Annotated in this window: 63 protein-coding genes, 2 tRNA genes and 1 riboswitch (1 of these 66 running past the window's edge); of the genes, 5 read left to right on the forward strand and 60 right to left on the reverse strand. The window is 36.0% G+C overall.

Translation table 11 applies throughout. From position 1 onward, the window contains the following. Nucleotides 1-111: 111 nt before the first annotated feature. The 18 genes from CD118_RS10205 to CD118_RS10290 form a co-directional block, all read right to left on the reverse strand. A tRNA-Gly gene (locus CD118_RS10205) sits at nt 112-185 on the reverse strand. Between the two features lie 21 nt (nt 186-206). Beyond that, nucleotides 207-289: transfer RNA gene (locus tag CD118_RS10210), tRNA-Leu, on the reverse strand. 427 nt (nt 290-716) lie between these two features. Then, nucleotides 717-1,172: a SprT family protein gene (locus CD118_RS10215; RefSeq protein ID WP_050330438.1), complete on the reverse strand. Its 456-nt coding sequence runs from the start codon at nt 1,170-1,172 to the stop codon at nt 717-719. Then, nucleotides 1,165-3,315: a Tex family protein gene (locus CD118_RS10220; protein WP_103356661.1), complete on the reverse strand. Its 2,151-nt coding sequence runs from the start codon at nt 3,313-3,315 to the stop codon at nt 1,165-1,167. The genes CD118_RS10215 and CD118_RS10220 overlap by 8 nt, the downstream gene beginning before the upstream one ends. A gap of 535 nt (nt 3,316-3,850) precedes the next feature. Continuing rightward, entirely contained in the window at nt 3,851-4,621 is a 771-nt protein-coding gene (sigB, locus tag CD118_RS10225) for an RNA polymerase sigma factor SigB (RefSeq protein ID WP_016426492.1), read from the reverse strand. Beyond that, the gene (rsbW, locus tag CD118_RS10230) at nt 4,596-5,075 is read right to left on the reverse strand and encodes an anti-sigma B factor RsbW (RefSeq protein WP_016426491.1); all 480 of its coding nucleotides are present in this window, start codon (nt 5,073-5,075) and stop codon (nt 4,596-4,598) included. The genes sigB and rsbW overlap by 26 nt, the downstream gene beginning before the upstream one ends. A gap of 1 nt (nt 5,076) precedes the next feature. Then, complete coding sequence (locus tag CD118_RS10235) at nt 5,077-5,403, reverse strand: anti-sigma factor antagonist (protein WP_050330435.1); 327 nt, start codon at nt 5,401-5,403, stop codon at nt 5,077-5,079. A 78-nt stretch (nt 5,404-5,481) separates the two neighbouring features. Then, a complete protein-coding gene (locus tag CD118_RS10240) occupies nt 5,482-6,486 on the reverse strand; it encodes a SpoIIE family protein phosphatase (protein WP_060829609.1) in 1,005 nt (334 codons plus the stop codon). A 58-nt stretch (nt 6,487-6,544) separates the two neighbouring features. Then, nucleotides 6,545-6,898 carry a type II toxin-antitoxin system PemK/MazF family toxin gene (locus CD118_RS10245; protein ID WP_016426488.1) on the reverse strand — a complete coding sequence of 118 codons (354 nt, stop codon included), beginning with the start codon at nt 6,896-6,898 and terminating at the stop codon, nt 6,545-6,547. Further along, nucleotides 6,899-7,069, reverse strand: a complete 171-nt coding sequence (gene mazE, locus CD118_RS10250; protein WP_016426487.1) for a type II toxin-antitoxin system antitoxin MazE — start codon at nt 7,067-7,069, stop codon at nt 6,899-6,901. It lies immediately after the preceding gene. 85 nt (nt 7,070-7,154) lie between these two features. Next, the gene (gene alr / locus CD118_RS10255; RefSeq protein WP_103356663.1) at nt 7,155-8,303 is read right to left on the reverse strand and encodes an alanine racemase; all 1,149 of its coding nucleotides are present in this window, start codon (nt 8,301-8,303) and stop codon (nt 7,155-7,157) included. Nucleotides 8,304-8,347: 44 nt separating this feature from the next. Beyond that, nucleotides 8,348-8,704, reverse strand: a complete 357-nt coding sequence (gene acpS / locus CD118_RS10260) for a holo-ACP synthase (protein WP_050330431.1) — start codon at nt 8,702-8,704, stop codon at nt 8,348-8,350. Further along, complete coding sequence (locus tag CD118_RS10265; protein WP_060829607.1) at nt 8,701-9,222, reverse strand: PH domain-containing protein; 522 nt, start codon at nt 9,220-9,222, stop codon at nt 8,701-8,703. Before CD118_RS10265 ends, acpS begins: the two co-directional genes overlap by 4 nt. Next, the gene (locus tag CD118_RS10270) at nt 9,206-10,720 is read right to left on the reverse strand and encodes a PH domain-containing protein (RefSeq protein ID WP_103356664.1); all 1,515 of its coding nucleotides are present in this window, start codon (nt 10,718-10,720) and stop codon (nt 9,206-9,208) included. The genes CD118_RS10265 and CD118_RS10270 overlap by 17 nt, the downstream gene beginning before the upstream one ends. After that, a complete protein-coding gene (locus tag CD118_RS10275; protein ID WP_169925612.1) occupies nt 10,713-11,141 on the reverse strand; it encodes a PH domain-containing protein in 429 nt (142 codons plus the stop codon). The genes CD118_RS10270 and CD118_RS10275 overlap by 8 nt, the downstream gene beginning before the upstream one ends. 336 nt (nt 11,142-11,477) lie before the next feature. Further along, on the reverse strand, nt 11,478-12,965 hold the full coding sequence (cshA, locus tag CD118_RS10280; protein ID WP_016426481.1) for a degradosome RNA helicase CshA: 1,488 nt from the start codon (nt 12,963-12,965) through the stop codon (nt 11,478-11,480). A 196-nt stretch (nt 12,966-13,161) separates the two neighbouring features. After that, nucleotides 13,162-14,523 (reverse strand): UDP-N-acetylmuramoyl-tripeptide--D-alanyl-D-alanine ligase, encoded by a 1,362-nt coding sequence (locus CD118_RS10285; RefSeq protein ID WP_103356665.1) that lies wholly within the window; start codon nt 14,521-14,523, stop codon nt 13,162-13,164. A gap of 12 nt (nt 14,524-14,535) precedes the next feature. Next, nucleotides 14,536-15,606, reverse strand: coding sequence for a D-alanine--D-alanine ligase (locus CD118_RS10290; protein ID WP_103356666.1), 1,071 nt, complete (start codon nt 15,604-15,606; stop codon nt 14,536-14,538). Between the two features lie 154 nt (nt 15,607-15,760). Between CD118_RS10290 and CD118_RS10295 the strand changes: the two genes are divergently transcribed. Continuing rightward, the gene (locus tag CD118_RS10295; protein ID WP_050330421.1) at nt 15,761-16,978 is read left to right on the forward strand and encodes an FtsW/RodA/SpoVE family cell cycle protein; all 1,218 of its coding nucleotides are present in this window, start codon (nt 15,761-15,763) and stop codon (nt 16,976-16,978) included. 68 nt (nt 16,979-17,046) lie between these two features. Here the strand turns inward: CD118_RS10295 and CD118_RS12045 are convergent, their stop codons facing one another. The 5 genes from CD118_RS12045 to csoR form a co-directional block, all read right to left on the reverse strand. Then, nucleotides 17,047-17,196, reverse strand: a complete 150-nt coding sequence (locus CD118_RS12045) for an Lmo0850 family protein (RefSeq protein ID WP_164905407.1) — start codon at nt 17,194-17,196, stop codon at nt 17,047-17,049. An 88-nt stretch (nt 17,197-17,284) separates the two neighbouring features. Then, nucleotides 17,285-19,471, reverse strand: a complete 2,187-nt coding sequence (locus CD118_RS10300) for a heavy metal translocating P-type ATPase (RefSeq protein WP_103356667.1) — start codon at nt 19,469-19,471, stop codon at nt 17,285-17,287. 103 nt (nt 19,472-19,574) lie between these two features. Continuing rightward, nucleotides 19,575-19,781: a cation transporter gene (locus CD118_RS10305; RefSeq protein WP_050345363.1), complete on the reverse strand. Its 207-nt coding sequence runs from the start codon at nt 19,779-19,781 to the stop codon at nt 19,575-19,577. After that, nucleotides 19,774-20,007, reverse strand: coding sequence for a putative copper chaperone CsoZ (csoZ, locus tag CD118_RS10310; RefSeq protein ID WP_050345362.1), 234 nt, complete (start codon nt 20,005-20,007; stop codon nt 19,774-19,776). Before csoZ ends, CD118_RS10305 begins: the two co-directional genes overlap by 8 nt. 21 nt (nt 20,008-20,028) lie before the next feature. Then, nucleotides 20,029-20,316: a copper-sensing transcriptional repressor CsoR gene (gene csoR / locus CD118_RS10315; protein ID WP_050330414.1), complete on the reverse strand. Its 288-nt coding sequence runs from the start codon at nt 20,314-20,316 to the stop codon at nt 20,029-20,031. A 139-nt stretch (nt 20,317-20,455) separates the two neighbouring features. Here csoR and cls point away from each other — a divergent pair, with 139 nt between their 5' ends. Together cls and CD118_RS10325 are read left to right on the forward strand one after the other, a co-directional pair. Then, the gene (cls, locus tag CD118_RS10320) at nt 20,456-21,946 is read left to right on the forward strand and encodes a cardiolipin synthase (RefSeq protein ID WP_103356668.1); all 1,491 of its coding nucleotides are present in this window, start codon (nt 20,456-20,458) and stop codon (nt 21,944-21,946) included. 13 nt (nt 21,947-21,959) lie between these two features. Further along, nucleotides 21,960-22,616, forward strand: a complete 657-nt coding sequence (locus CD118_RS10325) for an HD domain-containing protein (RefSeq protein WP_240621933.1) — start codon at nt 21,960-21,962, stop codon at nt 22,614-22,616. Nucleotides 22,617-22,866: 250 nt separating this feature from the next. On the opposite strand, the gene CD118_RS10330 is transcribed toward CD118_RS10325, so the two are convergent. The 8 genes from CD118_RS10330 to CD118_RS10365 all read right to left on the reverse strand — a co-directional run bounded on the left by CD118_RS10330 (nt 22,867) and on the right by CD118_RS10365 (nt 31,064). After that, entirely contained in the window at nt 22,867-23,514 is a 648-nt protein-coding gene (locus tag CD118_RS10330) for a CPBP family intramembrane glutamic endopeptidase (RefSeq protein ID WP_103356670.1), read from the reverse strand. A gap of 150 nt (nt 23,515-23,664) precedes the next feature. Continuing rightward, complete coding sequence (locus tag CD118_RS10335; protein WP_103356671.1) at nt 23,665-26,022, reverse strand: cell envelope integrity TolA family protein; 2,358 nt, start codon at nt 26,020-26,022, stop codon at nt 23,665-23,667. A gap of 234 nt (nt 26,023-26,256) precedes the next feature. Further along, on the reverse strand, nt 26,257-27,114 hold the full coding sequence (gene yidC / locus CD118_RS10340; protein ID WP_050330407.1) for a membrane protein insertase YidC: 858 nt from the start codon (nt 27,112-27,114) through the stop codon (nt 26,257-26,259). An 88-nt stretch (nt 27,115-27,202) separates the two neighbouring features. Continuing rightward, nucleotides 27,203-27,841, reverse strand: coding sequence for a thiamine phosphate synthase (gene thiE / locus CD118_RS10345; protein ID WP_103356672.1), 639 nt, complete (start codon nt 27,839-27,841; stop codon nt 27,203-27,205). 1 nt (nt 27,842) lies between these two features. After that, the gene (thiM, locus tag CD118_RS10350) at nt 27,843-28,634 is read right to left on the reverse strand and encodes a hydroxyethylthiazole kinase (RefSeq protein WP_103356673.1); all 792 of its coding nucleotides are present in this window, start codon (nt 28,632-28,634) and stop codon (nt 27,843-27,845) included. 1 nt (nt 28,635) lies between these two features. Then, nucleotides 28,636-29,442: a bifunctional hydroxymethylpyrimidine kinase/phosphomethylpyrimidine kinase gene (gene thiD, locus CD118_RS10355; protein WP_060829596.1), complete on the reverse strand. Its 807-nt coding sequence runs from the start codon at nt 29,440-29,442 to the stop codon at nt 28,636-28,638. Nucleotides 29,443-29,445: 3 nt separating this feature from the next. Beyond that, nucleotides 29,446-30,123 carry a thiaminase II gene (gene tenA / locus CD118_RS10360; protein WP_103356674.1) on the reverse strand — a complete coding sequence of 226 codons (678 nt, stop codon included), beginning with the start codon at nt 30,121-30,123 and terminating at the stop codon, nt 29,446-29,448. Between the two features lie 69 nt (nt 30,124-30,192). Beyond that, a riboswitch (TPP riboswitch) is annotated at nt 30,193-30,293 on the reverse strand. A 405-nt stretch (nt 30,294-30,698) separates the two neighbouring features. Continuing rightward, nucleotides 30,699-31,064 carry a single-stranded DNA-binding protein gene (locus CD118_RS10365; protein ID WP_060829594.1) on the reverse strand — a complete coding sequence of 122 codons (366 nt, stop codon included), beginning with the start codon at nt 31,062-31,064 and terminating at the stop codon, nt 30,699-30,701. Nucleotides 31,065-31,244: 180 nt separating this feature from the next. Here CD118_RS10365 and CD118_RS10370 point away from each other — a divergent pair, with 180 nt between their 5' ends. After that, on the forward strand, nt 31,245-31,679 hold the full coding sequence (locus CD118_RS10370; RefSeq protein WP_050330398.1) for a YwpF-like family protein: 435 nt from the start codon (nt 31,245-31,247) through the stop codon (nt 31,677-31,679). A 221-nt stretch (nt 31,680-31,900) separates the two neighbouring features. On the opposite strand, the gene fabZ is transcribed toward CD118_RS10370, so the two are convergent. From fabZ to fdaB, 28 genes are all read right to left on the reverse strand, one after another. Continuing rightward, a complete protein-coding gene (gene fabZ, locus CD118_RS10375; protein ID WP_016426460.1) occupies nt 31,901-32,344 on the reverse strand; it encodes a 3-hydroxyacyl-ACP dehydratase FabZ in 444 nt (147 codons plus the stop codon). Continuing rightward, entirely contained in the window at nt 32,344-32,553 is a 210-nt protein-coding gene (locus CD118_RS10380) for a hypothetical protein (RefSeq protein ID WP_016426459.1), read from the reverse strand. Before CD118_RS10380 ends, fabZ begins: the two co-directional genes overlap by 1 nt. After that, a complete protein-coding gene (gene murA / locus CD118_RS10385) occupies nt 32,534-33,799 on the reverse strand; it encodes a UDP-N-acetylglucosamine 1-carboxyvinyltransferase (RefSeq protein WP_060829593.1) in 1,266 nt (421 codons plus the stop codon). The genes CD118_RS10380 and murA overlap by 20 nt, the downstream gene beginning before the upstream one ends. A gap of 126 nt (nt 33,800-33,925) precedes the next feature. After that, nucleotides 33,926-34,156 carry a DUF1146 family protein gene (locus CD118_RS10390; RefSeq protein ID WP_060829592.1) on the reverse strand — a complete coding sequence of 77 codons (231 nt, stop codon included), beginning with the start codon at nt 34,154-34,156 and terminating at the stop codon, nt 33,926-33,928. A 246-nt stretch (nt 34,157-34,402) separates the two neighbouring features. Beyond that, entirely contained in the window at nt 34,403-34,807 is a 405-nt protein-coding gene (locus CD118_RS10395; RefSeq protein WP_016426456.1) for a F0F1 ATP synthase subunit epsilon, read from the reverse strand. A 22-nt stretch (nt 34,808-34,829) separates the two neighbouring features. Then, the gene (gene atpD, locus CD118_RS10400; RefSeq protein WP_050330393.1) at nt 34,830-36,242 is read right to left on the reverse strand and encodes a F0F1 ATP synthase subunit beta; all 1,413 of its coding nucleotides are present in this window, start codon (nt 36,240-36,242) and stop codon (nt 34,830-34,832) included. A gap of 23 nt (nt 36,243-36,265) precedes the next feature. Further along, complete coding sequence (gene atpG, locus CD118_RS10405; RefSeq protein WP_050330391.1) at nt 36,266-37,132, reverse strand: ATP synthase F1 subunit gamma; 867 nt, start codon at nt 37,130-37,132, stop codon at nt 36,266-36,268. Nucleotides 37,133-37,164: 32 nt separating this feature from the next. After that, nucleotides 37,165-38,676 (reverse strand): F0F1 ATP synthase subunit alpha, encoded by a 1,512-nt coding sequence (gene atpA / locus CD118_RS10410; RefSeq protein WP_016426453.1) that lies wholly within the window; start codon nt 38,674-38,676, stop codon nt 37,165-37,167. Between the two features lie 26 nt (nt 38,677-38,702). Then, a complete protein-coding gene (locus CD118_RS10415) occupies nt 38,703-39,242 on the reverse strand; it encodes a F0F1 ATP synthase subunit delta (protein ID WP_050330390.1) in 540 nt (179 codons plus the stop codon). Beyond that, nucleotides 39,242-39,763, reverse strand: coding sequence for a F0F1 ATP synthase subunit B (locus CD118_RS10420; protein ID WP_103356679.1), 522 nt, complete (start codon nt 39,761-39,763; stop codon nt 39,242-39,244). Before CD118_RS10420 ends, CD118_RS10415 begins: the two co-directional genes overlap by 1 nt. A gap of 153 nt (nt 39,764-39,916) precedes the next feature. Then, on the reverse strand, nt 39,917-40,129 hold the full coding sequence (atpE, locus tag CD118_RS10425) for a F0F1 ATP synthase subunit C (RefSeq protein WP_014613343.1): 213 nt from the start codon (nt 40,127-40,129) through the stop codon (nt 39,917-39,919). 53 nt (nt 40,130-40,182) lie between these two features. Continuing rightward, a complete protein-coding gene (gene atpB, locus CD118_RS10430) occupies nt 40,183-40,905 on the reverse strand; it encodes a F0F1 ATP synthase subunit A (protein WP_016426450.1) in 723 nt (240 codons plus the stop codon). 23 nt (nt 40,906-40,928) lie between these two features. Then, the gene (locus tag CD118_RS10435) at nt 40,929-41,294 is read right to left on the reverse strand and encodes an ATP synthase subunit I (RefSeq protein ID WP_060829590.1); all 366 of its coding nucleotides are present in this window, start codon (nt 41,292-41,294) and stop codon (nt 40,929-40,931) included. A 163-nt stretch (nt 41,295-41,457) separates the two neighbouring features. Further along, complete coding sequence (wecB, locus tag CD118_RS10440; protein WP_060829589.1) at nt 41,458-42,594, reverse strand: non-hydrolyzing UDP-N-acetylglucosamine 2-epimerase; 1,137 nt, start codon at nt 42,592-42,594, stop codon at nt 41,458-41,460. A gap of 22 nt (nt 42,595-42,616) precedes the next feature. Beyond that, on the reverse strand, nt 42,617-43,246 hold the full coding sequence (upp, locus tag CD118_RS10445) for a uracil phosphoribosyltransferase (protein ID WP_016426447.1): 630 nt from the start codon (nt 43,244-43,246) through the stop codon (nt 42,617-42,619). A 33-nt stretch (nt 43,247-43,279) separates the two neighbouring features. After that, nucleotides 43,280-44,518, reverse strand: coding sequence for a serine hydroxymethyltransferase (locus CD118_RS10450; RefSeq protein WP_060829588.1), 1,239 nt, complete (start codon nt 44,516-44,518; stop codon nt 43,280-43,282). Between the two features lie 20 nt (nt 44,519-44,538). Continuing rightward, on the reverse strand, nt 44,539-45,066 hold the full coding sequence (locus CD118_RS10455) for a TIGR01440 family protein (RefSeq protein ID WP_103356675.1): 528 nt from the start codon (nt 45,064-45,066) through the stop codon (nt 44,539-44,541). Between the two features lie 119 nt (nt 45,067-45,185). Next, nucleotides 45,186-45,611, reverse strand: coding sequence for a low molecular weight protein arginine phosphatase (locus tag CD118_RS10460; RefSeq protein WP_060829587.1), 426 nt, complete (start codon nt 45,609-45,611; stop codon nt 45,186-45,188). Further along, complete coding sequence (locus CD118_RS10465; RefSeq protein ID WP_050330378.1) at nt 45,608-46,657, reverse strand: L-threonylcarbamoyladenylate synthase; 1,050 nt, start codon at nt 46,655-46,657, stop codon at nt 45,608-45,610. The genes CD118_RS10460 and CD118_RS10465 overlap by 4 nt, the downstream gene beginning before the upstream one ends. A gap of 125 nt (nt 46,658-46,782) precedes the next feature. After that, complete coding sequence (gene prmC / locus CD118_RS10470; protein ID WP_050345352.1) at nt 46,783-47,625, reverse strand: peptide chain release factor N(5)-glutamine methyltransferase; 843 nt, start codon at nt 47,623-47,625, stop codon at nt 46,783-46,785. Continuing rightward, a complete protein-coding gene (prfA, locus tag CD118_RS10475) occupies nt 47,615-48,691 on the reverse strand; it encodes a peptide chain release factor 1 (RefSeq protein WP_050330376.1) in 1,077 nt (358 codons plus the stop codon). Before prfA ends, prmC begins: the two co-directional genes overlap by 11 nt. Beyond that, a complete protein-coding gene (locus CD118_RS10480; protein ID WP_050345350.1) occupies nt 48,691-49,293 on the reverse strand; it encodes a thymidine kinase in 603 nt (200 codons plus the stop codon). The genes prfA and CD118_RS10480 overlap by 1 nt, the downstream gene beginning before the upstream one ends. Nucleotides 49,294-49,621: 328 nt before the next feature. Continuing rightward, nucleotides 49,622-49,876, reverse strand: coding sequence for a type B 50S ribosomal protein L31 (locus CD118_RS10485; protein WP_016426439.1), 255 nt, complete (start codon nt 49,874-49,876; stop codon nt 49,622-49,624). Between the two features lie 121 nt (nt 49,877-49,997). Continuing rightward, the gene (gene rho / locus CD118_RS10490; protein ID WP_103356676.1) at nt 49,998-51,311 is read right to left on the reverse strand and encodes a transcription termination factor Rho; all 1,314 of its coding nucleotides are present in this window, start codon (nt 51,309-51,311) and stop codon (nt 49,998-50,000) included. A gap of 223 nt (nt 51,312-51,534) precedes the next feature. Beyond that, the gene (locus tag CD118_RS10495) at nt 51,535-52,968 is read right to left on the reverse strand and encodes an aldehyde dehydrogenase family protein (protein ID WP_060829584.1); all 1,434 of its coding nucleotides are present in this window, start codon (nt 52,966-52,968) and stop codon (nt 51,535-51,537) included. 141 nt (nt 52,969-53,109) lie between these two features. Then, nucleotides 53,110-53,439 carry a winged helix-turn-helix transcriptional regulator gene (locus CD118_RS10500; RefSeq protein ID WP_050330370.1) on the reverse strand — a complete coding sequence of 110 codons (330 nt, stop codon included), beginning with the start codon at nt 53,437-53,439 and terminating at the stop codon, nt 53,110-53,112. 47 nt (nt 53,440-53,486) lie between these two features. Beyond that, the gene (locus tag CD118_RS10505) at nt 53,487-54,752 is read right to left on the reverse strand and encodes a UDP-N-acetylglucosamine 1-carboxyvinyltransferase (protein ID WP_050330368.1); all 1,266 of its coding nucleotides are present in this window, start codon (nt 54,750-54,752) and stop codon (nt 53,487-53,489) included. Nucleotides 54,753-55,086: 334 nt separating this feature from the next. Then, nucleotides 55,087-55,959 carry a class IIb fructose-bisphosphate aldolase FdaB gene (fdaB, locus tag CD118_RS10510; protein ID WP_050330366.1) on the reverse strand — a complete coding sequence of 291 codons (873 nt, stop codon included), beginning with the start codon at nt 55,957-55,959 and terminating at the stop codon, nt 55,087-55,089. A 359-nt stretch (nt 55,960-56,318) separates the two neighbouring features. On the opposite strand from fdaB, the gene CD118_RS10515 reads away from it, so the two are divergent. Continuing rightward, nucleotides 56,319-56,843, forward strand: a complete 525-nt coding sequence (locus CD118_RS10515; protein ID WP_050330365.1) for a DUF2529 family protein — start codon at nt 56,319-56,321, stop codon at nt 56,841-56,843. Nucleotides 56,844-56,930: 87 nt separating this feature from the next. Here the strand turns inward: CD118_RS10515 and glpT are convergent, their stop codons facing one another. Continuing rightward, a protein-coding gene (gene glpT, locus CD118_RS10520; RefSeq protein ID WP_060829583.1) for a glycerol-3-phosphate transporter crosses the window boundary here: on the reverse strand, nt 56,931-57,671 show its 3' portion. The gene runs 618 nt beyond the window's last position; 741 of the gene's 1,359 nt are visible here — the last part of the coding sequence; its start codon lies beyond the right edge, outside the window; its stop codon occupies nt 56,931-56,933.

Consider the following 57,671-nt stretch of genomic DNA (forward strand, 5'->3'; position numbering starts at 1 on the left):
TGATTGTTTAAGTCAATCACTCTTCAAAGTACGTTAAAGTACTCAAATTATCGGAATTAACGTTGACATATTGTCATTCAGTTTTCAATGTTCATTTCATTATTGATTAAATGGAGCGGGTGATGGGAATCGAACCCACAACATCAGCTTGGAAGGCTGAGGTTTTGCCATTAAACTACACCCGCTTATTAAATTAAATTGGTTGATGCGGCCGAGAGGACTTGAACCTCCACGGGATTTCTCCCACTAGGCCCTCAACCTAGCGCGTCTGCCATTCCGCCACGACCGCTTGGAATCAAACGATAGGTTTTTTTCAGAACGTTATTCATTATATAATACGCTTTTAGAAGTGTCAATACTTTTTTAACATTAATTTAATGTTTGTCATCTTGTTTTAACACATTAAATTTGCGACGTATTTTAGAATACTACACAACTCGTTCTATGTCAAATAATTTTTCTTTTAATAAATTTAAAGAACTTCTTGTTTTGACGACTTTTATAATTATAATAAGGGGGTCCATTTTTGTCAATAAAATTTTTATAAAAAACAAAATTAGCATTCAATCATTGTGATTATCAACGTAAGTACTGTTAATAAAAAGTTTGAAATGATTGAATGCGTGTGCAATTTAAATCTCAAATCTCAAATCTCATAAATCTTAATCCTATGACAATACAGAGTACATAAATTGCCTTTACTCTCTATTTATATATTATCTGAGTTGACGTAATAATTTTAAACGACCCCCACATTTTCCACATCGCATTTTTTCGATATTTACACTTCTTATTCGTTGAAATGTGGTCTGACATGAAAGACACTGATATTCATACTTAACTCTAGATTGATAACTTTTTATTGGTTGACAAAAACGGGGTGCCTTTACCTTTTCAGCCAATAATTTAAAATCTTGATCTTTGTGTTGATAGCCTTTTCCTTCAATGTGCAAAAAATAATGACATAATTCATGTTTGATAATATCTATTAATGCTTGCTTACCATATGTTTCATATTGCTTCGGATTAATTTCAATATGATGCGACTCTAACATATATCTGCCACCAGTTGTTCTTAATCGATTATTAAAGAACGCTTGATGTTGAAATGGCTGATTAAATTCATTAATCGCAATACTTTCTGTTAATTTTTGTAGCTCTTGATTATTCATTAGGATTAATCATAGTCAATGCAACTTTTCCTTTTTGTCGATCAATTTGTTCTATCCAAACTTCAACAATATCTCCTACACTAACGATGTCCATTGGGTGTTTTACAAACTTTTTGGCTAGTTTCGAAATATGGACTAGCCCATCTTGTTTCACACCAATATCTACAAAAGCGCCAAAATCGACAACATTTCGGACTGTCCCATTCAGTTTCATGCCTTTGGATAAGTCTTCAATAGATAAAACGTCCGATTTGAGTTCTGGTGTCTCAAAATCATCCCTTGGATCACGATGTGGCGCAATTAATGATTTAATAATATCTTCTAAGGTTGGAACACCAATATTTAAAGCATTCGCTTGCGTCGCAATGTCAAGATGCTTTAATTGTTCTAGCGCTTTGCCACTGCCAATTTCTGATATTTCTAAACCTACCGTTTCTAACAACTGGTAGGTTGCAGGATAACTTTCAGGATGAATTGCTGTATTATCAAGCGGTTCTTTGCCTTCGACAATTCTCAAAAAGCCGATACTTTGTTCAAATGTTTTGGTGCCTAAACGTTTTACTTTATTCAATTGTTTATGATGTGTTATTGCACCGTTCTCTTCTCTATATGCAACAATATTCTCAGCAATTTGTCGAGACAAACCGGACACGTGCTGTAGCAACGTACTTGAGGCTGTATTAACATCAACACCGACTTGGTTTACGGCGGTTTCAACAACAAAATCTAAAGCGCCACCTAATGCTTTTTGATTTACATCATGCTGATATTGTCCAACGCCAATGGATTTTGGATCAATTTTTACAAGCTCACTTAAAGGATCTTGAACACGTCTCGCGATCGACACAGCACTTCTTTCTTCTACTTGAAAGTCCGGAAATTCCGCTCTTGCAATGTCTGATGCAGAATAAACAGAAGCCCCCGCTTCATTGACGATAATATACTTCAAGTCAAGTTGATTTTCTTGAATCATGTTCGCAACAAATTGTTCTGTTTCTCTGCTTGCCGTACCATTACCTATTGCCACCAAGTCAATATTGAATGCTTTCACTATTTCTAAGAATGTGCGTTCTGCTTCTTTGATTTTCGAAACTGGAGGATGCGGATATATCACCGATTTTTCTATGAAAGTGCCATAAGGATTTACTACCGCTAATTTACAACCCGTTCTGAAAGCTGGGTCTACCCCTAAAATTTGTTTATTTTTTAATGGCGGTTGTAATAACAGACTTTTTAGATTTTCACTAAATAAGTGAATCGCTTGTGTTTCGGCACGCTCAGTTAAATCGCCTCGAATTTCTCTTTCAATTGAAGGGAATATTAAACGCTTCATTGCGTCATCAATTGCGCTTTCAACGTAAGTCGTTAAATCATTTTGCGCTTTAAGTTCTAACTTTTTAATATTTTGCGTGAGCTCTATTAGGTTAGCTTCAATTTTAATTTGTAAAACTTTTTCGGATTCACCACGATTCATTGCTAATATACGATGATTTGCAACTTTGCGAAGTGGCTCTTGATAATCGTAATACATTTCAAATGTTGCTTTTTCATCTTCCGCATTTTTCTTTTTCTGCGAAGTAATATTCGCTGTTTTTAACGTTTGACTTAAAATTTGTTTCCGATATTGCGGATGATCTGCTATTTTCTCGGCGATAATATCTTTTGCCCCTTGCAATGCATGTTCAACTGAAGGTACTTCTTCATTGATAAATTCAGATGCTTTTTCCTCGATATTTGCATTTTGTTGTTGTAGATATAGCCACTCTGCTAAAGGTTCTAGCCCTTTTCTTTTAGCTTCTGTAGCACGTGTCTTTTTCTTTTGTTTAAAAGGACGATATAAATCTTCGACACGCTGTAATTTAGTTTGCTTTTGAATTTCATTTTTTAGCTCAACTGTTAATAAGCCCTGTTGCTCTATATTATGGATGACTTCATCTTTTCTTTTTTGAAGATTTTCCATATATTGATATTCATCAGCTATTTGTTTGATTTCAACTTCATCCAATCCACCGGTTACTTCCTTTCGGTAACGTGCGATAAAAGGTACTGTATTTTTCTCCTCTAACAACTGCAATACAGCATTAATATGTTTGACTGGAAATTGATATTTATTATGTATTTCTTGAACAAAATGATTGGTCAAGTTAAATCCCCACTTTCTCGTTTCTCGTTCTTCATTATTGTAACATTCACATTTGAAAGTTAATAGTTTAATCCAATGCACTCAAAATAGGTGTTTTTTATAAGTACCAATTGCCATTTCTACTTTTTTATAAATGTAAAAAAACAGACTAGGACATTAACCCCAAAATAAATAGCGCTAAGTTGATTTTTAATAGAAATCGTCTTAGCGCTTCTTTTTTATGATAAAACTTCGTATAATGTGGTTTCGTTTATGCACGTCATCATTCACTATTAAAGTTAAAAATAAACCACTTCCGTATTTTTTAATTAATCATGACAAAAGCTAAATGAACGATATTTAATTGAAGCTACATTCACTTTGATCCACTTCTGTAGTTGCATAATCGCATAATAAGCGAAACTTCAACCTCCATAACTAAGCGAGTCGAGTTAATCAACGCTTTAAATAGTTTATGTTCTAAACTCTTTATAAATGAAATGCTTCAATTCCTATCGTTATTTTTATAGCCACTTCAATGTTAATCTATTGGATTTTATTTTTTTGCTGCTTCTTGCAACTTTTTTATAGCGGTTCTTTGTAAACGTGATACATGCATTTGGCTTAAACCGATACGCTCTCCAGTTTCTTTTTGGCTCAATCCATCTATAAAAGTACACTGGATAATTTCTCGCTCACGATCAGATAAAATAGGTAAAATCCGTTCAAGTATCATACGCTTTTCAGTTAAGTCGAAATTTTCATCTTGTTGTCCCATAATATCTAATAATGTAACCGTTGAACCATCTTTATCCGCTTCGATGGAATGATCCACACTCAGTGCATTATAGCTCTGACCCATTTCCATCGCTTCAAGAACGTCCTCTTCTGAAACTTCAAGTCTGTCAGCTATTTCACTGATTGAAGGTGATCGTTCTAATTCGTTCGTTAATTCATCGCTGACCTTTTTAATCCTCGGTCCTATTTCTTTAATTCTACGTGGGACATGAACACTCCATGTTTTATCACGTAAATATCGCTTAATTTCACCTATAACAGTCGGAACCAAGAAAGCTTCGAATTTTCTATCAAAAGATAAATCAAATCGATTAATCGCGCCTATAAGTCCAACCATACCAACTTGCACTAAATCTTCATGATGCGATTGGCCTTTTGAGTATTTATAGGCTAAGGATTCAATTAGCTTTTCGTAGTGTTTAACGAGCTTTTCTTGGGCCTCTTCGTCGTGATGCTCTTGATGTGCTTGAATCCATTGGTTGATTTGTTCAGGTGAAACAGCGTTAGCTGATTTCGACTCTTTCGCCATTATTTCGCACCTGCTCTTTTCTAATATACTTAATCATACTAATCGTAACACCAGTTTCTTTATCAACTGTGACTTCATCCATCAACGATTCGATTAAGAATAAACCTAAGCCACCTTCTCTTAAGAAGTCAATATTTTCATTTTCTTGGTAAGGGCCTAGATTTTGTTTAGTCTCTTGGTAATTAAAGCTATCACCTTGGTCAGAAACAATGATTTTAATACGATCTGGTTCAAGTTCAAAACCGACATTGATGTAGCCTTTTTCTTCTTTGCCTTTGTAAGCATGTTTCACTGCGTTCGTCACAGCTTCACTTACAGCAATCTTAGCGTCTTCAATATCATCATAAGTCGCACCTGCACGTGTAAAAACACCAGAAAGTGTTAAACGAATCAAACTCACATATTCAGCTGAAGCAGGAAGTCTCATTTCAATGAAGTCATTTGCATGTGTCATTTTATTCGACCTCCGTTCCTTCGTTGACATGCATTAAATCATCAAGACCTGTAATTTCAAATAATCGTTTAATTCTATCATTCACGCCTAAAATATATAATTCTTTTTCATGTTGGTTTAAAGCTTTTAAAGTCCCGACAAATAAACCTAGTCCAGTTGAATCCATATAGGTCAAATTCTCTAAATTTACGTAAATATCGTGTGTCCCTGCTTGTCGAATGGGTACCAACACTTTTTCTAACTCTGGTACAGTTGCAACGTCAAGTTCACCAGCTACTGAAATATCGTAATGTGTCTTGTGTTCTTGCGTTTCTATATTAAGGTTCATTATTGATTACACTCCTACGTTTATTCTCTACTTAACTTTCTTACCCATTTCTAATCATTTGTAATCTCACTATCTTATTTAATGTACACGCTTAATAATAAGTATTGTAAGATCATCACGTTTACCAGACTTTTGTACTCTTAAAAGCTCTTCGTATAAAAGTTGCACAATATCTTGTGGATGCAATGATTTATATTTAAGGATAAAATCAAGGATATTTTGTGTATTGATAAAATGTCCATCCTCTTTGCGTATTTCAGTCACACCGTCTGTGAAAATAATAATCATATCATCAATTTCAATCGCTATCTCTTGTTGTTGATAACGGACATGAGGACTCACGCCTAAAACGCGTCCTCGAACTGTAATTTCTTCAAATTCATTGGTTTTAGCTCTAAAAATATACCCTGGCTCGTGTCCAGCAGAGCTACAGTAAAGAACATGATTTAAATCTTCGTATAAACCATAAAACATTGTGACAAACATATTCTGATTAATATTTTTTTCAACTACACGATTTAGACGTTTTAAGCCATCATTAGGTAATTGAGAATGACCATAAGAATCCATGCCAAATTTAATCATACTCATTGCCAACGCTGCTGGGATACCTTTACCTATGACATCTGCAACAGCAAAACTCATCGTGCCGTCTTTATGATCAATTAAGTTAAAATAGTCGCCGCTCACATGCTGTGCTGCAACTGAAATGACACCAATTTGAATGCTATCAAATTGAGGGATATTTGTTTTTAACATCGTTTGCTGTAATCTTGAAGCAACATCCAACTCTTTGTCATGAACTTCAACTTTGTTAACTAAATTTTTATAATCTTGATAATCATAGCCGAAGCTTTCAACGACTGTCTTTAGAACGTCTAGGCTCTCAATCATCTCTGATTGATTCAATGAATTATTTTTAAAAAATTGCTTATGTATACACACAAAATCTTCAGGTAGTAATGCATCGTCTGATAAATCCTTCGAAAACGATTGCGCTTGCTTTAATATTTTTTCTCTATTATCATGCTTTAAAAATTGACGCACGAGCTCAAAATAGCGCAATTTGCTATCTTCCGACATTAGACGTCCCCCTTTACTTTATAACAACTAAAAGGCTTTAGGAGAGTTGTCCTAAAGCCTATTTATGATGATTCATGTTCAGTCCTAAACTAATACCAAGTGCGTAATTAACTTCTTTCATCTTTTCTTCAGATAAAAATGTTAATTTCTCTTTAAGTCTCTTCTTATCGACCGTTCGAATTTGTTCTAATAAGATGACAGAATCTTTGTCGAGCTTATATTTATTTTTTTCTATTTCTACATGCGTTGGTATTTTAGCTTTATTAATCCGACCAGTAATTGCTGCGACAATAACAGTTGGACTGTATTTATTTCCAGTGTCATTCTGAATAATAACTACGGGCCTTACTCCCCCCTGTTCAGAGCCCTGTACTGGTGATAAATCTGCTAAGTAAACGTCCCCGCGCTTCATTTAGTCATCCTTATAATCTGATAACAAGTGTGATTCATTACAATCACAGGCTTCACATTCAACTGAATATGCTTCAGTTGCTAGGGAGAGATTCAAATCTGCCATTTGAACATAGCCTTCTTTTAAAGATTGTTCTAAATTTTTAAATCTTGTTTGATTGAATGCTGACATAAATAGGACCTCCATATCAATACAACACATTAAAAAATTCTCTGATTACTGATTATAATATCAAAAATCAGTCGGAAGTACCATACTATTTTAACAATTCGTTCGAGATTTCGGACATTTCTTTTGTCACATATTGACGCGCGATACGTCTACCTAAATTACAAAGGACTTCATAATTAATCGTTTGCTGTTGGGCCGCTAAGGCTTCAACAGATTGTGATGTGTGCGCCTGGTTATCAATCAAAATCACTTCGTCACCGAGCTGCGTATGTCCCGGCACACGAATTGCTGTTTGGTCCATACTTACACGCCCAACCACTTCACATTGGAAAGCGCCTAAACGCACATGTGCATGTTGCATTGAACGTAAATAACCGTCTGCATACCCAATAGGAAGTAAAGCCACGTGCATATCTTCTAGGGCTTTGAATGTATGGCCATAGCCGATACCCTCACCTTTACGAACGTGTTTAACTTGCATCACTTGTGACACTAACTTAGCTGAAGGCTTTAACTTAGCTGTTGCCTTTTCTTCTATAAAAGTTGATGGATAATAACCGTACAACGCGATACCTGCTCTAAAGGCATTACATAATGCAGGATCAAAACGTAATGCGCCAGCAGAGTTTTGAATATGAATATACGGTGGATGGTCTGTGCTTTCAATCATTTCTTCAAAACGTGTATATTGTTCTTGCGCTGAATCATCATCCTCATCTGCTGAATGAAAATGTGAAAAAGCACCTTCAAACACCAATAAATCATGTGCTTCTATCATTGCTTTCACTTCATGATACATTTCTATATCTTTAATCCCTAATCGGTTCATTCCAGTATCCAATTTAATGTGCATCCATAAAGATTTATCTGTATCACTATCGATATGTGAAATTGCCGCTTCTAACCATGATTTTGAAGGAACGGCTACCGCAACACGATGTTGAATCGCTTTGTTAATTGCATCAGGTGGTATGCTTGATAAAATTAAAATCTTCTCTTTAATACCATGCATTCGTAGCTCTATTGCCTCGTCTAACGTTGCTACACAAAAGAACTCTGCCCCTAATTGACTAAGATGTTGAGCAATTTGTATACTCCCTAAACCATAAGCATTTGCTTTAACAACAGGCATCAATGTTTTATTCGGTTGCAATTTTGTTAATGCATAATAATTTTCTGTAATTGCATCTAAATCTATTTTCAATGTGGTGGTACGATAATACTTTTCTGACATTCAAGTCACCTTCCTCAATTATTAAAGCGCATTCCGCTATGTTCCTATTCATCTTTTTCTAAAATCACTTGACTCACGGCATACTGTTCTGTGTGCGTAATGGATACATGGACTTTAAACCCTTCATACTGTATCGTAGGTTTCCCCATTTCATCATTTTCACAATGAATATCCTGAAATGACACGCTTTCCCCTATACCTGTGCCTAATGCTTTGCTAAAAGCTTCTTTTACAGCAAAACGTCCAGCTAAAAACTCAAGTCGTCTTCTTTCCGATTGGATATTGTTGAAAGTTTCTCGCTCACCAGATGTTAAAACTCTCTCTGGAAAGCGACTTTGGCGACTTAGTATTTTACGCATTCGTGACATTTCAACTAAATCTATTCCTATTCCAAATATCATGAAATCTCTTCATCTCCATCATTCATCTGATTCGACGTCGCATTCTGAGGAAGTTCAAGGTCATTTTGACTTTCCCGTTTAATAAATTTCATTATTTTTAATGCAACTTGCTTATCAATATAAGATACTTGGTGATTTCCACCTGCAGTAGAAAGTGTTAATGTTGCGAGATGGTATTTCCTCATAATCCATCCTTCATTTAAATCCACATTTTGAATTCTAAAGAGAGGAATCGTATCTTGCCTGATAAATATAAACCCTTCTCTCACTGTAATTAGATCTTTTGTATAGTGATATCCAAATATTCGATATTGATAAATAGGGTTTATCCATGCATATATAATAAGGTACAACAGCCATATTACAGCAATCAAACCACTTAAAACAAGCATCCATTTATTCCACTCTAAATAAAAAGCTGCCACAAGACTCGCAATGAGTACTATCAAGATGATTGCTGCAACAATCACCGCTACAACTCGCATTGCTTTAGGACCCTGCTCACTCATTTTTTCCATGATACACTGTTGCACCTCCTAGATACCAATGATTATATGCCTTCGCTTTATTTTTATCTTCAAAATTTAATCCAACTTCTTTATTGATTGATCCACTTGCTAAAATAAATCGAAAATGTGTAAGGTTTGCTCGTCTCATAAAAGGATGCGCACTTTCTTGATAACCTAAAACCTTGTCTTTTTTAAAGTAAGTCGTTCTAAACCCGAATCCTGTTACTTTACATACTGCCGCCTCATCTTTACTGAAGTATGCGCCGGAATAAAGTGTCGTAACCCAGCTGTGTAATACGAGATAAGCAATGATGATGACAGTCGGGATCCAAATCCATGTCCATAAATAATCATTAAACGCCCATATAACACTTATGAGAATGAGTGAAAGTATCCAAAAACGTCTATGAAACCCACGCCACGGCACCCCTTTTTCGACTTGATGAAAAGCCATGTTCGGAACCAATGACGAAATTAACGTTTGTGCTTCTTTTTGTTTGATAAATGGTAACACCGTTATACAACCAGTGATTGTATCGTCTTCTGTGTCCAAATCCATATCACTTGTAATCATAAACGCATATTCAGTATAACCAAGCATGTGTCTAATAAATGACTTTTTCTCTTCAATCGCTTGTATCCTTGAAATTGGGAGGGTCATGGTTTTTACATTAAACAAACCATATTTAACTTTTAAGAAATCGCCATTACGTATAAGGGTGAATTGATAAAATCGAATCATATTCATCAGCACACCGGCAATATAGGCAATGAACAAAATCGCAAAAATGACGATAACCGAGGCAATAGTAATATGTGCTACAAAACCGTTGACTTGAGAAAAGATTTTGTCCCAAGGAATCACATCAGAGAGTGCTGATAGTATCGGTAATATCGTAAGTAATGTGACAAAAAGCGCCCCACTCGTCATACTCATGAGCAATAAGTTTTTCAATGACAATTGATAAACGTGTATATCTTCATGTTGTACACTATTAGAATTCGCATCTTCAAAGTGAGTATGTTCATCCACTTTTTCAACTGTTTCAGTTTCTTCAATTTGACGCTTCGTTTTTTCTATTTCTTGTTGAATCCAAACGCTTTGTTGCTTTGTGACCATGTCTAAGTTAATGCCATCGCTAGGTGTTTTAATTGTAAGTTTTACGCCACCTACAAGTTGATGAACAATATTTTGAGTGATATCAACAGATTGAATACGCTTAATATTTAATTCTTTACGTTCTAAATTAAAAAGACCACTTGTAAGTACAAAATATTCATTTTCTATCCAATAACGAGTACGAAAAATTTCAACAGAACGTCTTAAAAAACTCATTACAAACAAAATTATAAGAATTCCGGGCCACACATAGTTTTTAAGATCTGAAAAATCAAATGAATCTATTTGAAATATAAGAAAGATAATAATAAACATAAAATTATCTTTAATCGCTGTAATCAATGATAATATATATGAAATCGGATGCAATTTTTGTGGACTATACATCTGCATCACCACCTTTAAGTTGGTTCATACAATAGGCTTCAATACGTTTCGCATCTTCATCCAGAACAAGAGGAAGTTGGATACTATGACCCGCGGTAGTACAATGCAACTGTTGTAATTGATAATGCCTTTGCAACGGTCCATTTTCACGCGAAATACTTTGAATCCGCTCTATTTGAATGACTTCATATTTTCTAAACCACCATCGTTTTTGAATTTCAATATGATGCGCTGTTATGCGATATGTATAATAGCGATAATAAATAAAAGGCTTCGCTATAAAAAAGATGAGCGCCATGACTGCTATTATGGCAAAAACGTATATCATAATCATCCATAAGTCAAAATACAACCATAGCCAACTTGCAACGCCAATCAAGACGATCACGATGCTACATTGTATGACACATAATATTTTCATATATGTCAATGCCACCTTAGGGGGGTGAAGAAATTCAAATTCCATAATGATTTAACACTCCTCAATAAATTTAGCATCATTATATCATAAATCTTTATGTAGGCTGAATGCGTTTCAATGCCTTTTCAAGAGCATTTTGCTTTATTGAACATGATTAAAAGAGGCCAAACAATACCTGACAGATGCGTTATAGTCACTACTCATCAGTGTCTGTTTGAACGCTTCTGTATACTTGATTGTCTAACCTCTTTAAAATTGATGGTCATCATCACAACACAATGACATAAACACTTTAACTAATAGTCGTGTTGTACGTATTGTTTATAATAAAGTTACCTATTTTTGATGATCTGCAAAAGTGCGGCCCTTCTTCACTTTTGTTTCTCTTTTATGTTTGAAGTTACCTTTTTTGTTGTTATTGTTTTGTTTAAAATTGCGATTTGATTTAGAGTGACGCTTATTATTGCCTACTTTTCGATTTCCTTTTGGCGAACGATTTTTACGTGCTAAAGGTTTTTCAAATGTAAGTTGTACTTCAACCTCATCATTTGATTCAACAAGTTCTTGCAATAATGCTGTGACAAGTTCAGTTTGATCGTAAGTTTCTAATAACTGTTTCGCAATATTTTCTACACGTGGTTCTTTATCAGCTTCCATCCAATTTTGAACCTTACTTTTTATTTCATCTTCGCGTGCTTTTAAAACTTCTTTACGATGTGGCGGTCTTAATGCGCGCATTTGACGGCGATTCGTTTGCTCGATTTGACGGATATAATCCATTTCAATTGGGTTAACAAAAGTAACAGCGATACCATGTTTACCTGCACGTCCTGTACGGCCAATACGGTGTGTATAGCTTTCAGTATCTTGAGGGATATCAAAGTTATATACGTGGCTTACACCTGAAATATCAAGTCCTCTCGCTGCCACATCTGTAGCTACTAAAATATCAATTTGATCATTTTTAAATTTTTTCAAAACTTCAAGACGTTTCGCCTGAGTAATATCACCGTGTAAACCTTCTGCTTTATAACCTTTAGATAATAATGCACTTGTTAATTCATCTACACGACGTTTTGTACGTCCAAATACAATAGCCAATTCAGGTTGATGAACGTCTAAGAAGTTCGTAAACGTATCAAATTTCTCTAACTCTTTCACAATTGTATAATACTCGTCAATTTGTGGATCAGAAATTTCATTGTTCATCGTTTTAATAATTCTTGGTGATTTCATGAATTTTTGAACCAATTCTTGTATTGCCTTTGGCATTGTTGCTGAGAACAACATTGTTTGACGGTTTTCAGACGGTAATTTATCCATAATATAACGCATATCATCGATGAAACCCATATTCATCATTTCATCTGCTTCGTCCAAAATTAATGTTTCGATAGATTGCGTTTTTAAAGTACGACGATTAAGGTGATCAATCACACGCCCAGGTGTACCTACAACGATTTGTGGTCCGCGTTTTAAAGATTTGATTTGACGATCAATTGGCATACCGCCAAAAACAGTGACAACTTGAACTTTTTGCCCACGACTAAATTCTCTTAATTGTTCAGCCACTTGCATCGCTAATTCACGTGTAGGTGCTAAGATCAAAGCACGCACACCTTCTTTTCCAATTACTTTTTCAATAAGTGGAATACCAAACGCACCTGTTTTCCCTGTTCCAGTTTGCGCTTGTCCTAATATATCGATGTTTTCGAGTGCATATGGGATACTATCTTTTTGGATGGGTGTCGGCTCTGTAAAACCCATTGCCTCGAGGGTTTCAGCTGTACGTTCTGAAACACCTAAATTTGTAAAATTTTGCAAAGTAATTCTCCTTTTTTGAATCATAATTCTCATATATTTTTGTCAAATAAGTTTAATCTAACTTCTACATATTACCATCTTAGCCACAATACCGCAATAAACGAAAAATCAATATCATTTAAATTCTTATATATTTTCTAAGGATTTAAATGATATTGCTAACAACTAAAATGGGACTGATATCAAACTTTTTAGATTACGCCTTTACAAGCGCTTCTACCACTTCTTCTAAACGCATGCCTCTTGATGCTTTAACAAGAACAACGTCACCTTGATTTACAATAGAAGTCAAATAACGAATCATCTTGTCTTTTGTATCAAAATGAATCGCTTCGTCCACATGATGTTTTCCTTTTTCATGAATTTCCATTGCTGCCTCACCAAACGTATACAGACCATTAATCCCTTTACCCTCCAAATATTGGCCGACACTTGCGTGCATGATTTTAGATTGCGCCCCTAGCTCTAAAACATCACCTAAGATTAATATTTTATTACCTTCTAAAAGTGTCAATGTTTCAATTGCAGCTTTCATACTTGTAGGACTTGCGTTATACGCGTCATTGATTATCAGCGCACCATTTTTAGCTTTAAATTTTTGCATACGCATGTCAGTCAACTGCAATTGATTGAGTTGCTGTTGAATTTCATCATGTTGAATATTTAAAGCACGTGCAACCGTAATCGCAATCGCTGCATTTCGCATATTGTGCTCGCCTAACACTGGAATTGAGTATTGTTCATTACCATTTAATTTAAATACAATCCCTTCATCATGATGCGAAACAATTTCACATTGTACATCATTGGAAGCATTTCGGCCGATGCTGATGACTTTAGCTGATTCTAAAGTGTCAACATGAGGTTGCAATAAAGGCTCGTCCCCATCATATATGAAGTAACCTCCTGGTTTTAAACCTTTAACGATTTCAAACTTAGCTTTTGCAATACCTTCACGTGAACCCAAATCTTGCAAATGTGACTCACCAATGTTCGTTATAATCGCAAAATCCGGTTGTGCAATTGTAGATAATAATTCAATTTCGTGAAAACCAGACATTCCCATTTCTAAAATCGAAATTTCTGTATCTTTATTTAGATTTAAAATCGTTAATGGCATACCGATTTCATTATTGTAATTGCCCTGTGTCTTTTGTACACGGTAATGTCCGGCTAAGACATTTTCAATCATATCTTTCGTTGTCGTTTTACCGTTAGAACCTGTAACAGCAATAACAGTTGGAGATACGTATTGAAGATAAGCTTTTGCTAATTGTTGTAACGCCACTAGTGTATCTGAAACTACGATCACCGGACCCGCTTGTGGGAATTTAACTGAACTTTGTGCTTCAAAAAAAGTCGCGCCAGCCCCGTCGCGTAATGCTCGTTCAGCATATTGATGACCATCAACATTTTCACCTTTGAAAGGAATAAAGAGCTGACCTTTTTCAATTTTTCTAGAATCAATAGTGATGCCTTTAATTTCTACATCTAAATATTGTGAATCAATTTTACAATCTATCCATTCAGCAATTTGTTTTAACGTGATATTAATCATTGTTCAAAACTCCTAGTCAATGCGATGTTTATTTTTTTGTTTATCTGCATATCGTTCTTTTGCTAAATCTATCAACTTAGTAATTAATTCTGAATAAGAAACACCCATGTTTTCCCACAATTTTGGATACATACTATAAGCCGTAAAACCAGGCATCGCATTCGTTTCATTAATAAATATCTGATTATCTTCTGTAACAAAGAAATCAGCGCGTAACAATCCAGAACAATCAGTCGCTTTAAAAGCTTCCACCGCCATATTGCGTAAAGTCATTTGTACTTCTGGGTCTAACTCTGCAGGAATCGCTAACTTCACTTTTCCGTCTTTATATTTTGACTTGTAATCATAAAATGCAACATCTTTCACGACTTCCCCTGGCCATGTTGTCTCTGGATAGTCATTTCCGAGCACTGCCACTTCAATCTCACGCGCATTCACACCTTGTTCGATTACTAGTTTACGGTCAAATTGAAATGCTTCCTCTATCCCTTGAATTAAAGTTGCTTCATCTTCACATTTACTAATTCCGACACTTGAACCTAAATTTGCTGGTTTAACAAATACAGGGAACTCTAATTTATCATGGACTAACTTAAGAATATTTTTACGGTACTTTTCGTATTCACTACGTAAAAAACTTACATATGGGAGTTGTGGTAAACCGCGATGGGCAAATAATTGTTTCATAACAAGTTTATCCATTGAACTAGACGCAGCCAATACACCATTGCCTACATACGGAAGATCTAATACTTCAAATAACCCTTGAATAGTGCCATCTTCACCATTAGGCCCATGTAAGAGCGGAAATACAGCGTCATAACGGCCGCCTTGGCTACTTTCTGTTAACATCGTAGAAATATCACCTTCTACGTTATCTGTCATTTCTAATTCATTCGTACTTGTAATTTCTTCGGTAATGTTTTCTGTTTTCTTCCATTTACCTTCATTAGTAATATAAATAATATCAATGTGGTAACGTTCTTTATCTATCGCATTTAATACGTTTTGAGCTGTTAAAATAGACACATCATGTTCAGCACTTTTACCACCATAAATGATACATAAAGCTTCCTTTGACATAAACCCGCCTCCATATATTTCATCTAATCTACATCTTACCACGACAAACATTTGTATTGCATTTATTTTTCGGCATTATTAGCAATTTGATTACAACTTATGTAAAATCGGTATATAATGAAAATAAAAGAAATAATGTGTAAAGGAGATTGACATGGTATCTTCTCGACAACAAACGCAAAAGTCATTTTTGCGACGGTTAGACTGGCAGTTAATTACGCTTATTACTGTCCTTTTTGTAATTAGTATTATGACAATTCATTCGGCAATGGGAGGCGGCCAATATAGCTTAGATTTTGGTTTAAGGCAAATTTTTTATTACATACTTGGTGCAATCATTGCTTTTATAATTATGTTATTTTCACCTAAAAAAATACGCAAATATACTTATATCATTTACTTTATATTTATTATTCTGTTATTAGGGTTAATCATTATGCCTGAATCTGCAATAACACCTGTGATTAACGGTGCTAAGAGTTGGTATCGTTTCGGCCCTATTAGCATTCAACCTTCAGAATTCATGAAAATCGTATTGATTTTAGCCATCTCAAAAGTTGTTGCCCAACACAATCGCTTCACTTTCAATAAATCTTTCGAAACGGACTTAATGTTAATATTTAAGATCGCTTTTGTGAGCATCATTCCAATGGCCCTTATTCTGTTACAAAACGATTTAGGAACAACACTCGTAATACTTGCAATTATCGCTGGTATTGTGATTGTAAGCGGTGTGACTTGGAAAATTTTAGCACCTCTATTTGGTACAGTCATTATAATTGGATCCGCCTTAATTTTATCCATTATTTATAAGCCGAATTTAATTGAAAATGTGGCTGGCATTAAAACATATCAATTAGGCCGTATTAATTCATGGTTAGATCCCTATTCATACAGTTCGGGGGACGGGTTTCACTTAACGGAATCTTTAAAAGCCATTGGCTCAGGTCAATTAATAGGAAAAGGTTTGAATAACGGAGAAGTCTACATTCCAGAAAATCATACAGACTTTATTTTTTCAGTTATTGGTGAGGAGTTTGGCTTTATCGGGGCTGTCGTTTTATTAGGTATCTTTTTACTATTGTTGATTCATTTACTACGCATGGCGACGAATGCCGATGATTTATTTAATAAATCTTTTATTGTTGGTTATGCAAGCTTATTACTATTCCATATCGTTCAAAACATAGGCATGACGATTCAATTATTACCCATTACGGGTATACCGTTACCATTTATAAGTTATGGAGGAAGTTCGTTGTGGAGTTTAATGACAGGGGTAGGCGTGATTTTAAGCATTCATTATCATACGCCTAAAAAATATGATGAAAATCTCAACACAACAAAAACTGCGAGCCCTACCCACAATTGATACACAAATCGTAAACATGTATAAAAAAACACTTAGATGTCATCAAGCTTGTACATCTAAGCGTTTTTTTATTTAATACGATTAATATTTTCAGTTGCAGGTTTGGGATTAGGTAGCGTACGCATAATATCAAATCGGGATTTGGTTTTCTTAACCTTGACACCGATTGAAGACAACATTTGAACTACATTTTGAAGCTTGTCATTCTTTTTTGCCATAAAATCACCCCATACTTTGCTTATCTACTACCTTTATATTACCCCAAATTTCGACATATTACTACACCAAAATTTAAATTTACAAAAATTATTTTTTTATATTTTTTAACCGAAGTGCATTAATAACAACAGAAACAGAACTAAATGCCATCGCTGCGCCTGCAACCCATGGTGCTAAGAAACCTGCAGCTGCAATTGGAATGCCGATTAAGTTATAACAAAATGCAAAAAAGAGGTTTTGTTTAATATTTTTTATAGTGAGGTGACTCAATTTTAATGCTTCTGCAATAGAAGCTAATTTATTTTTAACTAACGCTATATCTGCTGATTCAAGTGCAATATCTGAACCTGAACCCATAGCAACACCGATATCACTTGTCATGAGTGCAGGTGCATCATTAATTCCATCACCCACCATCATTACACGTTTCCCTTGGCTTTGAAGATCGCGTATGACTTTGGATTTTTCATCGGGTTTGACTTCTGAAATGATATGATCGATGCCAAGCTCATGACCAATAGCACGTGCAGTTTGTTCGCTATCACCACTCAACATAATGAGCGTATGATTTTCACTTAATTGACTTAATACTGTTTGTGCGTCTTCTTTCGGTTCATCTCGCAACGCCATCAACATTGCAAGTTGATTATCAATTGTCATACCTACAACTGTAGCCCCTTGTTGCTCAAGGTCACGCACTTGTGTATATTCAGATTCCATTAACTTAACGTTTTCTGATATAAAACGAACTGAACCAATACGAATGTGTTGATTTTGTATCACACCGGAAATACCATTTCCTGCATGTGTTTGATACTGTTGCACATCCAAAGTTTGTGCATCTTTAAAATGTTGGACTAACGCTTTAGAAAGCGGATGCTCTGATTGTACTTCCATACTTTTAATGTAAGCACCTAATGATTCATCTTGCATATAAGTTATCACATGAACGACTTCTGGCTCACCGTGTGTTAGCGTTCCGGTTTTATCAAATACAATTGTATCAACATGCTTCGTCTGTTCTAATGATTCCGCTGTTTTAAATAAAATACCCGCTTCTGCTGCTCGACCTGAACCTACCATAATAGAAGTTGGTGTAGCTAAACCTAATGCACACGGACAAGCAATGACGATTACAGCAATAAAAATTTCAAGAGATTCAGTGAGTTGAAATGGTGTAATCACTAAATACCAAATTAAAAATGTGACGAGCGCAATTGCGATAACTGATGGCACAAAAATATTAGAAATTTTATCCGCTAATCTTTGAATTTGTGGTTTATCATTTTGTGCATCTTCAACGACTTTAATAATTTGATTTAAAATCAAATCTTCACCCACATGTGTCACTTTTAACTTAATGAAGTTCGTCTGGTTGATTGTACTACCAATCACTTGATCGCCTACTGTTTTTTCTACCGGAATACTCTCACCCGTTAACATAGATTCATTGATTGTCGTTTCACCTTCAATAATTTCGCCATCAAGTGGAATTTGTTGTCCTGTTCTCACTCGGACAATATCTCCTACTCTAATATCTTCAATGGGTAGCATTTCAGTTTCACCGTGACGTTCAACTTCTGCATCTCTAACTTGTAGAGCTGCGAGCTTACTAATTGCATCACTAGCATGCCCTTTTGCTCGTTTTTCAAAATATTTACCTAATAAAATTAATGTAATTAAAATCGCACTTGTTTCAAAATAAAGTGGTGTATGGCTATGCCCATGATGATGTGGTGTTGTGAACATCAAATAAATACTATAAAAATAAGCAGCTGAAGTACCCATCGCTACAAGAACATCCATATTTGCACTTTTATTTATTAATGATTTATATGCACCTACATAAAATTGCCAACCTAAAACAAACTGAATTGGTGTCGCAAGTATCAATTGAAACCAAGGATTAAGTAATAATTCTGGTACTGGAATAAAGCTTAAAAATGAAAAATGTGCAAACATCGTATAAAGTAACGGTAAAGCCAAAACGAGCGAGACAATAAATTTATATTTCTGACGTTTAAGCTCATCATGTTTACGTTGATCCGCTTCTTTTTTAGTCTCCATTGGAAATGCTTGATAACCAATTTTCGCGACACGTTCATAGATTTCTTCTATTGAAATTTGATTAGGATCAAATGTGACTGTCCCTTTCTCCATAACCAGATTGACGCTTACTTGATCGATACCTTCCTCACGATCTAACACACGTTCAATCCTCGAAGAACAAGCCGCACAGGTCATTCCTGAAATTTTAAAAGTTTCTTGTGCCATATTTTCATCTCCTATACCTATACAGGGTATATTCTTCATTTAAAATGAGGGGTCATTTTTCGTCTTTCTATGAAAAATAACCCCTACGTATTTCCCCTAAATTTTACGAAACAACGTCATAGCCTTGATCATAAATACGTTGCTTAATATCATCGAGGGCCTCATCTTTTTTGACATCCACTTCAACTTTATTATCAGCTGGAAACGCTTCTACATGGACAACATCTGGATTATCTTTTACTGCACCTTCAACTGCTGCTTTACAATGGGCGCAACTCATCCCTTCAACTTGAATAACATGTTTACTCATTTTCATACACTCCTTTATGTGATTGGATAACAGGAAAACCTGCATCATAAATTTCTTTCTCTAAAGTATTAAGATTAGCTGGTGTTTGATAAGTGAGTATAATGCGTTGAGTATCAAGATCGATATTAACCGCTTCAACCCCAATCATATCCAGTAATCGTTGTGTCAGTTTCTCTTTTTCCTCAAGCGTTGTTAGGTTAGAAACATTAACATGACCTGTTTCCATATTTTCACCCCATCATCATTCTTAGTCTTTCATTAATTTTTGAAAAGTCACAAGTAATTCTTCCATTGCCTCACTTTGGTGTCCGGAATCAATTTTATTCATAATACAACTTTTCATATGGTGATCAAGGAGACGTGTCGCAACGCTATTTAAAGCTGAACGTGTTGCTCTAATTTGTGTAAGTACGTCATCACAATAGACATCTTCATCAATCATACGATTTATTGCTTTGACCTGACCTTCGATGCGGTTTAAACGTGATTTTAAGTTACGTTTAATTTCATCTGAATGGTGTGCTTGTTCTATCATTTCACATCCCTCAAATCTGTTTAACTTCTCTTACATTGTGTATCATATACCCTGTACAGGTATATGTCAATGTTTCTGTATCGAACATTATATTCTATGTTACAATGATAAAAACTTCATATAAAAGGAGATAGAAGTTATGCCTGAAATTTTCTATACATTCTTTTTTAATGATAATGTGATTATCAATTATCTGTTGATAGGGGCTTTTTTATTAAATTTAACCTTTATCTTTACAATTATCTTTATGGAAAGAAGAAGTGCAGGATCCATATGGGCGTGGATATTTGTACTCGGCTTGTTTCCATTGATAGGATTTGTTATTTACTTGCTATTCGGTAGACAAATTCAACGTGAATCTATCTTTAAGTTAGATCAAAGGGATCGAATTGGCCTTGAATACATCGTTAACCAACAATTAAAGGCCATCAAAAATAACAAATTTGAGCCACACAATCCTCATATACAAAATTACAGTCGTATGATACAAATGCTCCTCTATAATAACGCTGCCTTTTATACAAAAAATAATGAAATTGAATTGTTAACAGACGGCTATCAAAAATTCGAACACTTAAAAGAAGATATACGTCAAGCACAATCTTACATACATATCCAATATTACATCTTCCGACACGACGCACTCGGTAAAAGTATTATGGCTTTATTAGAGGAAAAATTAGAACAGGGCGTCGAAGTTAAAATGTTATATGATGATATGGGTTCAAGGGGCTTAACGTTGAGAGATTTTAAGCAATTCAAAGAAAAAGGCGGGCATGTTGAATCATTCTTTCCTTCAAAGTTGCCTCTGATTAACTTGCGTATGAACAATCGTAATCATCGTAAAATTGTTGTTATTGATGGTCAAATAGGTTATGTAGGCGGTTTTAATGTAGGTAATGAATATCTAGGTTTATCCAAAAAGTTTGGATATTGGCGTGATACACATCTTCGAATACAAGGAGAAGCTGTTCATGCATTACAGCTACGATATATTTTGGATTGGAATTCGCAAGCAAGTCGTGACAATATGGTTTATAATGAAAAGTATTTCCCTAAACACACAGGGTCAAAACAAGGCAGTATGGGCGTTCAAATTGCATCTAGTGGCCCAGATGAATTGTGGGAACAAGTAAAATATGGGTACCTTAAAATGATCTCTATGGCTAAAAAAGATATTTATATTCAAACCCCTTATTTCGTTCCAGATGAAGCTTTTATGGATGCATTAAAAATCGCAGCACTGGGTGGGGTCAATGTCAATATTATGATCCCAAGTAAACCAGATCATCCATTTGTTTACTGGGCAACATTTAAAAATGTGGCGAGCTTGATTGAAGCCGGCGCACGCGTTTACTTATACGATAATGGCTTTTTACACGCCAAAACACTCACTATTGATGATGAAATTACAAGCGTCGGTACTACGAACATGGATAATCGAAGTTTCACTTTGAACTTTGAAGTCAATGCTTTCGTATATAATGAAAAATTAGCTAAAGAAGTCAGAAAAAGTTTTGAAACCGATCTAAAAGTTTGTTCTGAACTTACAAAAGAACGCTATGACGAGAGAAGTTTATGGATAAAATTTAAAGAGGCTATCAGCCAATTACTTGCCCCTATTCTATAAAAAGGAAGTTGAAATAAAGATGAAAGATGCAATCACAGCCGCATTAAACTATATGAAGTCTAAACATGAGGGAGATCGTAGTGGTCATGATGTTGCACATGTCTTACGTGTGCGACATCTTGCTTTAGAAATTGCGCAACACTATCCTTTAGCAAATTGTTTCATCATTGAAATGGCAGCACTTCTACATGACACAGTCGATGATAAATTAGTGGATAGCATTACTGCGCACCAAGAATTAGAGCAGTTTTTACATTTACATAAAGTTCCTTCTGATGACCAACAAGCCATTTTCTACATTATCGATCATATGAGTTTTAGAAAATCAAATTCTGTAGGTACACTCAAAACAATAGAAGCTCAAATTGTACAAGATGCTGATCGTTTAGATGCGATGGGTGCCATCGGTATTGCACGAACTTTTCAATTTGCCGGTCATTTCAATGAACCTATGTGGACAGGTGAATATACTTTAAAACAATTAAACGAATTAGAAGATGTTAGTCACCTTCCCCCCTCTGCCATTAAGCATTTTTATGAAAAATTATTAAAGTTAAAAGATTTAATGAATACTCAAACTGCACGACAAATGGCTGAGAAGCGCCATGCTTTTTTAGAACTCTTTTTGACACAGTTTATGGCTGAATGGCTTTCTGATATACATCACTAATTCATTACTTCTCTATTTCTCTTAAAATAATAACGATATATACTTTCACTTCTATAATTGGGCTCACTCAATCATATGACTGAGCTCATGAAAGCAACAAGAATCAATAAAGGTGACTTAAATTGAGTTTTTTGCTTTAAATAAAGCTTTTCTCAATTTAAGTCACCTTTTCAAGTAAGTGACGCATTCCAATCAAACAGCTACAGTCATCCCAATAGCCTCAAAAATCATTTTTATATGTACATTATTGTTATATCCAAAAAGCACTAAAATTCCCCAGAAAATGGATTAATATCACCACTTCGATTCTTCTTGTTATTAAGTATGCAAGGCCATAGAAAAGACCTGAATAAAAATAAGGTAAAAATTCTATCCAATTACTATATTCATGGACAAAACCAAAAAGAACACTGCTGACAATTAACCCTATAAACAAATGTCCTTTAAATAATACACGTAAGATAATTCCTCTAAAAACAATTTCTTCCAAGAGCGCTGGAAGTAATGCAAAAAATATTGCAAAATTTAATATTGAAATACCTTGAATACTGCTTTCTATATTTTCCTGATTTAATGTTGATCCAGCGTAAAGATAAGAAAATAAATAATCAAGTAATTTCACAACAATTGTAACAATCACAATAATCGAAATGTCCTTAGCTGTTAACTTTTTAAAACTGAATAAATTAATGTTGAAGTACTTTAACATATATATAAGAAATGCAAGCACTATAAAGTAAATCCAGGCTTTTAGAGAAAGGGTCTCTAAAACAGATGACTCACCAATGTAAATTACAAAAATGAGCATGAATATAATACCTTTAATCAATCGTAAAGTTAATGCATCATTATTCACACGGTTGTCTTCATGAAAAATTTGCCTAATTGTTTCTTTCATACTGTCTCCTTAAATTTTATTTTTATCTATTTGATAATTATTTTATTTTAAATAATATACATAAAAACTCCAAAGGTGTCAATAACCTTTGGAGCTTTAAGTTAAACAATTTATGAATTATTGATTCAAATGTTTGTAAATAAGTCATCATTATTTTGTTTTTCTTAAAATGAATGCACCCATAGTTGTAAATAAAAGTGATAACAACATTGGGAAACTTCGACCATTTTGGCCTGTTTCTGGTAACATCTTCTCCTCATGTTGTTGAGAAGCAGTTACCATATCATTTTTGTGTAAATTATCGGTTAAATGGCTTTGTTTCACAGTTTGCATCTCAGTTGTCATTATATTCACGCCATGAGGTTCGCTTGGCACTGCATTTAAAATGGAAGGAGATGGATATTGAGCATCGTCGTGACTTCCTGCACTGCTCATCATATTCACATTCTGTGTTTTTGATGGCCTAGTATTCATCATTTGAGCTTGAACAGTGGATTGCATTGACTTGTGTTCAGTTTGAGGTTGATCCATATTTTTTTCGTGCGCTACTTGCTGTGATTGCATTTTATCTTTAGAAATGGCATTGGAAGATGATTTTTGATCCATTGCTTGCTTATCATGTGATGACATGTCTGGTTGATTTTGATGATTTTCATTTGGAAAGTCAGCTTGATGTTTTTCTGCTTCTTTTTCCCATGCTTCTGCATGCGCATCTTCTGTTGCTTTACCTTCTTGCGCGTTTGGTGTATCCCAATCTTTTGTTTCTGCTTCTTTTTCCCATGCTTCTGCATGTGCATCTTCTGTTGCTTTACCTTCTTGCGCGTTTGGTGTATCCCAATCTTTTGTTTCTGCTTCTTTTTCCCATGCTTCTGCATGTGCATCTTCTGTTGCTTTACCTTCTTGCGCGTTTGATGTATCCCAATCTTTTGTTTCTGCTTCTTTTTCCCATGCTTCTGCATGTGCATCTTCTGTTGCTTTACCTTCTTGTGCGTTTGGTGTATCCCAATCTTTTGCAGCTAATTCTTCTTTTGATTTAAATATGGCTTTAAATACTTTTCGCTCTACTTTATTATCACCTGAATCAGAAATAGGACTATCCCATCCTACAAACACACTACCTTCATCAGGAATCGGTGTAGGTGCACCAAAAGCGGAATCTTTCCATGTCGGATTATTTCTTACAAGATAAACTAATGCTTTTTCTACAGAAGTATAGTCATCTAAATAACCTGGTCCATCTGCTACAAATGCGATTGGTGTGTAATGATTTTTATCATATGGACGCGTAATATCTCTTGGGTGTGGTCGAGCTGGATCGTTATCATCTAACGGATGATTTACGTCAGTAGGTACGTATGAGTCAATTAATAAATCTTTTGTTCCGAATGCACCGAGATAAAAATTAACTGTCGGATATTCGTTATCTTGAGGTAGCGCATTACGCCATTCTATAAATTCTGTATTGTTATCATTCGGTACAGGTGTAGGAATAATCAAACCATTTTCTTTTAATTGTTGCCATGTTTGGCCATGTTTTAAATAATAAACAATATTATTAGATACTTGCTTACCCGCAATAAAATGTCCGTTGTTTAATGCTTTGAAGAAAACAGGTGCATAATCATCGCGATCGACTTGTTTTAAGCGCTCAGTTACTTCAACAGAAGTTGCATTTGTGAATGGTCCTAGGACTGGAGGCGTGTTTCTGTATTTTTCTAAACCGATATGTGCTCTAAATGCGCGATCTCGCGTTACTTGCCCTTCTTTGGGTAAATCGTAAGACCAATATTTAAGATAGTAACCATCGGGAATACTTACTTGTGGAAGTTGGAATGGTACGTCTTTCCAATTTGTTTGTTTTAAAACATAATAACCAAACGAAGACGTTTTCTGTCCTTCTGGCATAATTAATTGTGCGTTTGATTTAAAAGGATCATATAATTCAAAACTAATAGCGCTAAAATTGTTAGGATCAACAACCTGTTTATTATCTTTTAAATCCTTTTCATTTCGTGTGATATGGTCAACAGGACCGATATTTTGAACTTTTTCTTGCTCGGGGTGTGCTTCACGTTCTTCTTCAATAGGATGATGTTGGTGAATCTCTTCATGATGATGACCATCGTGTGCATGACCAACATGTTCATGTGTATCATGTTCAACTTGAGGGCTTACTGTTTCAGTTTGAGGATTTACATGTGCATCATTATGGGGTGTTACTTCGGTAGCACCGTGATGTGCTTCCGTCTCTGTGGATACGTTATTTTCATTTTGCACTTTCGTATCTATGCTAGATTTGGGTTGCATTGCTACATTTTGAGACTTTTGTTGCGCAGATGGTTGTACTGTATTTACTGATTGAGGGCTATCAACATTTTGCTCAATTTCTGCTGAATTCGGGCCACTAGAGGATTCTCCACTGTTTTCTACACTATCAGCATATGCAGAATGGGATGATAATAAAATGCCGCTTGAAACAAGCATGGATGTAACAATAGTTTTCTTCATGATTTATCTCCTTTAATCGTAATGATTACGATTAATTATAGTCAATTGAATTTTGATAGTCAATATTATTTTTTTAAAAGATTGTAAAAGACTTACAATTGTGTTATTTTATTTACAATTTTATTATTTTAATAGTATCGCGTGTTTTCTTCCATCCCATATAAAAAAAGCACAGGGCCTTGACTCTATGTTAAAAGTCATGGCACTGTGCTTTTTTATATTTAAGGACCGTACTTATTTTTTCTTTTTCTTCACAACTTGTGTGTTTTTAGCTGATTTTGGCTTTTTTTCTTGTTCAAACTTTTTAATCAATGGTGCAACTTCTGCTTTTGCTTTTTTGCCATATACAACATTCGCTACGTGTGTTTGAACCACTAAGAATGCGGCAGAAACTGACCAATACAAACCTAATGCCGCAGCAGAACTTAACGAAATCCAAACAATCATGATTGGAGATATAATCATCATCATGTATCCCATTTGTCGTTGTTCAGGTGGCATATTAAAACTTGAAACATAAGCTTGAATAAAGTAAAGAACACCGGCAATAATGGTAATCCAAATATCAGGCTTGTCTAAATGGAACCATAGAAAATCCGAATACTTAGTTATGCCGCCACCAGATGGATATTTTAATACAAAGAACAGTGCCATAATAATCGGCATTTGTAAAATAAGAGGCAAACATCCCAACATACTGGCCATTGGATTCATATTGTACTTTTTATAAACTTGCATCATTTCTTGGTTGGCAGCCAATTTATCTTCTTGTGTACGTGCACGTTTTACTTTTTCTTGCGCTTCTGTAATTTCCGGCTTAGCTATTTTCATTTTCTCACGCATCATATGCATGTTTTTGTAATTAGACAACATAAAAGGTAAGAGTACAACACGCACCGCTAATACAATAATAATGATAGCTAAGCCATAATTATCACCTAATGTATGACCTAACCAGTGTATAAGTTTATCCATAGGTTGGACAAAGGTATTAAAAAAGAAACCGTCTCGGTTTTCAGGCTTACTATAATCACATCCAGCTAAAAATAAGACTACGCCTAGAAGCGTTGTCAGTAAAGCTTTGTTCTTCATTTTTCCACCTCTAAAGTAATATTCACATAAATGATATTTTATCATAGAAATTGGAATGGTGGAAATATATTCAAACATAAAAATGATTTTATTTGAAATATTGCATATAACGATTCACAGAGTTTTCAATATTTGTACTGTGTGTGATTGACGAAATTGTTGCGATACCATCGGCACCATTTTTAATAATAGACAACACATTTTCTTCAGTTATCCCACCTATAGCCACGATAGGAATATTTTCATCATATTCTCTCATCCGACGAATCATTTCAACACCGCCAGGTTTTTTGGCATCGCTTTTTGAACTCGTTTCATAGACAGGACCGACACCAATATAATCAACATGTGTTAAATCAGATTGATCATACTCTTCAAAGTCACCTACACTCAATCCTATAATTTTGTTTTTGAGCTTAGAATAGAATGAGGCTATTTTTTCATCATCTTGTCCTACATGGACACCATCAGCATCAATTTCTATCGCCAAATTAATATCATCATTGACGATGAAAGGCACTTTATAGGCACGACATAACCTTTGCAACTCTATAGCCTTCAACTTTTTCTCATTGCCTGATAGAGAAGAGGGTCCTTTTTCACGAAATTGGAACATTGTAATACCCGCCTCTAACGCTTCTTTAAGTATCGACTCAAGACTGCCCTCTTTCACATCTTGTGTTCCGGCAATAAAATAAATACGTAATTGCTTTCGATCAAAACCCATTTTAAATCACTTCTCTCTTTTTGATCTCTAATTGGTAAGATTCAGCAGATGTTTGATTCAATGCATCAATAAAAGCGACAAGAAAAGTCCCTGGTAAATCTGCGCCTTCTCTAAGCTCAGCCTGTTCTGCAGCAATATTATAGAAAGATACTGCTTGTGTCAGCTGTTCAATTGAAGGTGTTTCTTTTCCTAATAAAAAGCTTGCAATCACACCTCCAAGTAAACATCCAGCTCCTGTGATTTTAGTAAGGAGCGGCGTACCATTAGATAACGTAACAATACCCTCTTTTTGAATAATAACATCGACTTGGCCAGAAATAACGATGGCAGTTTGATACTTTTTATACGCTTCTTGTGCGATTGTTACAACATCGATATCATCCGCACTATCCGTACCTTTCATCGTTGTTGTCGTATCGACTAAAGTCATTATTTCAGATGCATTACCTTTAATAACCGATATATCTATTTCCTCTAAGAAGCGTTGACAAAAATCTTTTCTAAATTGAGATGCGCCCACTGCAACCGGATCGAACACTACAGGCACGCCCTTCTTATTGGCTGTTTTTGCGATTTTTAACATGTCTTCACCGCGTTGTTTTGTCAATGTCCCAATATTAATTAATAACGCTTGCGCTACATTAAAAAAATCATCTGCTTCTTCCGGTGCTTCACTCATTGCAGGGCTTGCACCGACACTAATCAAACCGTTAGCCGTAAAGTTTTTAACAACATCATTTGTGTAACAAACAACTAAAGGATGTTGTGCTCTTAACTTTGATAAAAAATTCATATTAATCCCACCCATTGATTTTTTCATATGCAAAATGGTTCACCGGGCCACGCCCTTTTCCTATCTCAGGCGTATGTTTAATTGCCAACGAAATATATTTTTTCGCTTTAGCTACAGCCTCGAAAACCGACTTTCCTTTTGCTAATTCTGCTGTAATGACTGCCGAAAAAGTACAACCTGTCCCATGTGTGTGTTGTGTTGGGAAACGTTCACTTTTAAATTCATAGTGACCCTCTTTAGTAAATAAATGGTCAATAGCATCACCTTCTAAATGGCCACCTTTAATAATGACACCTTTAGAACCAATTTCTTGGATAAAATATTGACCTGCACGAAGAATTTTTTCTTCACTATCAATTGTCATTTGAACAATTTCTTCAGCTTCAGGAAGATTAGGTGTTGCAACATCTGCATAGGGTAATAATGATTCTTTTAAACTCTGACGTACACTTTGTTCCATTAATGAATCCCCACTTTTGGCGACCATCACGGGATCTATGACATAAGGAATATCAATCTTTTTCAAATAAATTTCGATTACTTCCATCATTTCCGGTGTAGGTATCATACCCGTTTTTAATGCATGTGGCTTTTCATCATTAAATACACTTTCTAATTGTTCTTCCAGCCATGCAGCATCTAAATTATGGATATGCTGAACACCTAAAGAATTTTGCGCTACAATACTTGTGATTGCTGCCATGCCATAAACGCCACAGGAATGAAAAGATTTCAAGTCTGCCATTGCACCTGCGCCACCACTAGGATCCGTACCTGCAATTGTTAAAGCTATTTTTGGTTTTTCCATTTTTTACCCTCCAAATTCCCATTGTTCTAAATGATATGACATATTAAAGAAACGGCGTTCATGAGTCGTACTTTGTAGAAAGTTTTGTCGTAAAGTTTTTTGAACTTGAGTAGAACTCGTTTCTGCATATTCATCTAACCATCGTTGAATGTATGACATTAAAGTGTCCATTTCTTGTGCATAAAATGCAAACCATGATTTCAATGGGTTTGAATTTGAAAAATCGTACTGTGCCATTGCACGTTTGCCAAGTTGTTGATAAACATATGGACATGGTGCCATAGCGGCAATCGTATATGCTACATTATCAAATGCAAAAGCATTGTAATACATATGTTTAATGTAATGATCAGCAGAGGGATACCATTCCCCCTCAGCGATTATCGATTGATAATCTTCACCTACAAAATCAGCTAAAATATGATGTGGTTCCACTTCTCCTGAGCTTGCAAATTGAATTTGTTCAGTCAAAAATTGTATTTCTTCTTTTGAATTGACTTTAGGTATTAACAACGCGTATATTTTCGCAAACTCATTTAAATAGCGGGCGTCTGCACGTAAATAATGCTTAACTGCTGCTTTAGGAATTTGCCCTGTAATTAGCCCTTGGATAAAATCATCATTATAAATATGCTCAATAATTGGCTCTGCCTCTTGCATTAACCGTTCAGAAAATGTCATTTTTTATTCTCCTTTGATATGAAAAAAGACCACTAAGAAAAGCAGCCTTGATAACATACCACGGTGAATGATGTTATACCGCTACTTCCCTACGTTGGTATCAACCAAATCAGGTTCGAAGGGTCTGAATTGCCATTCATCTCAGCCTTAAGGCGCCCCTAGTAGTCTTATTTATTTATACTTAATGTATCAAAAAGACTGTTTAATTTCAATTAGAGTCGACTTTTATTCTGAATATTCTATTTTAATAGTTTGATTAACCAATTATCAGCATGAACCTGTTGTTCTACTATTTGATACCGTTACTTATGTATTCTTCGCAGTTGATGTCTGGGTTGCGCTTTTCGCTTTTTAGCTCGGCGCAACCCTAGTCATCTTTGCCGGGGTGGGACGACGAAATCTATAGATTTCTGTCCCACTCCCATTCAAAAATAATATTTGGGAATGTCTTTGAAGGTAAATGAATAAGATCAGTTAAATGATTGTGTGAGGTAAATTCGATTATATTTTGTAAGGGGAAATATAATTTGAGAAGGTTGATTTTGAAAGCATAGTGGGTGATAAATCATAGATATTTAAATTTGTGTTGGGCTTGTTAGGTTTTCACATGTTGATCTCATTTGAGTGGGAATTAAGGGATAAAATTGTGTAACGAGGAGTTCCGTAGCATAACGTTTTTCATCATTATGAAAAAACCGTCTTGTTTGAATTTGTCCGCTGATTGCTACGATGATGTCTTCTTTAAAAACTTCTTTAATTTGAATTGCCACTTCTCCATAAGCTTTGCAGTTTAAAAAGTCATACATAGGTCGTTGGTTGCGACTTAAATAATTACGTGTAACTTTGACTGAAAAAGTTATAAAGTGACTGTCTTCTTTTTCATAATGCTGGGGCGGACGATTTATACAACCGATTGCTTGAAATTGGTTAATTGAGCTCACCTCCTATATCCGTAATATAGTCGGTTTATTACAATAAAACAATGTTCAATAAATTAAAAACAACCGTGCAATCCCATTTAAAAGTTCAAGCAGGTAAAGAATTTTTTTACTTTTTGAGTTATAATAAGCGATGAATCCATTTTTTCGAAAAGTTCTTTAATCTTTTAAGGGGTTGGTTGAATGAAAACATTTAAGGCTGTCCGCTTCCAAATCGTTTCTGAAAACAGTACTGTGACAGAATATGAACTGATAGATGGCGTTATTATTAATAAAGAAAATAGTGGAACTGGTTGGTTATTGGAAATTGTCATTTCCGATGTGCATCAGGAACAAATGGAACAATATATGGCAGAAGAAAAGTTATTAGACATTCGTGTCGTCATTACACGCCCTTCCAATGATCCTGCGTTATTTGATGCAACTATCAAACATATTACACCTTTAAAAGAGTATATCTCTGTCGTATTTGAATGTCACATCTATACATTGCGACAAGTTTACGCGGAAAGTTTACTTGAGCAATTAGTGAATGAAGGTCTTGAAGGTGATGAATTAATCACAACATTTAACCGTATGATGCAATCAAAACCACGTTTAAAAGACGAACGGCAATAGTGCAAGATTTATCATTTTCGACAACGACTTTTCGTAAAAATTAAACGTAGCAGAAATAATAAAATGAATAAAACATCTCAAATTTATTTGAACAAGAAGAATATCGTCGTTTCTTCAAATAAAAGTAGATGTCTAGGTTACACTTGATTCAAGCTGTTCATCACCCAGACATCTACTTTTTTATATTGGACATTCCTCATGTCATTATATTTAATTTTTAATTAAGCATTAGGATCTTGCAATGCGAATGTCAATTCACAACTACATGCAATTTGGCCATCAACTGTTGCTTTAGCAGTTCCTTTTCCTATCGGTCCTTTAATTTTTGTGATTTCTACTTCTAATCGTAGCGTATCTCCAGGGACCACTTGCTTTTTAAAACGACATTTATCTATACCAGCAAATAGGGCTAACTTCCCTTTATTCTCCTCACTATTAAGCATAGCGACAGCACCTGTTTGTGCTAAAGCTTCTGTAATCAAGACACCTGGCATAACTGCATATTCTGGAAAATGACCTTGGAAAAATGGTTCATTACCTGAAACTTGTTTAATTCCCACACAACGTTGACCCGGCTCATATTCAACAACTTTATCTATCAACAAAAAGGGTTGACGGTGCGGTATAATATTTTTTATTTCATTATAATCAAAGATGGTTTCCATTAATCTTCTCCTCCAATTGTTTCAAATATATGATGCCAAAAACTCAAATCAAACATTTTAATGACGTTGTCATGGTTAATGATAAAGCCTGTCATGATTCCCACAAAAAATAAAATCACAGCAACAATTACAAAAAGAATCAATTTAGCACTGAGTGAATGCGTCAGGACTTGTAACCAGTTATTTCGCTTAGTCATTAACTCTTTCAATTTGAGCACCTAATGATTTAAGCTTTCCATGAAAATTCACATAACCACGATCAAGGTGTTTCAGCTCAGTTACTGTTGTTTCTCCATCTGCCACAAGGCCAGCTAAAATTAAAGCTGCTGCTGCACGTAAATCGGTTGCTTTGACTTGCGCACCTTGCAACTCACTTTTGCCTTCTATTTTTGCACTACGGCCTTCAACTGATATTTTAGCATTCATACGCTTGAATTCACCCACATGCATAAAACGGTTTTCAAACACCGTTTCAGTGATGACTTTATGGCCTTCAGCTGTTAAAAGCAGTGCCATCATTTGTGATTGCATATCTGTCGGGAAACCTGGGTGAGGGAGTGTTTTAACATCAACTGGCTGTAATTGTTCTGGTGCAGTTACACGAATACCATCCTCTTGATATTCGAGGTTTACACCCATTTCTTCCAATTTATAGACTAAACTTGTCATGTGCTCTTTAATTGCACCTTTAACCAATACATCGCCTCTCGTAATAGCAGCAGCAATCATCAGTGTTCCCGCTTCAATACGATCAGGGATAATTGAATGTTGGACCCCTTTTAATGATTCAACACCGTTAATAATAATAGTATCTGTGCCTGCACCTTTAACATCCCCGCCCATTTCATTAATGTAATTTGCGAGGTCGACAATTTCAGGTTCTCTTGCAACATTTTCAATGACTGTACGTCCTTTTGCCAAGGTTGCTGCCATAATCACATTTTGTGTTGCGCCTACACTTGGAAAATCAAAATGGATCTCATTTCCAACTAAACCTTGAGGCGCTTCAGCATAAATATAACCTGCTTCTTGATATATTTTGGCACCTAATGCTTCAAGTCCTTTTAAGTGTTGCTCTATCGGACGCGAACCGATTGCACACCCTCCAGGTAATGCTACTTTTGCACGTCCTAATCTTGCTAATAAAGGTCCCATAACAAGGATGCTAGCTCTCATTTTACTCACATATTCATAAGGGGCTTCTTCATTTAAATCTTTAGAAGCATCAACTGTTACTGATTGCTTTTTTTCGTGATATTTCACTTTAGCATTTAAAACACTAAGTACGTTGTTAATTGTTTCGACATCACTTAAAGCAGGTACGTTAAGTAATTCACTTTTCCCTTTGCTTGCTAATAATGAAGCTGTAATAATCGGTAGGACTGCATTTTTAGCCCCCTCTACCGTTACTTCACCTTTAAGCGTTTGACCGCCTTTAACAATAATTCTATCCATCTTCATTAATCCTCCACTAGTTTACAACTCTGTTCTATTTTTTTAATTGGTCACTACTTGAGCAAATACACCTGTTATTAGCTATTTAACTTATTTATTTTATTTTAAACATCATGATTTGAATTTTTAAAATAAATATCTGATTTGCGTAGAAAAATGTAGTAAATCAATAATAAAATTACTTACGCTTGTGCCTAATAAAATTGCTGCAAAAATCATAATGACTTGAACTTGCATAGGATATCCTTTTTTAAAAAACTGATCTAGCCTAATTGCATTTAAGCCCCAATAAGCAATACAAATACACAGCACGTGCGTTAAAATATGTGCGATAGCAAATTGACCCATATAATCCATATTGTTACTTTGCTCCTTCACAATTTCATTCTCTTCATTAATTCTACATGATTTATAGTACAATTCATACTATTAGCGCCTTATACAAACACACTTTTTCTATAATAGCTTTGAAATGAAATATAATGGACAATAATAGTTTTAGAGACTTATGATTGCTAGATTGCAGCATTGATACCATTATAAAAAGCTCGATGTGTGGATAGATACACATCGAGCTTTTTATTGTTAGCTCGTAAAAGCCAACTACTTGTATTTAGCAACTTCGATACGGTTATCAGCACGTTGCAATGCACGTTCTGCACGTTTTAAATCCGTATCTGATTGATCTCCTTCAAGATAAAAAGTTGCACGTTGCTTTGCTGATTTTGCACGCTCTAAGTCAATATCTTCTGCTGATTCAGCAGCTTGTGCTAAAATATTTACTTTTTCATGTCTAATCTCAGCAAACCCTTCTGTTACAGCGATATAATCTGCTTTACCATCTTTAGTCACTTTGATATGACCGATTCTTAATGGTGTAACCGTCGGAATGTGACCGTACATCACACCCATCTCGCCTGCTGTTGTTTGTAAGACAACGATTTCTACGTTCTCTTCTTTATAAACAGAACCATTAGGAGTGACGATATCTAAGGTTAATGTATTCATTATCCAAGCCTCCTAATTTGTATTAAACTTCTACACCCATGTCTTTTGCTTTCGCAATCACGTCATCAATGCCACCCACTAAGCGGAATGCATCTTCAGGAATATGGTCATACTTACCATCTAAAATTGCTTTGAAGTCTTGTACAGTTTGTTTAACAGGGACGTAAGATCCTTTTTGACCTGTAAATTGTTCAGCAACATGGAAGTTTTGTGATAAGAAGAATTGGATACGACGCGCACGTTCAACAGTTTTCTTATCTTCATCTGACAATTCATCCATACCTAAAATAGCAATGATGTCTTGTAATTCACGGTATTTTTGTAAAGTAGATTGAACTTGTCGTGCAACATCATAGTGTTCTTGTCCAACTACAGTCGGTTCAAGCGCACGTGACGTTGAAGCTAATGGGTCCACAGCTGGGTAGATACCCATTTCACTAAGTTTACGTTCCAAGTTTGTTGTTGCATCTAAGTGCGCGAAAGCTGTAGCTGGCGCTGGGTCAGTATAGTCATCGGCTGGTACGAATACCGCTTGAATTGATGTAACAGAACCTTTATTTGTAGATGTAATACGTTCTTGTAATTGACCCATCTCAGTCGCTAACGTTGGTTGATAACCTACTGCTGAAGGCATCCGGCCTAATAATGCTGATACTTCTGAACCTGCTTGTGTAAAACGGAAAATATTGTCGATAAACAATAATACGTCTTGTCCTTGTTCATCACGGAAATATTCAGCCATAGTTAAACCTGATAATGCAACACGCATACGTGCACCAGGTGGCTCGTTCATTTGTCCGAATACCATCGCTGTTTTAGCAATAACACCACTATCTTTCATTTCATAGTATAAGTCATTACCTTCACGTGTACGTTCACCAACACCGGCAAATACTGAAATACCACCGTGCTCTTGAGCGATATTGTTAATTAATTCTTGAATTAATACGGTTTTACCTACACCGGCACCACCAAATAATCCAATTTTACCACCTTTTATGTAAGGTGCTAGTAAGTCTACAACTTTAATTCCAGTTTCTAAAATTTCTACTTCTGTAGAAAGTTCATCAAATTGAGGTGCTGAACGGTGAATCGGGTCACGACGTACTGAAGCGTCAACTTCACTTTCTAAGTCAATATGTTCACCTAAAACATTGAAGACACGTCCAAGTGTTGCATCTCCTACTGGTACGCTAATTGGTGCGCCAGTATCTTTTACTTCTGAACCACGTTGAACACCATCTGTAGAGTCCATTGCGATTGTACGTACAACATCGTCACCTAAATGAAGAGCGACCTCTAAAGTTAAACTCTCAGTTTCACCATCTCTTGCCACTTCGATGATAAGTGCGTTGTTAATATTTGGAATTTCATTATGTTCAAAACGCACGTCAATAACTGGCCCCATGACCTGAGTTACACGGCCTAATCCCATGTTTCTTCCTCCTTATAATCAAATTATTCTAACGCTGCTGAACCACCAACAATTTCAGTGATTTGTTGTGTAATGGCTGCTTGTCGCGCACGGTTAAATTGTAATGATAAATCATCAATCATTTCTGCTGCATTATCAGAGGCATTCTTCATCGCATTCATACGAGATGCATGTTCACTCGCCTTAGCATCAAGAATCGTGCCATATATTAAGCTCTCAATATATTGAGGTAATAAGACTTTTAATATCGCTTCTTTATCTGGCTCAAATTCATATGATGATAACGCGCCATGCCCTAAGCTCGAATCCTCAGGAGATAATGGTAATAATTTTTTACTTCTTGGTTTATTTTCAATTACACTCATGTAATGGCTATAGTAGACATGTAATTCATCAATACGTTCTTCTGCGTATAAGTCAACAGCGCGTTTAGCTATAGCTTGAATGGCTTTAAATGAAGGCTGATCTGGAATATCAGTTAATGTATTTTCAATCTCGTATCCTCTATTTTTTAAAAATGAAGCACCGATTTGTCCTAGCACAATAATACTGTATTCGTCAGAACTTTGATGTCGTTTTTCAATATCACGAATCATATGTTTTAAAACGTTGGCACTGTATGCACCTGCAAGGCCTCGGTCACTTGTAATAACCATATAACCAACACGTTTCACTTCACGTTCAACAAGCATAGGATGGGTGTTATTCGTATTCGCACCCGCAATCGCTGTAATCGCATCTTCCATTTTTTCCATATAAGGTCGAAATGTTTTTGCATTTTTTTCAGCTTTACGCAATTTCGAACTAGAAACCATGTTCATCGCGTTTGTAATTTGCTTCGTCTTTTTCGTTGATTTTATACGAGAATCAATTTCTTTTAATGAAGCCACTATCTCACCACCTTATCTATTTTAATGATCGATTATTCTTCTGAAACTTTGAATCCTTTTTTGAATTCCGTAATTGCTGCTTCAAATTTATCATCTGCAGGCAATCCGCCAGTTTCACGAATTTCAGTGAAGATATCATTAGCATTTGATTTTGTCCATTCAATTATTTCACTTTCAAAGCGTGTAATATCAACAACTGGAATATCGTCTAAATAGCCACGTGTTAATGCGTAAATGATTAACACTTGATGTTCAACTGGTAATGGCTTGTTTTGATCTTGTTTAAGTACTTCAACTGTACGCTTACCACGCTCTAATTTACGGGCTGTTGCTTCATCAAGGTCAGATCCAAACTGAGCGAATGACTCTAATTCACGATAAGAAGCCAAGTCTAAACGTAATGTACCAGCAACTTTTTTCATTGCTTTAATTTGTGCAGAACCCCCTACACGTGATACTGAAAGACCTGCATTAATCGCTGGTCGAATACCTGAGAAGAACAAGTCTGATTGTAAGAAAATTTGACCATCTGTGATCGAAATAACGTTTGTTGGGACATAAGCAGAAATGTCACCTGCTTGTGTTTCAACGAATGGTAAGGCAGTGATTGAACCGCCACCTAAATCATCATTTAATTTCGCCGCACGTTCTAATAAACGACTGTGTAAGTAGAACACATCACCTGGATAAGCTTCACGACCTGGTGGACGACGTAATAATAATGATAACTCACGGTATGCAGCTGCTTGTTTTGTTAAATCATCATATACGATTAAAACATGTTTACCGTTAAACATGAATTCTTCAGCCATAGATACACCTGCATACGGTGCGATGTATAACATTGGAGCTGGTTGAGCTGCAGAAGCAGAAACAACAATTGTGTAATCTAAAGCTCCAGCTTGACGTAATTTTTCAACGGCTGCACGTACTGTTGATTCTTTTTGACCAATCGCAACATAGACACAAATCATGTCTTGATCTTTTTGGTTCAAAATCGTATCAATGGCAACTGTAGTTTTACCAGTTTGACGGTCACCAATAATCAATTCACGTTGACCACGACCAATTGGAACAAGCGCATCAATTGCTTTGATACCTGTTTGTAATGGTTCGTCAACAGATTTACGTGCCATAACACCTGTTGCTTTTTTCTCGATAGGGCGTGTTTTTGTCGAATTTATTGGACCTTGTCCGTCGATAGGTTGTCCTAATGAGTTTACGACACGACCGATTAATTCTTCACCTACTGGAACCTCCATAATTCGTCCAGTACGTTTTACTTCGTCGCCTTCTTTAATTTCATCATAAGGACCTAAAATTACGACACCCACGTTTGTTTCTTCTAAGTTTTGTGCCAGTCCAAGTACGCCGTTATGGAATTCTAATAATTCACCAGCCATAACGTCGTTTAATCCGTGAACTAATGCAATACCGTCACCAATTTGAATAACTGTACCTACATCTGTTACAGACATTTCTGACTCATAGTTTTCAATTTGTGAGCGAAGTAATGCACTAATTTCTTCAGCTTTTATGGCCATCTATGTCACTCCTCCATTTAATCTAATTAATGTGCTCTGTTAAACTTTTTAATAAGTTGATTTAAATCATTTTGTACACTGCCATCGTAGACCTTAGTCCCAATTTTAACGCGCACGCCACCAATGAGGGATTCATTGATATCAGCATGAATGATTAAATCTTTAAGTCCTGTACGATTTAACAATGCATTTTTAACTTGCATCAATTCATCATCTGTTAAAGATGTTGCTGATTCCACATATGCATCTGCTAAACCATGGAAGTTATAATACTGCGCTTCAAATGCTTTAAATATTGCAATAAGCAAATGTAAGTTTCGGTGTGATCCAATGATTTTTAATGTATTCAATAAGTATGGATGTACACCTTTAAACACGTTCTCTACGATATGATATCGATCTGCAATTGTAATTTTAGGCTCGTAATCGATACCTTTTAAATAATCAATTTGACTTTGGATCGCCGTATTAATTTCCGTAAATTCATCGTAAACTTCTGTTAACACATTTTGATCGATCGCAACATCAAAAAGTGCTTGGGCATATTTTTGAGCAACGTCAGCCATTACTTATCCCCTACCTCTTTAACATACTTCTCTATTAAAGCTTTTTGATCTTGTTCAGAGATTTCTTTACGCAATACTTTCGATGCAATCAGTACTGAAAGTTCAGAAACTTGATTGTTAATTTCTGCCAATGCACGTTCTTTTTCACTCTTAATTTCACTTTGGGCTGTTTCAATCATACCGTTAGCACGTTGGTTAGCCTCGTGAATAATCTCTTCTTGCTGACGTTGAGCTTGAACTTTAGCATCTTCAAGAATTTTATGCACTTCGTCTTGTGTTTCTTTTAATTTTTGTCTATTTTCTTCTTCTAAACGTTGAGCATTCATTTTTGCACGTTCTGCATCATCAATATCTTGATTAATCGAACGCTCACGATCGTCCATGACTTTTTTAAGTGGTCCCCAAGCAAACTTTTTCAATAGCGCAAGCAAGATAATAAACGTTACCACTGTAACGATAATATCACCAATATTTACGCCAGTTGCAGCTGCAAAGGTAAATAAATTAGCAGTCACTATGATGTACACTCCTTTCAACCATTTCATCTATTAAACAATAAAAACGAACGGCGAAAGTCTAATCAATACTAGACCTCGCCTATGACACATGTTACGCATGTATTGTAGGGCAACACACATGTTTTGAAAATGTCGTGCGTCTAATTTGCGCTGTTATTAAATGAATAAAACGATGAATGTAATAACAACCCCGATGATAGGAAGTGCCTCAACTAAACCAATACCAATGAACATGATTGACATTAATTGTGTACGTGCTTCTGGTTGACGTGCTACACCTTCGACTGTTCTAGAAACGATTAAACCGTTACCGATACCTGCACCTAATGCTGATAAACCAATTGCGATTGCTGCTGCGATTAAATTCATTATATAAATCCTCCTAAAAGTGTTTTTAAATTTAAATTTAAATTAATTTTATTTTAATGGTCGTCAAGCACTTTGTGTGACATATAAACCATTGCTAACATTAAAAAGATATAGGCTTGGATTGAGCCTACAAAGATTGAGAAACCTTGCCAAACAATTAAACCAGGAATACCTATTAAGAAGCCAAAAGCAACTCCTGTCGTCGCTTTTGCAAGCAAACCTAATAATATTTCACCCGCATATATGTTACCGTATAAACGAAGACCGAGTGTTAGTGTTGATGCAAACTCTTCGAAAACATTGATTGGCAACAATGCAAGGTATGGTTGACCATAACCTTTTAGATAGTTTTTTGTACCACGCATTTTAACACCATAGTAATGCGTTAACAGAACCATCATCGTTGCGAGTGTTAAAGTGACATGCGGATCTGCTGTAGGTGACTTCCACCATAAATAATGGTTATTTATAAACTGCAATGGAAGCCCTAGCATGTTCGCCACAAAAATAAATAGTATTAAAGTGACTGCTAAGAAGTGAAATTGTCCACCTTTCGACCAAGCCATATTACTTTCGATAATTCCTCGAACAAAATCAAAAACCCATTCAATGAAGTTTTGTGCACCTTTAGGTCTCTTCTGGAGATTGCGTGTACATAAGACTGCAATAATAAACACTATGACTGCTGTAATAATCAACATCATAATTGTAGATAAGTTGAAATTAATGTCCACTCCGAGAAAATTCCATGTCACCACGGGTTGTTTATGATCCATTCTTGATTTCACCTCTTTTCAAATTATAATTCGTCTTTTTCGCTCTTAATAAAAGGACGAAAAACCATTAACACATATGAAACCATCAACCCTATCAAGACGCCAAGAATATGTATTTGTGCTTGAAAGAATACCCATCCAGTACATGCTAAAATTGCGATTAAAAATCGCCAACCACTTCCAGTTGAAATGTGACCAACATTGGTTTTCTTTGATCGCTCTAAATAGTATTCAAAAATACATGTATTCGCAAAGGATGCAATTATTCCTACGATGAGCCCAAGTACAATTGGTGGTTGGATCTTGAAAACATATAGGATTAGAAGCCCTACTAAAATCGTAGAGTAATATGTTAAAAACGGCTGAAACATTTTAGAAAAACGATTCATATTGAGCCTCATTTCTGCCTAAAGACACAATTTTGAAAACCGTTCCACACATACAACTTTCATGATAATATAGGGGGAAAAGCGTGTCAATTGCACAGTGAAAAGGCTTCGATTTTGTACTCTAAATTGTCACAATTTTGACACATTTGACCCCCATATTTGATTACTTCACTTTAAAGCCTTCTGGTTTTTCTTCGATCAAGCCATACATATATTTAATGTTCTCACAAATACGTTTTGAGGCTTGACCGTCACCATATGGATTTTGAGCGATACTCATTGCTTGATAAAGTGATTCATCTGTTAATAATGCTCTTGTTGCTTCATACACATCATTTTCTTCGGTACCTACAAGTTTAAGTGTCCCCGCTTCAACCCCTTCAGGTCGTTCAGTCGTATCTCTTAAAACGAGTACAGGTTTTCCTAATGACGGTGCTTCCTCTTGAACACCACCGGAATCCGTTAAAATAAAATGTGCTTGATGCGCGAAATTATGAAAATCTACCACTTCAAGCGGCTCAATTAATTCAATACGCTCGTGATCATTTAAATGTCGATAAGCGATTTCACGAACTTTTGGGTTTTTATGCATTGGATAGACGATAACTGCATCTTCTACTTCTTCCACGATTCGTCTAACTGCCTTAAAGATATTTTCCATAGGTGTCCCTATGTTTTCTCGACGATGTGCTGTTAGCAGTATGATGCGTTTACCTTGGTGCCGTTGAATGATTTCAGAATGATATTGTTCGTCAACTGTTGTATGCATAGCATCAATTGCCGTATTCCCAGTAACAACAACTTTATTGGGATCTTTCTTTTCATTCAAAAGATTTTGCGCTGCTTGTTCAGTAGGTGCAAAATGAATATCTGCCATGACGCCTGTCATTTGACGATTCATCTCTTCAGGAAATGGAGAGTACTTATTCCAAGTTCGTAATCCCGCTTCAACATGGCCAATACTGATTTCGTTATAAAAAGCAGCGAGACTGCCCGCAAACGTTGTCGTCGTATCACCATGAACCAAAATCATATCCGGTTTGGCTTGCTTAATGACACTTTCTAAACCTGTAAGTACACGTGACGTCACTTCTGATAATGTTTGCCCTTGCTTCATGACATTTAAATCGTAATCTGGTTCGATGCCGAAAGTATCCAACACAGAATCTAGCATTTCACGATGTTGGGCTGTGACAACGACTATCGGTTCGAGTTGTTCATCTTTTTTAAGCTGCAAAACAAGAGGTGCCATTTTGATGGCTTCTGGCCTAGTACCAAAAATCGTCATAATCCTTTTCATTACAAAAGCTCCTTATTATGAATTATTTTGTACCGAATAGGCGGTCTCCTGCATCACCGAGACCTGGAATGATATATGCATTTTCATCTAATTTTTCATCGAGTGCGGCAATAAAGATATCCACATCTTCATGTGCTGCTTGGAGTTTTTCAACGCCTTCAGGGGCAGCAATAAGACACATGAAACGAATGTGCTTTGCACCACGCTTTTTCAATGAATTAATTGCTTCGATTGCTGAAGCACCTGTTGCAAGCATTGGGTCAACAACGATAATTTCTCGCTCTTCAATATCCTGTGGCAATTTCACAAAGTATTCGACAGCTTTGAGTGTTTCAGGATCTCTATAAAGTCCCACGTGCCCAATACGAGCAGCTGGCACTAAATTTAAAATACCAGTCGTCATACCTAATCCTGCGCGCAAAATTGGAACAAATGCAAGTTTTTTTCCTGATAAACGCTTAGCAACTGCAGTAGTTACAGGCGTTTCGATTTCAACTTCTTGAAGTTCCAAATCTCGTGTTACCTCATATGCCATCAGCATACCAACTTCATCAACTAATTCTCGAAATGCTTTGGTACCTGTATTCACATCGCGGATATAGCTCAGTTTATGTTGAATTAAAGGGTGATCAAAAACATGTACTTTACCCATTTTATTGCCTCCGTTTGTTATAAATTAATCTGTTTATTGATATAAAGGGAATTGCTCTGTCAAAGTTTTTACGCGTTTTTTTGCTTCTTCTAAAACTTTTTGATCTTCGTGTTTTTTAAGTACATCACTAATAATATGTCCAACTTCTTCAAATGCTTTTTCATCAAAACCACGTGTTGTTGCTGCTGGTGTACCTAAGCGGATACCGCTAGTAACAAATGGTTTTTCTTGATCAAACGGAATTGTGTTTTTATTACAAGTAATACCGATTTCATCAAGTGCTTCTTCTGCGACTTTGCCTGTGATACCAACTGAACCTTTAACGTCTACAGAGATTAAATGGTTGTCAGTGCCACCAGATACAATTCTAAAGCCGTTATCTTGTAATGTTTTTGCAAGTGTTTGTGCATTTTTAATGACTTGTTTTTGGTACGTTTTAAATTCTGGTTGTAACGCTTCACCAAATGCGACAGCTTTACCTGCAATAACGTGCTCTAATGGTCCACCTTGGATACCAGGGAAAATTGTCTTATCAATATCTTTTTTATATTCTTCTTTACATAAAATCATACCACCACGAGGGCCGCGTAATGTTTTATGTGTTGTTGTCGTAACGAAGTCTGCATATTCAACAGGGTTTTGGTGTAAGCCAGCAGCTACAAGTCCTGCGATATGCGCCATATCTACCATTAGTTTGGCACCGACTTCATCGGCAATTTCTTTAAACTTTTTGAAATCAATTGCACGTGAATATGCTGAAGCACCTGCTACAATCAGCTTAGGTCGATGTTCTTTTGCCAATTTGCGCACTTCTTCATAATCGATATGTTCTTCATCTTTAGTGACACCGTACTCTACGAAATTGTAAAATTTACCACTAAAATTAACAGGTGCGCCATGTGTTAAATGTCCACCATGACTTAAATTCATACCTAGCACTGTATCTCCGTGCTCTAGTGCGACAAGATAGACTGCCATGTTCGCTTGTGAACCTGAATGCGGTTGTACGTTAACATGTTCAGCATTGAAAAGCGCTTTCGCTCTATCAATAGCAAGTTGTTCAGTTTGGTCAACAAAAACACAGCCACCATAATAACGACGTCCAGGATACCCCTCAGCATATTTGTTCGTCATGACTGAACCTTGAGCTTCCATTACTGCTTCAGATACAAAGTTTTCTGATGCAATTAATTCAATATTACTGTTTTGACGATTAAACTCTTTTTGAATAATCTCAAATACAGACTTATCTTGTTTTGCAATAAATGACATAGACAATTCCCTCTTTTCTTTTATAGTTGATATTTAGCACGTTCGCCTCCGATTTTTTTGGGTCTTGTTTTAGCCACGGTCACGATAGCTTCACCAATTTGCTTCACTGATGTACGAACAGGGACTGCCACGTGTTTAAGATGCATTCCGATTAAAGTTTGACCAATATCAATGCCTGAATCTGCTTTAATATATTCAACGACAATCGGTTCATCCATATGACGATAAGCATATGTGGACAACGAGCCCCCTGCATGCGTGTCCGGTACGACAGAAACTTCAGTCATCAGGTAAGGATCAAAGTCCTTTTTTTCAATTGTGATTGCACGATTAATGTGTTCACAACCCTGAAATGCAAAAGCGACACCTGTTTCTTGCTGAACTTTAACAAGAGAATTAAAAATGGTCTCAGCAACTTCTAAAGAACCTGTCGTCCCAATCCGATCACCTTGGACCTCTGATGTTGAACAACCGATGACACAAACTTCACCTTTTTTAAAAAACGATTGGGCCTGAAGTTCTTCTAATAATTGATTTAATGCCTTCATATTGTAACCCCCTTAAAGTATACGTATGAGCGAAAAAACAATAATTAAAGAACTGTAAAAACATGCTATACGCCCCTTATTATAACTTATTTTTTCTTCAACTTATACTGATTACTTAATTATTCTGCCATTAATTTATCTTTTAACTTTTGTATGAGATCCCAAAGTTGATCAAAGGTTTTTTCATAAGTTTCATAGCCTGAACTAAAAGGATCATCAACGGCTTGATTTTCTCCTACATATTCACTCAAAGTCGCCACGTTAACGTGACTCCCATACATTGAGCGAATGATGCTTTCATGTTCTGGTGTCATCGTTAAAATTAAATCTGCTTTTGTATCTTCGTCGGTAAAGCGCTCTGCTTCACCATGAACATCAAATCCGTGACGTTCTATGAGTTGTTGACTATGCTGAGCTATCGGATCACCTTGTTGCGCCATCAATCCTCTAGAAACAACCTCTACTTCTGGCATTAGCTTTTTAGCGATTCCCTCTGCCATTGGACTTCTGCAAGTATTACCTGTACAAACAAAAACAATTTTCATAGTGTTTCATCCTTTATCACTTGTTGATTTGCTGCTTTTAACATACGATTTCTTAATGCTTCCGTTTCAAAATTATCTTCATAACCAAAAATATAAGCAAGTTCAATGGATGGCATTTGATCCAATTGATGTAAAATACTATAAAGGTGGTGGTTCGCACCTTTTATATCATTTTCATCTTCACTTATGATTAAAACTTTTGATTCTTTTGGTAAAAAAGGAATTTTATTTTTAGGTACTATAAAAGCAATTTTAGACCAATCTTCGTGCGCTTCTTTTCTAATCGGTGCATTAATTTGCTGGATAATCTTCAGCGGTGTATTCGGCGCGTAATGCTTGTATTTCATCCCCGGCGCAATTGGTTTCTCTGTAGCTGTTATTTGATGCTCATCAATCGCTAAAGGCATGACTTCATTCAACATGCTTCTCGTAATCGTTCCAGGACGCGCAATACGAAATGGAAAAGAAGTACAATCTAATACCGTACTTTCTAATCCGGCGTCACTCTGAGTGGATTGAATGATACCATCAACCCGGTGATTTAAGTCTTCATATGCATGTTCAAACGTTGTCGGTGACGGACGACCACTAAGGTTTGCACTTGGTGCAGCGATAGGTAAGTCAACAGCTTCCAACAGCGCCCTTGCTACTGGATGACTCGGCATGCGAACAGCTACAGAATCCAAGCCTCCTGTCACACGTTCACATAAATAACCTTTTTTCAAAGGCAAAATAAAAGTAATAGGACCTGGCCAAAACGCTTCCATTAACCTTTTTGTAGCATCAGATATAGACGATACAAAATCATCAAGTTGATCCGTGTCATAGATATGCACGATTAATGGATTATCAGATGGGCGCCCCTTTGCTTCATATATTTTACGAACAGCTTCATCGTCTCTTGCATTTCCGCCTAAACCATAAACAGTTTCAGTTGGTAAAACGACAAGCCCTCCTCGTCGATAAGTCTCAATAATTGCATCTAACTCGGGATATGTGTTTAAACACGTTGTATAGTTACGGACATCCCATATTTTGGTTTCCATCATTGAAAGCCACCTCTCCTTTCCTCATATTTTACTACAAATTAAAAAAGGTGTGAGACTGAAATCCATACCTCGATGATGGATTTCTATGCCTCACCCCTTTTATTTAGATGAAATATAAAATTTTAAATCTTATGCCAGTTAAATGTAAAGATACGTGGTTGACCGTTAATGTCGTCAATCACTTGCGTTTTAATGTGAGGAAACCACGTTTGCATCAGTTGGGTTAGAAATTCCCCTTGTTGATATCCGATTTCAAACACAACAGGTGCACCGTCACACATGACAGCAGGTAAATCGCGAATCAGTGCTTTATAAACTTGATAGCCTTGTTCCTCAGCAAAAAGTGCTAAATGAGGTTCAAATTCTAGTACATCTTTTCCCATCACATTCACTTCTTCTTTACTAATATAAGGTGGATTTGAAATTAAACCTTCCAATTGAATACCTTGTTCAATGTACGGTTTAAGTGCATCGCCTTCCATAAAATGAATCTCACAGTTATGCTTTTTCGCATTGTTTTGAGCAACAGATAAGGCAGACTTGGAAATATCACTACCATAGACAGTTAAATCATTTATTTCTGCTTTTAAAGTCACTGCAATAATACCACTACCTACACCCACATCGGCAACCGTCATGGTCGGTCTAATTTGATTCAAAAAGTAATGCACTACTTCTTCTGTTTCAGGTCTTGGAATTAATACATTAGGATTGACTTTAAAAATACGTCCATAAAAATGCGCTTGTTCCACAACATATTGAACAGGCATTCCTTTTAATAATAATGACAAACCTTGCTCAAGTTGCTTCAATCTATCTTGCGATAAAACGTCTTTCTCATTCAAAATCATTTGAGTCCGAGACCATTGACACATGTCCATCACGAGCCATTCGACAGCATTTTCTTCATAGCCTTGTGCTGACATTTTCTGTTTAGCGTTTTTTATCCACTGATTATAGTTCACCAGAATTAAGCTCTTTCAACTTTTCTGTTTGTTCATGCATTGTTAATGCATCGACAACTTCGTCTAATTTCCCTTCCATGATTTGATCTAACTTTTGTAACGTTAAACCAATTCGATGGTCTGTCACACGGCTTTGAGGATAATTATATGTTCGAATACGCTCAGAACGGTCCCCTGTCCCAACAGCTGACTTTCTTTGCGCTGCGTATTTCTGCTGTTCCTCTTGAACTTTCATATCATAGAGACGTGCTTTTAAAACTTTCATAGCTTTTTCACGGTTTTGAATTTGTGATTTTTCAGAAGATGTCGCAATTACACCCGTTGGTAAGTGTGTAATACGTACGGCTGAGTCAGTAGTATTGACGTGTTGTCCACCTGCACCACTTGAACGATACGTATCGATTTTCAAATCTTCATTGCGTATTTCTATTTCTACATCTTCAACTTCTGGCAGTACAGCAACGGTTGCTGTTGATGTATGAATTCGTCCGCCTGATTCTGTTTCAGGAACACGTTGAACACGGTGCGCACCATTTTCGTATTTCAATTTACTGTAGGCGCCATCACCAGAAACGGAAAAACTTATCTCTTTGTATCCACCGTGATCACTTTCAGTTGCTTCCACAATTTCTGTTTTAAAATTGTGCGCTTCAGCAAATTTAGAGTACATCCGGAATAAGTCACCTGCAAAGATGGCTGCTTCATCGCCACCAGCCGCCGCACGTACTTCGACAATAACATCTTTCTCGTCATTAGGATCTTTCGGAATTAATAAAAATTTGAGTTTTTCTTCAAGTTCTGGGACTTCTGCTTTTAAGTCTGCAGCTTCTTCTTTTAACATTGCCACTTCATCACTATCGTCTGTTTCTGAAAGCATCAATTCAATTTCTTGAATATCTTCCTTCACTTGTTTGTAATGACGGTAGACTTCCACAGTTTTATGTAGTTCTGATTGTTCCTTTGAATATTTGCGCAATAAATCTGAATCGCTGACCACTTCTGGGTCACTTAGCAATTCGTTCAGTTGCTCATAACGTTCTTCAACGATATCTAATTGATCAAACATTATTCTTGTCCCTCCTCAGTATCTTCGCTCGGTAATACAACATGATGCGCACGACAACGCGGTTCGTAACGTTCGTCTGCGCCAACCAAAATAATCGGATCGTCCACTTTTGCAGGCTTACCATCAATTAATCGCTGTGTCCGACTTGATGAAGCGCCACATACGGCACATACTGCTTGTAATTTTGTAATATGTTCACTTACAGCAAGCATTTCAGGAACAGGATGAAATGGCTCACCTCTAAAATCCATATCAAGTCCTGCTGTAATTACTCTATAACCTTTTTCTGCAAGTTTTTCTGCAATCTCTACAATTTCTTGATCAAAAAATTGAATTTCATCAATACCGATGATGTCTACATCTTTTAAATTATAATGCCATATTTCATTTGCTTTAGAAATATTAATCGCCTCTATCTCATTACCATTATGTGATACCACTTTTTCTTTATGATAGCGGTCGTCAATGGCCGGTTTAAAAACGATAACTTTTTGCTTGGCGTAAACACCTCTGCGTAATCGTCTTATCAGTTCTTCCGACTTACCACTAAACATACTTCCGGTAATACATTCTATCCAACCTGAATGGTACGCTTCATACATCGTTTTTTCCACCTTTTCCAAAACAAAATCACTTCATTATATCATAAAATGAAATATCCGTTTGCTTAAATTGTAATCGATTCTGTACTTAAATTTAAGTGACTGAACAAGTTAAACCATAAGTGCTACAGCTATGTATTTATAAATTAAAAACCTAAAAATATAATAGGTGACCTTTTCATCCCCTATTAATCGAACTTTAAAAATTTTTATGTATCACTGCTACAATTGTTCGCACATGCTCATCATTATGTATCAAAATGGTGTCACAAAGAAACCTTAACGAATAAAAAAGCATTCTCGTCTAAGAGAATGCTTGAATATTGCATTAGTTGTTTGATTTGAGACCAAATTTTTTGTTGAAACGTTCCACACGACCGTCTGCAGCAGCAAACTTTTGGCGTCCTGTGTAGAAAGGATGTGAATCAGAAGAAATATCTAAACGAATAACTGGGTATTCATTTCCATCTTCCCATTTCATTGTTTCATTTGAAAATTTAGTAGAACCGCTTAAAAACTTGTAATCAGTTGTTGTATCTAAAAAGATGACTTTACGGTATTCTGGATGAATGCCTTGTTTCATAATTTTCAGCTCCTTTGCCCTGAACCATCTGGAACAGAGTTATTTGTGAGTTTTTACCCAATACTTAAACATTATAAATGGCGTATCCCGAAAATGCAACCCTACTTTTTAATTATTCGACTTAAATAATAGGCTTACCCGTTTTTGTACTTTCAGCTGCACTTTTTTGTAGCACTTCAAAAAAATCTTCGTTCGTTTTTGTCCGCTTCAATTTTCGAATAAAGCGCTCTGTAAAGTCAGGTGCACTTGAGAACATATTTCTCAATTGCCATAAGCTATCTAATTCACTTTTAGGGAGTAATAATTCTTCTTTTCGAGTAGAACTTCTTGAAATATCAATCGCAGGAAAAATACGTCGCTCAGATAGTTTTCTGTCTAAGTGCAATTCCATATTACCTGTTCCTTTAAATTCTTCGTAAATCATATCATCCATGCGTGAGCCTGTATCAATCAGTGCAGTCGCTAAAATTGTTAAGCTACCCCCAGCTTCAATATTTCTCGCTGCACCGAAAAATGTTTTTGGACCATGTAAGGAAGCAGGATCTAGACCGCCAGATAAAGTTCTGCCGCTCGGTGGCACAACAAGGTTATAAGCACGCGCTAATCTTGTAATAGAATCCATTAATATAATAACGTCTTCTCCAATTTCTACTAGACGTTTAGCACGTTCTAATAAAAGTTCTGCTACTTTGACATGATGTTTTGGGTGTTCATCAAAAGTAGAATGAACAACTTCCGCTTCATCAACAGAGCGTTCTATATCTGTCACTTCTTCAGGACGTTCCCCTATGAGTAAAATAAATAATTTAGCGTTGGGTTTATTTTTAACAATCGCGTTTGCAATTTCTTTAAGTAAAGAGGTTTTCCCGGCTTTAGGTGGCGCAACAATCAAGCCGCGTTGACCTAAACCAATAGGTGTGATTAAATCCATCACGCGTGTTGAATAATTTTGAGGTTCAGTTTCTAATCGAATTCGTTCATCTGGGTATAAAGGTGTAAGTGCTTGGAAGTGAGGACGTTTTTTGACTTCTTCTGCATTGTGGTCATTAACGAAGTCTACTTGAAGTAATCCATAATATTTTTCATTTTCTTTTGGCTTTCGAACTTTTCCTGTTACTTTATCGCCTAACTTGATTTCGAAGCGCCTGATTTGACTAGCAGATATATAGATATCCTTTTCGCCTTTCGAAAAGTTGACTGTTCTTAAGAATCCATAGCCATCCTGCTGTATATCGTCAAGGATTCCTTCCATATAATAATTGCCATCTTGCTCCATTTGGGCTTCCATTATAGCAAGTACAAGTTCTTTTTTGTTTAATTTACTATAGTTAACAAGTTTAAGAGATTTCGCCTTTTCTGTGAGGGCTTTCGTTGTATTATTCTTATATAATTCATGAAAAGATTCATATTGTGGAGATGTTCTTTCCCTTGACATGTTAAACACTCATTTCATATTAAATTCTTTAACCGCATGTGCATACGATCAAGAAATACTATATCAAATATTATTCATTATGACAAAATATCAACAAAAACCTAATACAAAATTTCAATTTTCGACTATTCAAAAGGGTTTCGCTGATTATCTTAATAAGAAAAAGTAGTTTGCCACTTTGATCTGTTTTCAGCAGAACAGTGACAAACTACATTTAAGTGGGTTATTCGCCTTTATAATAACCTGCAATCGCTTTAACTTCTAAAAATTCTTCAACACCATAGTCTCCCCATTCACGACCTAAACCTGATTGTTTATAGCCACCAAATGGTAGGTTTGGTTTACGTCCAGATTCATTAATTTCAACAGTACCCGCTTCAATAGAACGTGCAACTTGTTTTAATTTATCTTTGTCTTTACCAAAAACATAGCCTGCAAGGCCATATTTTGTGTCATTTGCAATTTTAATCGCATCGTCTAAATCTTTATAAGTGATTACAGACATAACTGGACCAAAAATTTCTTCTTGGGCAATTGTCATTTTGTTATCAACATTTGCAAATATAGTTGGTTTTGCAAAATAACCTTGATCTAATCCTTCAGGTTTGCCAGTGCCACCATATAATAGTTCGGCACCTTCATCAATCCCTTTTTGAATATAGTCTTGAACTTGATTGTATTGTTTTTCACTTACAATTGGCCCCACTTCAGTGTCAGCATTTTGTGGGTCGCCAACTTTAACTTTTGCAATTTCTTCTTTAACTTGTGCTAAAAATTGATCTTTTATGCTTTCAGGTATAATTGTACGTGTACCTGCAGTACATACTTGACCCGTATTATTAACGACCTTTTTCACAGCAGCTTGTGCAGCTTCTTTAATATCTGCATCGTCTAAAATAATATAGGGGGATTTACCTCCAAGTTCAAGTGAAACTTTTTTAAAGTCTTTACTTGCTTGTTCCATAATTTTAGAACCTGTACCACCAGAACCTGTAAATGACATCATACGTACATCAGGGTGCTGACTCAACGGAGTTCCTACACCTTCTCCATCACCGTTAACAAGGTTGAATACGCCTTTAGGTACGCCAGCTTTATCAAAAATTTCTGCTAAAATAATAGCAGCAAATGGTGTTAATTCAGAAGGTTTTAACACCACTGGGCTACCCGCAGCAAATGCAGCAGCAAGTTTAAGTGATGTTTGGTTTGTTGGGAAGTTCCAAGGGGTTACTAGTCCCGCAACTCCAATGGCTTCTTTAACAACTAAATCATCGCCACGGCGTTCTTCAAATTGGAAATCATTTAAAGCATCATGTGCAGCTTGGAAGTGATTTAATCCTGCTTCATAGTGCACTTTATCAGATTTTGATACTGGTGAACCCAATTCTAAAGTAATGGCTTCAATTATATCTTCTTTTCTATTTTTATATTCTTCCACGATACGTGCTAATAATTCTTGACGTTCTTTTACTGAAGTATGACGGAATGATAAATATACATCATGTGCAGCTTGGACAGCGCGATCAACATCTTCTTTGTCACCTTTCGCAATACGTCCAAACACTTCTTCAGTTGCTGGGTTAATCACATCTATAGTTTCACCACTATGACTTTCAACCCATTCACCGTTTATATATTGTTTCGTTTGATCTCTCATGAACAAACACTCCTTATCATTATCATATCTGTTGTATTTCCACGAATTACATTATTTAAACATACTTAAAAAACACAAAAGAACAAGACATTATAGAATTGCATCCATTTTGTCTCATTCTTTTATATTATTTAAGTTGTTTTATTGTGCACTTTCATTCAGTTCTATATAGTCATGCGCCCACGTTTCAAGGGGTTCTAACGCTTGAGCCAGTGCTGCACCTTTTTCAGTTAAATGATAACAAACTGATGGTGGTGTTTCTGAAATCACATCTTTATATATAAGTTGTGCTTGACACAACTCTGCCATTTTCAAAGATAATGCCCTATTCGTAATCGGGCTTAAATCTCGCTTCATTTCGGAAAAGTGTGCTTTATGCTCATCGCAGGTAGATAGGTAATGCAAAATTAATCCATTCCAACTACGCCCCAATATTTTAAACGTCTCTTCTAAATATGGACATACTTCCATAGCTATCACCTCGAATCTTTGAATTTGTGATAACATTTCACGCTCAGTTAAGCTTCTATTTGCTCAGTCCAAATATCGGCACCTAAATTTTTAAGTGTTTTGACAATATCTGTATATCCGCGGTAAATGTGAGTAACATTATAAATCGTTGTTACATCATTTGCAAATAAACCGGCCACAATAAGACATGCGCCTGCACGTAAATCACTAGCATAAACTTCTGCACCTGTTAATTGCGACGGTTTTATCGTTGCTGTACCTCGATCAGCTGTTATCAATCCATTCATTTTTTGTAATTCTTTTACATGTTTAAAACGTTCTGGGTATATTGTTTCCGTTACAAAACTTGGTCCGTTCGCTAAAAACAGAAGCGGTGTAATCGGTTGTTGTAAATCAGTGGCAAACCCTGGGTATACCAGCGTTTTAATGTCGACACTTTGGTAAGGTTGAGACGATTTTACAATGACATAATCATCTCCTGTTTCTATTTTAACACCTAATTCTTTTAACTTAACAGTTAAAGGCTCCATATGTTTTGGAATGATATTATCAATCATGACCTCTTCGCCACAAGCAGCAGCAATACACATATATGTACCGGCTTCGATTCGATCAGGGATGATAGAATGTCGACTTCCATGTAAATGCGGAACGCCTAAAATTTTAATGGTACTTGTACCAGCGCCTGAAATTTTAGCACCTAAACTGTTTAAGAAATTAGCCACATCAACGACTTCTGGTTCTTTTGCTGCATTTTCAATGATTGTTTGTCCTTCAGCACGTGTAGCAGCGAGCATGATATTAATTGTTGCGCCTACACTGACAATATCTAGATATATATTAGCACCTACAAGACGATCTGCTTCAATTTTCATAGACGTCAAGCTCGACTCATCAATTGTCGCACCTAATGCTTTAAAACCTTTAATATGTTGATCGATAGGTCTAGGCCCTAATGGACAACCACCCGGTAAGCCAATGACACACTTTTTAAAGCGTCCTAACAAAGCGCCCATCATATAGTAGGAAGCGCGTAAAGATTCCACTTTGTTATTTGGCAAAGGTGCATTTTGAATTTGAGTAGGATCGACTGACAACGTTGTACCATTAAGTTCTGTTTTAATATTCAAATCTTCCAATAAACTCACTAAAGTTTCTACGTCAGAGATTTTTGGCAAACCTTCTAGTGTTACAGGTGCTTCCGCCATAATTGTTGCAGGAATAATCGCTACAGCGCTATTTTTTGCACCATTAATATCTACACGCCCCTTTAAAGTTTGACCACCTCTTATTTTAATTACCTCTTGTGCCATGTCATTGAACTCCTTTTCCCTTACTCTATTTATCGATAAAAATTGCATCAAAAGCATTATAATGTAAATTTTTTCAATTTGCAAAATGAAGTATCAATTTTTTACCTTTTTTCGAACGCTGAAAAGAAAATTGATAAAATACAAACTAAAAAGACGAGGTTGGAGGATAAATCCCAAATAAATAGCGCTAAGATGATATTTCATGAAAATCACCTTAGCGCTTCAATTTTATGATAAAACTTCGTATGGTACGACTTCGTATTTCGAGGGGCAGCCTCAGCCTTACCTCAAATAGTCACTCTAATTCTACTCATAAAAGGACATTTACAATGAATTACCCTTTAATGTTCTCTGCTTTGTTTGAAGTACCAAATTCTCTAATTTTACCAATAACTGTTTCTTTAATTGCTTCACGTGCAGGTCCTAAGTATTTACGTGGATCGTACACTTCTTTATCTTGATCTAATACTTCGCGAACACGTTTCGCTGAAGCAATTTGGTTTTCAGTATTCACATTAATTTTAGCTGTTCCAAATGAAATCGCCTTTTTAATATCATGTGTAGGAATACCCGTACCTCCATGTAAAACTAACGGTAAACCAGTAGATACACCAATTTCTTCCATTTCTTTAAAGCCTAGGTTAGGTTCACCTTTGTAAGGTCCGTGAACTGAGCCTAATGCAGGTGCTAATGCGTCAATACCAGTCGCTTTTACTAAGTTTTGACATTCGATCGGATCTGCATAAATCACGCCATCAGCTACAACGTCATCTTCTTGGCCACCTACAGTACCTAATTCAGCTTCAACAGAAACTCCACGTTCATGTGCATATTCAACTACTTTAGAAGTGATTGCTACGTTATCTTCATATGATTCATGAGAAGCATCAATCATAACTGAAGTAAAACCAGCATCAATGGCTTCTTTACATTTATCAAAACTTGAACCATGGTCTAAGTGAATAGCCACTGGAATTGTGATTTGGTAGTCATGTAATAGTCCCTCAACCATTTTGACAACTGTGTAAAAACCACCCATATATCTTGCTGCACCTTCTGAAACACCAAGAATAACAGGTGCATTTTCTTCTTGTGAAGCTTGTAAGATAGCTTGTGTAAATTCCAAGTTGTTAAGGTTATATTGCCCAACTGCATAACCATTTTCTTTTGCATCGATTAACATTTCTTTCATTGAAACTAAAGGCATGAAAGTTCCTCCTTGCGTGCAATTCGCACGTTTATTTATAACTACAGTATAGCAAAACCCAACCTTGAATGCATCGTCAAATCAGGTTAAATTTGTGAAAAATATCGTAATTTCAAATGTAAACGCATCCATTATCATCACTTGATTTGAGGTACCTCCCGACCATAAAAATTCAACATAAACATTCACCTCATATACGCGGCAAAGATATTTGAACGACAACAACGGATTATTATAAAATGAAAAGGCAGATGAAAATATTATGAAATGGGCAAATGATTTTATTAAATGAAAATGTATAATAAAGATTTGCACTAAAATGCACACGCAAGATATATCCACTAAGGAGGACTATCATAATGTCAAAAATGCTGACGACACAATTAACTGGTGTTTTTAACCGTTTAGATGACCAAGCACTTGATATTCAAATGGCGGCTCAAAGTCTTATTCAAGCTATTGGCGGTGAAGGACATGTTTACATTAAGGGGTATGGCGATTTGAAATGTTTCGAGACATACATATTAAACAGTTTTGAAAAGTTACATTCAAGTTTACCATTAGAAGACGATGCCACTTTTGACCAGCTTGATTCAACAGATCGCGTCTTACTCTTTGGTGCAGAATATAGTGAAGAAATGGCAAGTGACTTAGCTCGATTATTGAAAAATGACCGCGACGTTGTTGTCATCACCAATAAACCTAAAAATCAAGATTTACCAGATCAAATGATGCACTTTATCAATCTTTCTACACCACGCCCGATCGTATATACGGAAGATTATGATAAAGTCGTAACACCTCACCTTATGGCACTTAACTATGTATATTATGAAATATATACACAAATGATTGAGATGATTCGTGATTTAGACTTAGCTTAAATAAAAATGAGATGACAGCGATTGAACAAAGTTGTATGATAATTCCTTTGTCAATAAACTGTGCATCTCATTTTTTAATGAAGTCGATTAATGTACGACTTCTTGACCACGCTTATTCCATGTAAATATAAAGCTAATCATCGCTAGAATACTGATGATTGTGAGTAAAATAAAGCCTGCGCTCCAACCAAGATGATCAACAACAGCCCCCATCACAATATTAGCCATTACCGCACCGCCTAAATAGCCAAATAAGCCTGTCAGACCTGCTGCAGTTCCAGCTGCTTTTTTCGGTACATAATCTAACGCTTGTAAACCAATTAACATGACAGGGCCATATATAAGAAATCCAATCGTGACAAGTGCCAAGTTGTCAACAAGCGGATTCCCAGGTGGGTTTAACCAATATACAACCACAGCGATAGTGACACCAATCATAAAGATAAAACCTGCTGGACCTCGACGCCCTTTAAACACTTTATCTGAAAGCCATCCACAAATTAAAGTCCCCGGAATACCTGCCCATTCATATAAGAAATAAGCCCATCCTGATCCTTTCATATCGAAGTGCTTCACTTCACTTAAATATAAAGGCGCCCAGTCTAACACGCCATAACGGACAAAGTAGACAAAGATATTCGCAACTGCAATAATCCAAACCCACTTATTATTTAAGACATATTTAAACAAAATTTCTTTTGTCGTGAGTTCTGTTTCAAAAGTCTCTTTTTGATGTGTAGGATAGTCATCTCGATACGCTTCTATCGGTGGCAGACCTACAGATTGTGGTGTATCTCGAATAAGTAAATAAGCTATCAACGCAATGAT

This window comes from Staphylococcus coagulans (assembly GCF_002901995.1).
Lineage (GTDB): Bacteria > Bacillota > Bacilli > Staphylococcales > Staphylococcaceae > Staphylococcus > Staphylococcus coagulans.

Bases quoted from the DNA above. Each gene is read 5' to 3' on its own strand.
- CD118_RS10215 (WP_050330438.1), bottom strand. From the start codon at position 1,172: ATGAATAATCAAGAGCTACAAAAATTAACAGAAAGTATTGCGATTAAT.
- sigB (WP_016426492.1), bottom strand. From the start codon at position 4,621: ATGGCGAAAGAGTCGAAATCAGCTAACGCTGTTTCACCTGAACAAATC.
- rsbW (WP_016426491.1), bottom strand. From the start codon at position 5,075: ATGACACATGCAAATGACTTCATTGAAATGAGACTTCCTGCTTCAGCT.
- CD118_RS10235 (WP_050330435.1), bottom strand. From the start codon at position 5,403: ATGAACCTTAATATAGAAACGCAAGAACACAAGACACATTACGATATT.
- CD118_RS10240 (WP_060829609.1), bottom strand. From the start codon at position 6,486: ATGTCGGAAGATAGCAAATTGCGCTATTTTGAGCTCGTGCGTCAATTT.
- CD118_RS10245 (WP_016426488.1), bottom strand. From the start codon at position 6,898: ATGAAGCGCGGGGACGTTTACTTAGCAGATTTATCACCAGTACAGGGC.
- mazE (WP_016426487.1), bottom strand. From the start codon at position 7,069: ATGTCAGCATTCAATCAAACAAGATTTAAAAATTTAGAACAATCTTTA.
- alr (WP_103356663.1), bottom strand. From the start codon at position 8,303: ATGTCAGAAAAGTATTATCGTACCACCACATTGAAAATAGATTTAGAT.
- acpS (WP_050330431.1), bottom strand. From the start codon at position 8,704: ATGATATTTGGAATAGGAATAGATTTAGTTGAAATGTCACGAATGCGT.
- CD118_RS10265 (WP_060829607.1), bottom strand. From the start codon at position 9,222: ATGGAAAAAATGAGTGAGCAGGGTCCTAAAGCAATGCGAGTTGTAGCG.
- CD118_RS10270 (WP_103356664.1), bottom strand. From the start codon at position 10,720: ATGTATAGTCCACAAAAATTGCATCCGATTTCATATATATTATCATTG.
- CD118_RS10275 (WP_169925612.1), bottom strand. From the start codon at position 11,141: ATGAAAATATTATGTGTCATACAATGTAGCATCGTGATCGTCTTGATT.
- CD118_RS10285 (WP_103356665.1), bottom strand. From the start codon at position 14,523: ATGATTAATATCACGTTAAAACAAATTGCTGAATGGATAGATTGTAAA.
- CD118_RS10290 (WP_103356666.1), bottom strand. From the start codon at position 15,606: ATGTCAAAGGAAGCTTTATGTATCATTTATGGTGGTAAAAGTGCTGAA.
- CD118_RS10295 (WP_050330421.1), top strand. From the start codon at position 15,761: ATGGTATCTTCTCGACAACAAACGCAAAAGTCATTTTTGCGACGGTTA.
- CD118_RS12045 (WP_164905407.1), bottom strand. From the start codon at position 17,196: ATGGCAAAAAAGAATGACAAGCTTCAAAATGTAGTTCAAATGTTGTCT.
- CD118_RS10300 (WP_103356667.1), bottom strand. From the start codon at position 19,471: ATGGCACAAGAAACTTTTAAAATTTCAGGAATGACCTGTGCGGCTTGT.
- CD118_RS10305 (WP_050345363.1), bottom strand. From the start codon at position 19,781: ATGAGTAAACATGTTATTCAAGTTGAAGGGATGAGTTGCGCCCATTGT.
- csoZ (WP_050345362.1), bottom strand. From the start codon at position 20,007: ATGGAAACAGGTCATGTTAATGTTTCTAACCTAACAACGCTTGAGGAA.
- csoR (WP_050330414.1), bottom strand. From the start codon at position 20,316: ATGATAGAACAAGCACACCATTCAGATGAAATTAAACGTAACTTAAAA.
- cls (WP_103356668.1), top strand. From the start codon at position 20,456: ATGCCTGAAATTTTCTATACATTCTTTTTTAATGATAATGTGATTATC.
- CD118_RS10330 (WP_103356670.1), bottom strand. From the start codon at position 23,514: ATGAAAGAAACAATTAGGCAAATTTTTCATGAAGACAACCGTGTGAAT.
- CD118_RS10335 (WP_103356671.1), bottom strand. From the start codon at position 26,022: ATGAAGAAAACTATTGTTACATCCATGCTTGTTTCAAGCGGCATTTTA.
- yidC (WP_050330407.1), bottom strand. From the start codon at position 27,114: ATGAAGAACAAAGCTTTACTGACAACGCTTCTAGGCGTAGTCTTATTT.
- thiE (WP_103356672.1), bottom strand. From the start codon at position 27,841: ATGGGTTTTGATCGAAAGCAATTACGTATTTATTTTATTGCCGGAACA.
- thiM (WP_103356673.1), bottom strand. From the start codon at position 28,634: ATGAATTTTTTATCAAAGTTAAGAGCACAACATCCTTTAGTTGTTTGT.
- thiD (WP_060829596.1), bottom strand. From the start codon at position 29,442: ATGGAAAAACCAAAAATAGCTTTAACAATTGCAGGTACGGATCCTAGT.
- tenA (WP_103356674.1), bottom strand. From the start codon at position 30,123: ATGACATTTTCTGAACGGTTAATGCAAGAGGCAGAGCCAATTATTGAG.
- CD118_RS10370 (WP_050330398.1), top strand. From the start codon at position 31,245: ATGAAAACATTTAAGGCTGTCCGCTTCCAAATCGTTTCTGAAAACAGT.
- fabZ (WP_016426460.1), bottom strand. From the start codon at position 32,344: ATGGAAACCATCTTTGATTATAATGAAATAAAAAATATTATACCGCAC.
- murA (WP_060829593.1), bottom strand. From the start codon at position 33,799: ATGGATAGAATTATTGTTAAAGGCGGTCAAACGCTTAAAGGTGAAGTA.
- CD118_RS10390 (WP_060829592.1), bottom strand. From the start codon at position 34,156: ATGGATTATATGGGTCAATTTGCTATCGCACATATTTTAACGCACGTG.
- CD118_RS10395 (WP_016426456.1), bottom strand. From the start codon at position 34,807: ATGAATACATTAACCTTAGATATCGTCACTCCTAATGGTTCTGTTTAT.
- atpD (WP_050330393.1), bottom strand. From the start codon at position 36,242: ATGGGATTAGGCCGTGTAACTCAGGTCATGGGGCCAGTTATTGACGTG.
- atpA (WP_016426453.1), bottom strand. From the start codon at position 38,676: ATGGCCATAAAAGCTGAAGAAATTAGTGCATTACTTCGCTCACAAATT.
- CD118_RS10415 (WP_050330390.1), bottom strand. From the start codon at position 39,242: ATGGCTGACGTTGCTCAAAAATATGCCCAAGCACTTTTTGATGTTGCG.
- atpE (WP_014613343.1), bottom strand. From the start codon at position 40,129: ATGAATTTAATCGCAGCAGCAATCGCAATTGGTTTATCAGCATTAGGT.
- atpB (WP_016426450.1), bottom strand. From the start codon at position 40,905: ATGGATCATAAACAACCCGTGGTGACATGGAATTTTCTCGGAGTGGAC.
- CD118_RS10435 (WP_060829590.1), bottom strand. From the start codon at position 41,294: ATGAATCGTTTTTCTAAAATGTTTCAGCCGTTTTTAACATATTACTCT.
- wecB (WP_060829589.1), bottom strand. From the start codon at position 42,594: ATGAAAAGGATTATGACGATTTTTGGTACTAGGCCAGAAGCCATCAAA.
- upp (WP_016426447.1), bottom strand. From the start codon at position 43,246: ATGGGTAAAGTACATGTTTTTGATCACCCTTTAATTCAACATAAACTG.
- CD118_RS10450 (WP_060829588.1), bottom strand. From the start codon at position 44,518: ATGTCATTTATTGCAAAACAAGATAAGTCTGTATTTGAGATTATTCAA.
- CD118_RS10455 (WP_103356675.1), bottom strand. From the start codon at position 45,066: ATGAAGGCATTAAATCAATTATTAGAAGAACTTCAGGCCCAATCGTTT.
- CD118_RS10460 (WP_060829587.1), bottom strand. From the start codon at position 45,611: ATGAAAATTGTTTTTGTTTGTACAGGTAATACTTGCAGAAGTCCAATG.
- CD118_RS10465 (WP_050330378.1), bottom strand. From the start codon at position 46,657: ATGGAAACCAAAATATGGGATGTCCGTAACTATACAACGTGTTTAAAC.
- prfA (WP_050330376.1), bottom strand. From the start codon at position 48,691: ATGTTTGATCAATTAGATATCGTTGAAGAACGTTATGAGCAACTGAAC.
- CD118_RS10480 (WP_050345350.1), bottom strand. From the start codon at position 49,293: ATGTATGAAGCGTACCATTCAGGTTGGATAGAATGTATTACCGGAAGT.
- CD118_RS10485 (WP_016426439.1), bottom strand. From the start codon at position 49,876: ATGAAACAAGGCATTCATCCAGAATACCGTAAAGTCATCTTTTTAGAT.
- rho (WP_103356676.1), bottom strand. From the start codon at position 51,311: ATGTCAAGGGAAAGAACATCTCCACAATATGAATCTTTTCATGAATTA.
- CD118_RS10495 (WP_060829584.1), bottom strand. From the start codon at position 52,968: ATGAGAGATCAAACGAAACAATATATAAACGGTGAATGGGTTGAAAGT.
- CD118_RS10500 (WP_050330370.1), bottom strand. From the start codon at position 53,439: ATGGAAGTATGTCCATATTTAGAAGAGACGTTTAAAATATTGGGGCGT.
- CD118_RS10505 (WP_050330368.1), bottom strand. From the start codon at position 54,752: ATGGCACAAGAGGTAATTAAAATAAGAGGTGGTCAAACTTTAAAGGGG.
- fdaB (WP_050330366.1), bottom strand. From the start codon at position 55,959: ATGCCTTTAGTTTCAATGAAAGAAATGTTAATCGATGCAAAAGAAAAT.
- CD118_RS10515 (WP_050330365.1), top strand. From the start codon at position 56,319: ATGTCAAAAATGCTGACGACACAATTAACTGGTGTTTTTAACCGTTTA.